The sequence below is a fragment of the uncultured Gemella sp. genome (assembly GCF_963525875.1).
In the GTDB taxonomy this organism is placed as follows: domain Bacteria; phylum Bacillota; class Bacilli; order Staphylococcales; family Gemellaceae; genus Gemella.
The window spans coordinates 1-56,347 of record NZ_CAURMG010000008.1 but is presented as its reverse complement, the minus strand read 5'-3'; the positions used below and the strand labels follow the sequence as shown (position 1 = coordinate 56,347).

At 28.4% G+C, this 56,347-nt stretch carries 47 protein-coding genes; 45 read left to right on the top strand and 2 right to left on the bottom strand.

Annotated features, from left to right (window positions below; all coding sequences use genetic code 11):
• Positions 1 to 425: 425 nt before the first annotated feature.
• The 41 genes from RWQ73_RS02720 (at position 426) to RWQ73_RS02520 (ending at position 50,460) form a co-directional block, all read left to right on the top strand.
• Complete coding sequence (locus RWQ73_RS02720) at positions 426 to 1,019, top strand: sugar transferase (protein ID WP_314406586.1); 594 nt, start codon at positions 426 to 428, stop codon at positions 1,017 to 1,019.
• A gap of 32 nt (positions 1,020 to 1,051) precedes the next feature.
• Positions 1,052 to 1,741 (top strand): hypothetical protein, encoded by a 690-nt coding sequence (locus tag RWQ73_RS02715; protein WP_314084359.1) that lies wholly within the window; start codon positions 1,052 to 1,054, stop codon positions 1,739 to 1,741.
• Between the two features lie 4 nt (positions 1,742 to 1,745).
• A complete protein-coding gene (locus tag RWQ73_RS02710) occupies positions 1,746 to 2,405 on the top strand; it encodes a CpsD/CapB family tyrosine-protein kinase (RefSeq protein WP_314084356.1) in 660 nt (219 codons plus the stop codon).
• Positions 2,406 to 2,442: 37 nt separating this feature from the next.
• Complete coding sequence (locus RWQ73_RS02705; protein WP_314406585.1) at positions 2,443 to 3,549, top strand: EpsG family protein; 1,107 nt, start codon at positions 2,443 to 2,445, stop codon at positions 3,547 to 3,549.
• A gap of 10 nt (positions 3,550 to 3,559) precedes the next feature.
• Entirely contained in the window at positions 3,560 to 4,375 is an 816-nt protein-coding gene (locus tag RWQ73_RS02700) for a glycosyltransferase (RefSeq protein ID WP_314084352.1), read from the top strand.
• An 11-nt stretch (positions 4,376 to 4,386) separates the two neighbouring features.
• A complete protein-coding gene (locus RWQ73_RS02695; RefSeq protein WP_314406584.1) occupies positions 4,387 to 5,469 on the top strand; it encodes a glycosyltransferase in 1,083 nt (360 codons plus the stop codon).
• Between the two features lie 21 nt (positions 5,470 to 5,490).
• Entirely contained in the window at positions 5,491 to 6,471 is a 981-nt protein-coding gene (locus RWQ73_RS02690; RefSeq protein ID WP_314406583.1) for a glycosyltransferase family 2 protein, read from the top strand.
• 25 nt (positions 6,472 to 6,496) lie between these two features.
• Positions 6,497 to 7,465 (top strand): glycosyltransferase, encoded by a 969-nt coding sequence (locus RWQ73_RS02685; RefSeq protein ID WP_314406582.1) that lies wholly within the window; start codon positions 6,497 to 6,499, stop codon positions 7,463 to 7,465.
• A gap of 15 nt (positions 7,466 to 7,480) precedes the next feature.
• Positions 7,481 to 8,467, top strand: a complete 987-nt coding sequence (locus tag RWQ73_RS02680) for a glycosyltransferase family 2 protein (RefSeq protein WP_314406581.1) — start codon at positions 7,481 to 7,483, stop codon at positions 8,465 to 8,467.
• Position 8,468: 1 nt separating this feature from the next.
• On the top strand, positions 8,469 to 9,464 hold the full coding sequence (locus RWQ73_RS02675; protein ID WP_314406580.1) for a glycosyltransferase: 996 nt from the start codon (positions 8,469 to 8,471) through the stop codon (positions 9,462 to 9,464).
• Positions 9,461 to 10,435 (top strand): glycosyltransferase family 2 protein, encoded by a 975-nt coding sequence (locus tag RWQ73_RS02670; RefSeq protein WP_314406579.1) that lies wholly within the window; start codon positions 9,461 to 9,463, stop codon positions 10,433 to 10,435. The genes RWQ73_RS02675 and RWQ73_RS02670 overlap by 4 nt, the downstream gene beginning before the upstream one ends.
• Position 10,436: 1 nt before the next feature.
• On the top strand, positions 10,437 to 11,432 hold the full coding sequence (locus tag RWQ73_RS02665; protein ID WP_314406578.1) for a glycosyltransferase: 996 nt from the start codon (positions 10,437 to 10,439) through the stop codon (positions 11,430 to 11,432).
• Between the two features lie 2 nt (positions 11,433 to 11,434).
• Positions 11,435 to 12,400: a capsular polysaccharide synthesis protein gene (locus tag RWQ73_RS02660; RefSeq protein ID WP_314406577.1), complete on the top strand. Its 966-nt coding sequence runs from the start codon at positions 11,435 to 11,437 to the stop codon at positions 12,398 to 12,400.
• A 9-nt stretch (positions 12,401 to 12,409) separates the two neighbouring features.
• A complete protein-coding gene (locus RWQ73_RS02655) occupies positions 12,410 to 13,963 on the top strand; it encodes a hypothetical protein (protein WP_314406576.1) in 1,554 nt (517 codons plus the stop codon).
• Positions 13,964 to 15,073 carry a glycosyltransferase gene (locus tag RWQ73_RS02650; protein WP_314406575.1) on the top strand — a complete coding sequence of 370 codons (1,110 nt, stop codon included), beginning with the start codon at positions 13,964 to 13,966 and terminating at the stop codon, positions 15,071 to 15,073.
• A 212-nt stretch (positions 15,074 to 15,285) separates the two neighbouring features.
• The gene (locus RWQ73_RS02645; protein WP_314406574.1) at positions 15,286 to 16,737 is read left to right on the top strand and encodes an LCP family protein; all 1,452 of its coding nucleotides are present in this window, start codon (positions 15,286 to 15,288) and stop codon (positions 16,735 to 16,737) included.
• A gap of 18 nt (positions 16,738 to 16,755) precedes the next feature.
• Complete coding sequence (locus tag RWQ73_RS02640) at positions 16,756 to 17,481, top strand: CpsB/CapC family capsule biosynthesis tyrosine phosphatase (RefSeq protein WP_314406573.1); 726 nt, start codon at positions 16,756 to 16,758, stop codon at positions 17,479 to 17,481.
• Between the two features lie 115 nt (positions 17,482 to 17,596).
• The gene (gene glf / locus RWQ73_RS02635; protein ID WP_314084322.1) at positions 17,597 to 18,691 is read left to right on the top strand and encodes a UDP-galactopyranose mutase; all 1,095 of its coding nucleotides are present in this window, start codon (positions 17,597 to 17,599) and stop codon (positions 18,689 to 18,691) included.
• A gap of 156 nt (positions 18,692 to 18,847) precedes the next feature.
• The gene (locus RWQ73_RS02630) at positions 18,848 to 19,846 is read left to right on the top strand and encodes a hypothetical protein (protein WP_314406572.1); all 999 of its coding nucleotides are present in this window, start codon (positions 18,848 to 18,850) and stop codon (positions 19,844 to 19,846) included.
• Between the two features lie 207 nt (positions 19,847 to 20,053).
• On the top strand, positions 20,054 to 21,238 hold the full coding sequence (locus tag RWQ73_RS02625) for an acetate kinase (protein WP_314406571.1): 1,185 nt from the start codon (positions 20,054 to 20,056) through the stop codon (positions 21,236 to 21,238).
• A 60-nt stretch (positions 21,239 to 21,298) separates the two neighbouring features.
• The gene (locus RWQ73_RS02620; RefSeq protein ID WP_314406570.1) at positions 21,299 to 22,459 is read left to right on the top strand and encodes a CCA tRNA nucleotidyltransferase; all 1,161 of its coding nucleotides are present in this window, start codon (positions 21,299 to 21,301) and stop codon (positions 22,457 to 22,459) included.
• A 28-nt stretch (positions 22,460 to 22,487) separates the two neighbouring features.
• Positions 22,488 to 24,338, top strand: coding sequence for an exonuclease domain-containing protein (locus tag RWQ73_RS02615; protein WP_314406569.1), 1,851 nt, complete (start codon positions 22,488 to 22,490; stop codon positions 24,336 to 24,338).
• A 127-nt stretch (positions 24,339 to 24,465) separates the two neighbouring features.
• Complete coding sequence (gene asnS, locus RWQ73_RS02610) at positions 24,466 to 25,752, top strand: asparagine--tRNA ligase (protein WP_314406568.1); 1,287 nt, start codon at positions 24,466 to 24,468, stop codon at positions 25,750 to 25,752.
• Between the two features lie 10 nt (positions 25,753 to 25,762).
• Positions 25,763 to 26,284 (top strand): hypothetical protein, encoded by a 522-nt coding sequence (locus tag RWQ73_RS02605; protein WP_314084310.1) that lies wholly within the window; start codon positions 25,763 to 25,765, stop codon positions 26,282 to 26,284.
• The gene (gene nth / locus RWQ73_RS02600) at positions 26,265 to 26,909 is read left to right on the top strand and encodes an endonuclease III (protein ID WP_314406567.1); all 645 of its coding nucleotides are present in this window, start codon (positions 26,265 to 26,267) and stop codon (positions 26,907 to 26,909) included. The genes RWQ73_RS02605 and nth overlap by 20 nt, the downstream gene beginning before the upstream one ends.
• Positions 26,910 to 26,920: 11 nt before the next feature.
• Positions 26,921 to 27,373, top strand: coding sequence for a signal peptidase II (gene lspA / locus RWQ73_RS02595; RefSeq protein ID WP_314406566.1), 453 nt, complete (start codon positions 26,921 to 26,923; stop codon positions 27,371 to 27,373).
• 173 nt (positions 27,374 to 27,546) lie between these two features.
• Entirely contained in the window at positions 27,547 to 28,050 is a 504-nt protein-coding gene (locus RWQ73_RS02590; RefSeq protein ID WP_314406564.1) for a methylated-DNA--[protein]-cysteine S-methyltransferase, read from the top strand.
• A gap of 88 nt (positions 28,051 to 28,138) precedes the next feature.
• Positions 28,139 to 29,101 carry a methionyl-tRNA formyltransferase gene (gene fmt / locus RWQ73_RS02585; RefSeq protein WP_314406563.1) on the top strand — a complete coding sequence of 321 codons (963 nt, stop codon included), beginning with the start codon at positions 28,139 to 28,141 and terminating at the stop codon, positions 29,099 to 29,101.
• Positions 29,094 to 30,419 (top strand): 16S rRNA (cytosine(967)-C(5))-methyltransferase RsmB, encoded by a 1,326-nt coding sequence (rsmB, locus tag RWQ73_RS02580; RefSeq protein WP_314406562.1) that lies wholly within the window; start codon positions 29,094 to 29,096, stop codon positions 30,417 to 30,419. Before fmt ends, rsmB begins: the two co-directional genes overlap by 8 nt.
• Positions 30,413 to 31,546 carry a 23S rRNA (adenine(2503)-C(2))-methyltransferase RlmN gene (gene rlmN / locus RWQ73_RS02575; protein WP_314406561.1) on the top strand — a complete coding sequence of 378 codons (1,134 nt, stop codon included), beginning with the start codon at positions 30,413 to 30,415 and terminating at the stop codon, positions 31,544 to 31,546. The genes rsmB and rlmN overlap by 7 nt, the downstream gene beginning before the upstream one ends.
• Positions 31,524 to 32,270 carry a protein phosphatase 2C domain-containing protein gene (locus RWQ73_RS02570; protein ID WP_314406560.1) on the top strand — a complete coding sequence of 249 codons (747 nt, stop codon included), beginning with the start codon at positions 31,524 to 31,526 and terminating at the stop codon, positions 32,268 to 32,270. The genes rlmN and RWQ73_RS02570 overlap by 23 nt, the downstream gene beginning before the upstream one ends.
• A complete protein-coding gene (gene pknB / locus RWQ73_RS02565) occupies positions 32,260 to 34,176 on the top strand; it encodes a Stk1 family PASTA domain-containing Ser/Thr kinase (RefSeq protein ID WP_314406559.1) in 1,917 nt (638 codons plus the stop codon). Before RWQ73_RS02570 ends, pknB begins: the two co-directional genes overlap by 11 nt.
• A gap of 84 nt (positions 34,177 to 34,260) precedes the next feature.
• Positions 34,261 to 36,009 (top strand): excinuclease ABC subunit UvrC, encoded by a 1,749-nt coding sequence (uvrC, locus tag RWQ73_RS02560; protein WP_314406558.1) that lies wholly within the window; start codon positions 34,261 to 34,263, stop codon positions 36,007 to 36,009.
• Positions 36,010 to 36,140: 131 nt separating this feature from the next.
• The gene (locus RWQ73_RS02555; RefSeq protein WP_314406557.1) at positions 36,141 to 37,055 is read left to right on the top strand and encodes a fumarylacetoacetate hydrolase family protein; all 915 of its coding nucleotides are present in this window, start codon (positions 36,141 to 36,143) and stop codon (positions 37,053 to 37,055) included.
• Positions 37,056 to 37,071: 16 nt separating this feature from the next.
• Positions 37,072 to 38,211, top strand: a complete 1,140-nt coding sequence (recA, locus tag RWQ73_RS02550; RefSeq protein WP_314406556.1) for a recombinase RecA — start codon at positions 37,072 to 37,074, stop codon at positions 38,209 to 38,211.
• Positions 38,212 to 38,565: 354 nt separating this feature from the next.
• Positions 38,566 to 40,749 carry a UvrD-helicase domain-containing protein gene (locus RWQ73_RS02545; protein ID WP_314406555.1) on the top strand — a complete coding sequence of 728 codons (2,184 nt, stop codon included), beginning with the start codon at positions 38,566 to 38,568 and terminating at the stop codon, positions 40,747 to 40,749.
• Between the two features lie 6 nt (positions 40,750 to 40,755).
• Complete coding sequence (ligA, locus tag RWQ73_RS02540) at positions 40,756 to 42,744, top strand: NAD-dependent DNA ligase LigA (RefSeq protein ID WP_314406554.1); 1,989 nt, start codon at positions 40,756 to 40,758, stop codon at positions 42,742 to 42,744.
• 2 nt (positions 42,745 to 42,746) lie between these two features.
• Positions 42,747 to 43,022, top strand: a complete 276-nt coding sequence (locus tag RWQ73_RS02535) for a lipopolysaccharide assembly protein LapA domain-containing protein (protein ID WP_314406553.1) — start codon at positions 42,747 to 42,749, stop codon at positions 43,020 to 43,022.
• A gap of 34 nt (positions 43,023 to 43,056) precedes the next feature.
• Complete coding sequence (gene recJ, locus RWQ73_RS02530) at positions 43,057 to 45,318, top strand: single-stranded-DNA-specific exonuclease RecJ (protein WP_314406552.1); 2,262 nt, start codon at positions 43,057 to 43,059, stop codon at positions 45,316 to 45,318.
• Between the two features lie 18 nt (positions 45,319 to 45,336).
• A complete protein-coding gene (locus RWQ73_RS02525) occupies positions 45,337 to 45,954 on the top strand; it encodes a thioredoxin (protein WP_314406551.1) in 618 nt (205 codons plus the stop codon).
• 219 nt (positions 45,955 to 46,173) lie between these two features.
• A complete protein-coding gene (locus RWQ73_RS02520; RefSeq protein ID WP_314406550.1) occupies positions 46,174 to 50,460 on the top strand; it encodes a leucine-rich repeat protein in 4,287 nt (1,428 codons plus the stop codon).
• 69 nt (positions 50,461 to 50,529) lie between these two features.
• Here the strand turns inward: RWQ73_RS02520 and RWQ73_RS02515 are convergent, their stop codons facing one another.
• Positions 50,530 to 51,060 (bottom strand): VanZ family protein, encoded by a 531-nt coding sequence (locus RWQ73_RS02515; RefSeq protein ID WP_314406549.1) that lies wholly within the window; start codon positions 51,058 to 51,060, stop codon positions 50,530 to 50,532.
• A 53-nt stretch (positions 51,061 to 51,113) separates the two neighbouring features.
• Entirely contained in the window at positions 51,114 to 51,485 is a 372-nt protein-coding gene (locus tag RWQ73_RS02510) for an iron-sulfur cluster biosynthesis family protein (protein ID WP_314406548.1), read from the bottom strand.
• Between the two features lie 172 nt (positions 51,486 to 51,657).
• On the opposite strand from RWQ73_RS02510, the gene RWQ73_RS02505 reads away from it, so the two are divergent.
• The 4 genes from RWQ73_RS02505 to efp all read left to right on the top strand — a co-directional run.
• On the top strand, positions 51,658 to 52,170 hold the full coding sequence (locus RWQ73_RS02505; RefSeq protein ID WP_314160977.1) for an adenine phosphoribosyltransferase: 513 nt from the start codon (positions 51,658 to 51,660) through the stop codon (positions 52,168 to 52,170).
• Between the two features lie 23 nt (positions 52,171 to 52,193).
• On the top strand, positions 52,194 to 55,061 hold the full coding sequence (locus tag RWQ73_RS02500; RefSeq protein ID WP_314406547.1) for an insulinase family protein: 2,868 nt from the start codon (positions 52,194 to 52,196) through the stop codon (positions 55,059 to 55,061).
• 12 nt (positions 55,062 to 55,073) lie between these two features.
• Positions 55,074 to 55,715 (top strand): tRNA (guanosine(46)-N7)-methyltransferase TrmB, encoded by a 642-nt coding sequence (gene trmB / locus RWQ73_RS02495; protein ID WP_314084271.1) that lies wholly within the window; start codon positions 55,074 to 55,076, stop codon positions 55,713 to 55,715.
• Between the two features lie 156 nt (positions 55,716 to 55,871).
• On the top strand, positions 55,872 to 56,347 hold a 476-nt coding region (gene efp / locus RWQ73_RS02490; protein WP_314406545.1), incomplete at its 3' end, for an elongation factor P.

The window sequence follows — 56,347 nt, the reverse complement described above, 5'->3', positions numbered from 1 at the left end:
TATATATATATGCGTGTGTGAACAATAAAATTTTCATAAAAATTTTACTGTTATTTATAAGAATATTTATTATATTGTTAGAGTTAAAATGAAATTGTATATAGTAAATTAAATAAAGTAGTATATTAAGTATATTTAAAGTTACTTTATTAAGATATGAATATACAAATAAAGATATATAAGAATTGATTATATATTATAAATTCTAGATAATTATAGAACATTATTGTTTATAGAAAGGAGAATAATGAAAGTAAATATAATTTATACTAGTTAAGTTGATAAATTCACATGTTTGTAAAGTTTTAATTTAACTTGTATTAAGTTTGCTATAGATGTATAATAGATTTAGCATAACAAATAGAAAAGTGACTAACTAACTTAATTATAAAATCTATAGTATATCAGTAAACTTACTTTTGTTAATGAAAAGAAAAGTGAAATTTTATAACAATATTAAAAGTTGCATTGAATTTATTTTAAGTTTTTTATTGTTAATACTTGTTATTCCTATCATTATGCTTGCATGTATTGCTATTGTTATAGAGATACGTGCTAATCCATTCTATACTCAAGAAAGAGTAGGACTAAATGGACGAATTTTTAAAATATATAAGCTTCGTTCAATGTATATTGATGCAGAAAAGGATGGCCATAAATGGGCGAGCGAAAATGATGATCGTATTACCAAAGTGGGGGGCATCATTCGAAATACTCGAATAGACGAATTACCTCAACTGGTTAATATTTTAAAAAGAGATATGTCATTTATTGGTCCAAGACCTGAGAGACCAGAATTTGTCAAGGAATTTCTAAAAGATATACCAGATTTTAACGATCGTTTAGTGGTAAAACCAGGAATTACGGGGTGGGCACAGGTTAATGGTGGCTATTCATTAACTCCGAAAGAGAAGTTAGTATTAGATAAGTATTATATAGAAAATGAAGGGGTTAAATTAGATTTATTAATTCTACTAAAAACAATCATTGTTGTTTTTACAGGAGATGGAGCTAGATAATTAAGAACATATAATAAAATAAGGAGGAAAAAATGTTTTTATTAAATAATAATATCTCGAGAATATTAAGTTTTATCAAAAAGAAACTATTGATTTTATTAATATTCATATTTAGTGGAGTGGCGGTAGTGACTGCATATACAGTATTTTGTATTTCACCTGTTTACAGTGTATCATCTACATTGATTATGAAAAGTTCAAATGTTATAAATGATGATTCTCGTGCGTTAACTTCAATTGATTTACTTCAAAGACAAGCAAAAACTTACCTTGAAATTGCAAAATTGCCTAATGTTAGGAATATGACTAATGAATCATTAGATCTAACTACAAAAGAAATTAGTCAAATTAAAGATGTTGAACTTACAAATGATTCTGGATCCCAATTAATGACATTAACAGTAAGAGCAACAGATAGGGATCTAGCGGAACGTTATATAAAGAAATATTCAGATGAATATAAATCTTTTGCTGCTGAAAAAATAGGTAGAGATGATTTATCAGTAGTAACAGATCTTCAAGGGAACCCTAATCCAGTTTATCCTGTCTTGTGGAAAAATATGTTAATTGCATTTATTGCGTTTACGTTTATAGGAGTTAATATATTGTTTATTCGTTATATTATGAATGATTCAATAGATTCTCTTGATGATATAGAGGAATTAGCAGGTAGTTCAGTCTTAGGAATGATTCCAATTATAAAAGATAGGGGAAGAAGGTAAAAGTATGTATATAGAAGTTATTCATAATAGTAAATCTGTTGCTTCAGAATCTTTTAGGACTTTGCGAAGTAACATTCAATTTTCAAACTTTGGAAAAAATATAAAAATAATTGTTGTGACTAGTGCGAATCCTAATGAAGGAAAAAGTGAGATAAGCCTTAATCTTTCAGCAGTACTGGCACAACAAGGTAAAAAAGTTATCTTAATAGATGCTGATATGAGAAAGCCAACGCAGCATAAATTGATAGAAAAAAGAAATAAAACTGGATTGAGTAAATTATTATTAGGTCAAATAAGTGAGGATGCCATTAATCATCTAACTTTTGATGATGTTGAATTAGATGTGTTAACATCAGGACCAGTTCCACCAAATCCGGCAGAAATGTTAACAAGTAGCGTGATGGAAGAAATATTAGGGACTTGTGTAGATAACTATGATTATATCATTATAGACACACCTCCTTTACTTGCAGCAACAGATGCGCAAATTTTATCACGAGTAGCGGATGCTACATTATTAGTAGTAGATATGAAAGTTTGTAAACGTAATCAGCTTATTGAAGCGAGAAAAAGACTCGATAACGTGGGGGCTAACTTTTTAGGTGTTGTAGCTAATAAACTTGATTTAAATGAAAATAACTATTACTACTATAATTACAAATAATAAAATTATATATGAAATATATTAGAAAGGAGTAGGGATGTTAACGTATCTTTTTATTTTTATATACCTTGTGGTTTTATCTTCGATTTATTATTACTTAGAAGATAGAAGAGAACAAATAAAAATACTAGCAATTCCTACTTTTATTTTGTTCTTAGTGGTTGATGGATTTAGAAAATTTTCTGTTGGATCGGATTTAATTATTTATGTACATATATTTCGAACTAGAGCATTAGAGATACCGGAATTTTCAAATATATTTAAATCTCGTTTTGAAATTGGGTATATTCTTTTTGATAATTTTTTAAGTTCTATTTCTGAACATTACACTATATTGCTGTTTTCATTTGCTGCAATAACTTTATTCATTTGGTTTTATATTTTTTGGAATTATTCTGAGAATATCTTTCTAAGTTTAGTAATATATTTTAGTTCGTTGGGTATGATGTTTTACTCATTTTCTAATATTAGACAAGGTTTATCTATAGCTATTGCTCTATTGAGCTTTAGATTTCTTGATAAACGTAAATATATAAGAGGGATCGTGTGTTTAGCACTGGTACCATTGTTTCATACAGCAGGTGTTATTTGCGTTTTATTTTTAATATTAAAAAAAATACGACTAACTTCAGCTTTATATAAATATATATTAATTATATCTATTATATCCTTTCCTTTTCTAAAAATTTTATCTGAAGTATATCTTAAGGTCTTTCCTCAGTATTCTTCATATTTAGAAACGACTTGGTTTTTAGAGAGTTATAAGTTTGGACCGTTAGGTCTTACGATAGTTTGTACTTTTTTATTTGTTATAGGGGAGCTGATATTAAGAAAATCTAAATTAACAGCTACAGAAGAGTATATAAAAAACTTATTTTTCTTTTATTTAATATTTACAATTTTCACATTACAGACTAGTCTGTTAGAAAGATTCGGTTATTATTTTGCACCATTTATGGCTTTATATGTACCTATGTTTATTAGTAAAATAAGGGAAAAAAGAATTCAATGGATATTATTTTATACTATAATAATAATATATGGGTTGTTATTCTCTGTAATAGTTTATTTAAAACCTGAATGGTATAATGTTGTCCCATATCGATCAGTTATTTCGGATTGGCTTATTGGAAAAAAATTTTAGGAGGAGTTTCGTGGAGTTTTCAGTTTTAATAACAGTCTACAAAAGGGAAAAACCTGAAAATTTAAGGAAAAGTTTATTATCCTCGTATAATCAAACTATAAAACCTAAGGAGATTGTTTTAGTTTGTGATGGGGAATTAACTGAGGAATTAGATAAGGAAATTGAGAGTTTAGAAGTGAGTATCCCAATCTTATCGGTATACAGATTACCGTATAATTTGGGTTCTGGACCTACATCACGATTTGGTGTTAAAAAATGCCGAACAGAATTGATAGCTAGAATTGATAGTGATGATTATTGTTTAGATACAAGATTTGAAAAACAATTAAAAGCTTTCGAAAGTAATCCTAATTTGATTATGGTAGGTTCTAATATTTTAGAAAAGAATACAGAATTCACGGTATTAAAGAAAGTACCCGAAACTACTTCTGAAATTCGTAAGTATTCTAAAATGAGAAATCCTTTTAATAACCCTTCTAGTATGATGAAGAAGGATTATATATTAAAAGCGGGAAATTATAGAAAAGTTCGCTATTTAGAAGATTATGATTTAGTAATGAGATTACTACACGACAATCCAACAAAGGATTTTTTTAACATTCAAGAGCCATTGGTAGTTATGCAAACAAATGATTCTACTTACTTACGAAGAGGTGGTCTCTTATATATAAAAACTGATTTTTGTCTTCAATTAGATTTTTATCGTAGAGGTGACATTAATCTCTTCCAATTTATTAGAAATGTTTTTCTTCGAAATGTAATTAGAATCTTACCAAATCAAGTTAGAAAATGGATATATAAGAGAAAAATGAGAGAAAAGGTATAAGAGGTGATAGAATGAAATATCGTGTAATGCATGTTTTAGGTGCGGTTGATGGAAGTGCGACAGGAGTCCAAAGCTTTATCAAAAATCATATTCAAAAAGATGATGAGGAATTTGAATATATAGTAGCCGAATCGAATGGAGATGCACATTTTCCATTTAATCAATATTTGGATGAAAATGGATTTGAAAGAGTAGTATTTCCTGAATTAAAGATGTCAAAAGTTCTAGATTATTTTAGGGAATGTAGAAAGTTTTATAAAACTAAAACTATTGATATTCTACATGTCGATAACCCAATTACAGCTTTTATCCATAATTACTATGCAAAAGTAAATGGTGTTTCAGTTCGTATTTATCATAATCATAATAGTCAATTTTCAGATACTTGGGCAAAAAGCATTCGAAATAGAGTATTAGTTTCTCTAGCCTTAAAAAATGCAACTCATCGAATTTCTTGTGGACAATTGGCAGGAGAAAAAATTTTCGGTAAGAAATCTTTCAAAATTATTCCTAATGCGATTCAGATAGAAAAGTTTAAATTTTCTTCTAATTATAGAGAAGAAATTAGAAAGGAATTTTCAATTCATGAAAATCAAAAAGTAGTTGGAATGGTAGGAATTTTAGATGAAAGAAAAAATCAGAGTTTTCTAATTGAGATTGCTAAAGAGTTACCAAATGTTACTTTTCTTTTAGTTGGAGAAGGTCCGAATCGTTCGAAGTTGGAAGAAAAATGTATAGGTATGAAGAATATCATATTTACAGGGAACAGAAATGATGTATATAAGTTTTATTCAGCCTTTGATGTTTTTGCTTTTCCTTCTTTATTTGAAGGCTTTCCGATGGTCTTAGTTGAAGCACAGTGTGCAGGAGTAAATGTAATTATGAATGACACGATTGATACAACTACTCAAATAGTAGATAAACTTTGTACTGCTCTTCCTTTGGAAAAGGAAAGCTGGAAAGCCTATATAGAAAACTCACCTATATTAACGAGCGAAAGAACGTTTTGGAAAGAATTACTGCGATTTGATATTGATGAGAATATTCAACAGTTAAAAGATTTTTATAAAAAAAGTTTGAATCATATTCGATAATGTTTTGAAAGGAAAAAACTTATGATTAGTGTAATTGTTCCAATTTATAATGTAGAAAGGTATCTAGATGAATGTCTAAATAGTATTCAAAATCAAAGTTACAAAGATATCGAGGTTATATTGGTAAACGATGGATCTACTGATAGTTCTAAAACTATTCTTGAACGATATTGCGAAGAGGATAGTCGTTTTCATTTAATTAATCAAACAAATCAAGGCCAAAGTGTTGCAAGAAACGTTGGTGTAACAGCTTCAAAAGGTGAGTATATTGCATTTGTAGATAGCGATGATATTATTAAAACGAACTATTTAGAAAAGTTAATGCAATATATGACTGAAGAGGTAGATATTGTTGAAAGTAATTTTACCGTATCTAAAAATGATTTCCTTATTGAAAATTCTAAAGAAACAACGATTCTATTTGAAGGTAATTCTCAAGAAGCTGTAAAATTTTTTCCTAATCATGTTTTAAGTGTTAATCCCGTTACAAAGCTCTATAAGAGAGAAATTGTTGAATCGGTTCCATATCCAGAAGGATTAATTTTTGAAGATATTTATTGTGGAATTGGAATGTTAAAATATATTCGAAAAATCATTAAAATCGATTATGTAGGTTATTATTATCGTCAGCATCAAGCTAGTACGATGCATCAAGATTTTAATGAAAAAAAATTAGATGTATTTACAGTTTGTGATAAGCTAGTTGCTTTGTACTCTGATAGGGAAGAACTTCTTCCTTATATTGGGAGTTTTTTAGTTCATAAAGCAACGATGCATTATCAGAGTGACATCAAAAGAGGTAATCCATACGCAAAATTTTATAACCAGAAACTAGCTGAGTATGTAAACTTAACGAAGAAAAATCCTGAATTGGCTAAAAATACACGTTTTATAAAGTTGTATAATATAAGTCCAAAATATTATAATTCGGTAATTTTTCCAATTTATAATTTTCTTTGGAAGTTAAAAAATGGTGTTAAAGAAGTAGAGGTAGAAGAATAATAGTAAATGAGAAGGAAGTTAATTTATGATTAGTGTAATCGTGCCTGTGTATAATGTAGAAGAATATTTAGAAGAATGTCTAGAAAGTATTTGCAAGCAAACTTATACAGATATCGAAGTGATATTAGTAAATGATGGATCTACTGATGGTTCAAAAGAAATATGTGAATTGTATTGTAAAACAGATAGCCATTTTAAGCTGATTAACCAGGTAAATCAGGGATTGAGTGAAGCACGTAATGTGGGAGTTAGAGCATCTACAGGAGAATACATATTCTTTGTGGATAGTGATGATGTGATTAAAGTTGATATTTTAGAAACTTTAATGCCTTTTATGATAGATGATGTAGATATTGTGGGTTGTAATTATTCTTCTAAGAAAGAAGATTTAGGACTTCAAACAAATCCTAATATCGTATTTAAGGGAAATTCTTTTGATGCGATATTTAATTGTTTACATTATGGCTCTGCAGCTGTTAAATTTACTGCATGGTCTAAACTTTATAGAAGAAACATTGTAGAAGCAGTGCAATTCCCAAAAGGTCTTATTTATGAAGACATTTATACTGGAATGGCTAATTTAAAGTATATTCGTAATATTGTTGTTATTAGTACAATTGGGTATTATTATAGAATACGTTCAGGTAGTATTACAGGAAAAAAATATAGTAAAAAAAATCTTGATGTATTTAAAATATGTGATTTATTATTGGAAGAATTTAGTACTCATAAGTTATTGCCATATATTGGTAGATTTAACTTTTTGATAACAATAGAATATCTCGTTAACTTTAAAATTCAACGAGGACATTCTAATTATAAAACGTTTAGGAATCATATTGAAAAATATGCAAATATTGCGAAACAATCACCAGACGTTCTTAAAAGTTGTAGAGTTTTGAGATGGTATTTAAGATTTCCAAAATGTTTTTCAAGATATATTTTTATCCTGTACTTTAAATATGTATCTATTATAAATAATTTGAAAAATTAAATTTAAGGAGAATTTATGATTAGTGTAATCGTACCCGTTTATAACGTAGAGGAATATTTAGAAGAGTGTCTAGAAAGTATTCAGAAACAAACTTATACAGATATCGAAGTGATATTAGTAAATGATGGATCTACTGATGGTTCAAAAGAAATATGTGAGAGATATTGCCAGATGGATAGTAGGTTTAAGTTGATTAATCAAGAAAATCAAGGACAAAGTGCTGCAAGAAATAATGGAGTATCTGTTTCTACCGGAGAATATATAACTTTTGTGGATAGTGATGATGTTATTTCTTCAAAATATGTTGAAATTTTAAATCGTTACATGACTGAAGAAATTGATTTGGTTGAATGTGAATATAGAGCTGTTAGAAGTGTTTTTAATAAACTTAGCCAAAAAGAGAATATTCAAATAGTATTTGAAGGGAATTCGGAAGAGGCAATTATAGAATCTTGTAATTACGGCTTATCATATAGTCCAGTTGTTAAATTATATCGAAGAAATCTATTAGAGAATTTTCCATTTTTAAATGGTGTTATTTTTGAAGATATATATCATGGAGTAGGAATTCTAAAATTTATCCGTAAAATGGTGAAAATTGATTATGTAGGATACCATTATAGAGAACGTTCAAACAGTACGATGCATAGAAAATTTTCCGAGAAAAATTTAGATGTTTTTATTAGTAGTGATAAATTAGTTGAATTGTTCTCCTCGGATAAAAAATTATTACCCTATATCGGGAAATTTTTAGTCCAAATTGTAACGACTCATCATAATTATTTCACTGAAAAGATTAATCCATACCAATCGATGTATGAAGAAAAATTGAAACAGTATGTCGCAATTGTGGAAGAATCTCCTGAAGTAGCAAGGAGTAGTAAAATGATAAGAATGTATAAATTAGCACCTAGTTTATATCTTCGATACACTTTTCCATTTGTATATAAAACATGGGGAAGGCTGAAACATCTAAAAGCATTAGTGATTAAAGGAGAATAAAATGGATGTTCATAAATTGATTAGTGTAATTGTACCTGTTTATAATGTTGAAGAGTATCTGGAAGAATGTTTAGAAAGTATTAAGCATCAAACTTATACTGATATTGAAGTGATATTAGTAAATGATGGTTCGACGGATAATTCAAAAGAAATTTGTGAGAAATATTGTCGTCAAGATAATCGATTCAAGTTAATTAATCAAGAGAATCAAGGATTAAGTGAGGCACGAAATGTTGGAGTAAGAGAATCTATAGGGGAGTATATATACTTTGTAGACAGTGATGATGTGATTAAAGTTGATATATTAGAAACTTTATTATCTTTTATGAAAGATGATGTAGATATTGTGGGATGCAATCATTCAACAAATAAAGAGGATTTAATACTGCAAACAAGCCCTAACATTGTATTTCAAGGAAATTCATCTGAAGCTATAGCGAGTTGTCTAAATTATAGAGGAGTTACGTATTTTGCATGGGATAAATTATATAGACGAAGAATTCTAGAACAGGTACCTTTTTTGAAAGGTTTAATTTATGAAGATTTTTATACAGGAATTGTTACTTTGAAATATATTCGTAAAATGATCGTTCTTGATACGATTGGGTATTATTATAGAATTCGCTCAGGTAGTATTATGAGAAAAAAATATAGTGAGAAAAATCTTGATATCTTTAAAATATGTGATTCACTGTTAGAAGAATTCAAAAATGATATAATAGTTTCGGAACTTAGTAAGTATTTATTTTTAGTAATTTCTCAACATGTTCTTTTTTATAGAATACAACCTGATCACATATATTATAATATATACCAAGACTATATTGCTAAATTTGCTAATATTGCCAAAAAATCACATGAAGTTCTAAGAAGTTGTAGAGTATTAAGATGGTATTTATGTTCTCCTAAGTATTTTACAAGAATTACATTTCCATTATATTTAAGATATAATTCTGTAGCAAAATTCGTAAAAGATAAAGTTAGAGGTAATGTATGATTAGTGTTATTGTACCAGTGTATAATGTTGAGGAATATTTAGAAGAATGTTTGAAAAGTATTCAGAAACAAACATATTCAGATATTGAAGTGATTTTAGTTAATGATGGTTCAACTGATAGATCAAAAGAAATTTGTGAACGATATTGCGAGAAGGATAGTCGTTTTAAGTTGGTTAATCAAGAAAATAAAGGGCTAAGTGGAGCACGTAATCGTGGAATGCTTGAATCTAAGGGAGAATTTATTTCATTTGTTGATAGTGATGATGTACTTAAAGAGGATATGTTGGAACAATTGATGAAACAAATGACTCCTGAAGATATTGATATTGTTGAGTGTTGGTATACTAATGAAAAACAAGAATTAGGGTTAACAACACCCAAAAATGTGAAAATTATTTTTCAAGGGAACTCTAAAGAAGCTTTAGTTTCTTTATGTAGAGATAATATTGTCCGTTTGAATGCGGTCGCTAAACTTTTTCGAAGACAAGTAATAATCAATTTTCCATTTTTAGAAGGTTTATTTTACGAAGATGTTTATGGAGGTATTGGAATTTTAAAAAATATTCGTAAAATGGTGAAAATCAATTATATTGGTTATTATTATCGTGTGAGACAAGGCAGTATTATGAATCGAGAATTTAATATAAAAAATTTAGATTTATTTACGATTTGTGATAAGTTGGAGCAATTATATCAAGGTGATACATATTCTCTTTCGTATATTCGTCGTCGCTTATTCCATTTAGTTTTGATGCATGTTGTTGATTATCACATATTTGAGGGGAATCCTTATAAAGAGAAATATGTAGAATATTTGAATCGGTATGCAAGAGCTTCGAGCCGTTCATTGGTAATGCGAGCATATCACTTTTTCCCTCAAAATATTGTTTTTATTTCTAGAGTTGCAGGTGCGATTCAGTGGAGGGTGGAAAAATATTTTATAAAAGGTTTATGGAAAGGAATGAAGTAGTATGAAATATTACTTAAAGGAAGATTATGCATACGAAAAACATGCAGGATCTAAAGCTAGATTAGATGCTGAAAAAATAATGATAGAAGCAGAGTATCATCCTTTTTTTCAAAATAATGATTCAAATTCTATTACATTGACTGAAAATGATGTACTAGTTTTACAGTTTCCATTATTATGGCATTCATTAAAAGCGTTAATTTTAACGAAATTATTGAGAAAACGTCAATTCAAAGCTTATCTTCTTATTCATGATATTGAATCACTGAGAAACAGATCTATTAAATCTTTCCAAGATGTTAAATATGCGTTTCTTCATTTTTTACAAAATAAGACGGTACTAGAAAGAGTGGATGGAATCATTGCACATAATGATAAGATGAAAGATGTACTTGTTCATTTGGGAATACCAGAGAAAAAGATTATTTCATTAGAAATATTTGATTATCTGATTCCTTGTTACGAAGTGAAAAAAACGTATGAGAAGAGTACCGTGTTATTAGCAGGAAATTTTGATATAAAAAAAGCAAAATATGCAAGACAATTACCTGATAATCCAGAATTTTCGATTTTTGGGATTAACTTTGAAGAAGAGAAACTTCCTCAAAACGTCCATTATAAGGGAGCTTTTTCTCCTGAAGAACTTCCATATTATTTAGAAGGTGGTTTTGGTTTAGTATGGGATGGGGATAGTCCTTATACTTGTAGTGGAATGTTTGGAGAATATTTAAAAATGAATAATCCACATAAAGCTTCTCTCTATTTAGCTTCTGGATTTCCAATTATTGTGTGGAGACAGTCCGCTCTTACTGACTTCGTGACAAAAAATAATTGCGGAATATTAGTGGATTCTTTATTTGAGATTGCAGAACGTTTAGACTCTATTAGTAATGATGAGTACGAAGTATTGATAAGAAATAGTAAAAAAATAGGGGATAATATTCGTAATGGACATTATCTAAAAATAGCATTAGAAAAATGTGAAGGGAAACGTTAAGAATGTTGAAGATACAATCAATACGCGAAAAAGTATTTCGATACCAACAGATTTTTAGATACTATGGTCCTAAATTAACACTTGCGTATTACTATACACAACAATCAGATAGTAAATATTATGATTTTAGTAAAAAGGTTCTTTTGAATTTTGTATTTAACTTAAGAAAAGAAGCACATATATGCGAGATGAACGATGAGATAGAAGAAGTTGCTCCAGAATCCCCAAAAATTATTTGGACAATGTGGCAGCAAGGAGAGGAAAAAATGCCTGAAACGGTAAGAGCCTCAATGAAAACAATAAAAAATTTTGCAAAAAGAAATGGCTGTGAATTTCATATGTTAACAGATGAAAATCTTCATAAATATGTCAATGTTCCAAACGATATTACTGAAAAATATAAGAGAAGAGAATTAAAGGCTGCTCACTATTCTGATATTGTTCGATTTAGTTTACTTTATCAATATGGTGGGATTTGGATGGATGCAACATTATTTGTATCTCCTTATGCAACATTAGAAATGTTTGAAGGAGAATTTTTCAGCTTAAAACATCCTCCATTATGTGATAGCAATATAGAAAGAACAGTTGGTGAATTTAAATGGTCAGGATTCCTATTAGCTGGAAATAAATATAAAACTTATTTTAAACATATTTGCGAATTATATATCTATTTTGTTCGTAAATATCCTGTTTTTATTCATTATTTGATGATGGATTATTTTATTTTATCTGAGTATGAATTAAATGATGAATTCAAAGCCCTAGTAGATGAATTACCAGTTTTAGCACCAGCTGAGAGGGTGTGGTTTTTAAGAGATAATGCAAATGAGATATTTGATAAATATGAATGGGAGGAAGTGTTAAAAATAACACCGATTATGAAAACTACATATAAAATTTGTCCAGAGGAATTAATTCCACAATCTTATCTATATAAACTATTTTATGGAGAATTAAATGAATAGAGGAAATTTATGAAAAGAAGTAGAACAGAATTTGTCACTTTAAATACTAGTATAGCGCTCGTACTCCAACCTTTTTCAGTACTCATTGGTTTTATTAATCGTACTGTCTTTGTGAATATTCTTGGTGTTACATATTTAGGTTTGAGTAGTTATTTAATGAGTTTAATTTCTATTTTATCATTAGCAGAATTAGGAATAGCTGAAGCAATGAGTTATGCGCTATATGGCCCGTTAGCTCGAGAAGAACATGGGAAAATTAAAGCCTTTATGGTTTTATTTAAAAAGTTATATGTAATTATTGGAATTGCTATTTTTATATTTGGATCAATATTATCATTATTTCTTCCGTATATGATTAAGGATTATACGATTGATAGCGAATTATACTGGATTTATTTTATATTTGTATTTAATTCAGCGTCTGGTTATTTTTTCTCTTACAAACGAACATTGCTATATGTTGATCAGCGAAACTATGTTATAAACTTAATTAACTTTGCCTTAAATACAATTCGAGTATTTTTACAAATAGGAGTAATAGTTCTTACTAAAAACTTTATTTTTTATTTATTAATAGAAACGGTTTTAAATATTATAGGTAATTTCATAATATCATATGTGGTAGATCGTTTATATAGTTATTTGAATAATAAAGAAGCTAGTCCTATTAACAAAGATGAAAGAGATAAGTTTATTAGAAATATTAAAGGAAATACTCTAGGAAGTATTGGTGCAAAAGTTGTATTTCAAACTGATAGTATTTTGATGGCAAAGTTTATCAGTTTATCCGCAATAGGTATCTATGGGAATTACACTTATGTTTTAGGATTTGTATCAATGCTAATTAATACTGTTATGGGTTCGATAACGTCTTCAGTCGGAAATTTAATCCACTCTGATGACACAACAACAGAAGCTAAATCTAATTTTTTAAAAAAATACCAGTTTATTGCTTTTAGTTTGATATATTTTGCGAGTATGGGATATTTATTTTTCGTACACCCATTTATGACAATTTGGTTAGGAGAGGATTTTTCTTTTAGTAGATGGATCGAGATAGTAATTGTTATTAATTTTTTCCTTACTTCTTATAGACAACCGAATTTGACATTAATTTCGGTATATGGATTAAGTTACGAGCAAAATAAAAAAGTTATTGCAGAAATTTTAATTAATATAGTTCTTTCACTTTATTTTTTAGTAGTTTTAAATTTGGGCGTAGCCGGAATTTTACTAGGAACTATAGGTTCAACGTTACTAACTTGTACATGGTATGAACCATATAGTGCATTTAAATATGGAATAAAATCGTCTTCAAAGAATTATTTTATGACGATGTTTAAGCATTTCACAATATTTGCCTCTAGTGTTATATGTGCTGTCCTATTAGATATTTTTGTTTTTTCAAAATTAGTTTTTATTACTAGTGTAATAATGAAAATATTTCTATATCTAGGTATTTTTAGTATTTATATGTATATATATAGGAATCACGAGGTTAGTAAATTATTTTTATATATGATTAGAAGGATAATATTTTTAAATAGATTAAGGAGAAAATAAATGAGAAGAGTCTTGGTATGTGGGTTAATTCCCGATATTGGTGGATTAGAAAAGATTGTTGTAGATTTTTACAATAATATAAACACTGATGAATTTGAATTTGAATTTTTACTTCAAGGTCCAGAAGATGTTGATTTTAGTGATCATTTTAAGAAATTATGTAAAAATCCTATAGTGTTTCATAGAATTCCTAAATTAAGGCCAAATATCAAACAGGCGTTGAAGGAATGGGATAAATTCTTTAGAAAAAATGCTCATCGATATGATATACTATGGTCAAATCAGAATGGATTAACACATCTTGAATTTTTAAAACTTGCTAAAAAATATGGTATCAAAAAAAGAATTGTACACGGACACTGTGCAACCGCTGACAAGTTTTATCGATTTATACATCCGATAAATCGTCTATTTGTTGGAAAATTTGCAACAGATTTTTGGGCATGCGGAGTAGAAGCTGCAAATCATTTTTATCACGGCAAGGAAAGAAAAAAAGCATTAGTTATTAATAATGCGATAGAGGTAGAACAATTTTTATATAACGAAAATGTACGTGAGAAACTGAGAAAAGAATATAATATTCCAGAAGATTGCCTTGTAGTTGGACAAGTTTCTCGTTTGTATGAAAAACAGAAAAACCAAAGTTTTTGTGTTAAAGTATTTTCTGAATTAGTGAAGAAAGAACCTAATTCTCGCTTAGTTTTTATTGGAAAAGGGAATACGACATTCTTGGAAAATTTTGCTAAAGAATATGGTGTTGAAGATAAGGTGATTTTTACTGGTTTAAAAAGCAACGTTGGAGAAATGCTAAATTTATTAGACGTATTTTTCTTTCCATCTAACTTTGAAGGATTACCAATCGTATTAGTAGAAGCACAGGCGAATGGATTACCAGTTGTAACAGCAAGTCACTTACCGGATGCTAAAATCTTAGAAAATTATGATAATAGTTTGTCATTAAAAGATGAATGGAAGCTTTGGGCAGCTAAGATTCTTTCTGTTAGAGAGGGGCGTATATTAGACAGAGAGAATATATATAAGAAAATCAGTGAAAGCGGTTATGAGATTAAGTCTGCTACTAGACAGCTAGAGAAGCTATTTGAACAGTAATAATATTCTAGTGTACAACTGTTTATATGGAATATATTATTTAAGCTATGCTATTCTAATGTGGTATAGCTTTTTTTAAATTATAAAGCTGCTAATGTTATGGTCTTGAAACTAACCCAAATTCGAAATATAAGAATTTAGTTATGTTTAAATATTAAAGGAATTGTTGTATAATTAAATTAAGATACAAATTATTAATAGTGAGGAAAATGATGAAAAAAAGATATAAAAAAAGAAAAAAAACCATAAGTAATTTCGATGTTGTAAACTCTATATTAACTACTCTTTTAGTAGTTTTAGGGGTATTAGTTGGATGGACAATGTTTAAATATGACTTTTTAAATTTCAGAGGAATTAATTTTGGAATTATAATTGTCATTATGATTTCGATTATAGTTTCGGTGTTTCTAATAATTAAGAAAAAAGCCAAAGTGTTTAATACTGTAATGTTAATAATAATGAATATTATTTTGATCTTCTCGTATGTTCAGTTTAAAACAGCTGTTGGATTATTTGAAAATTTAAATAATAATGCAGAATTTAATGAGTATACTTTGAGTATAATTGTATTGAAAGATGATAAAGCAAGTAAATTATCTGATTTACAAGGAGAGTCTGTGGCTGCACCAGTTTCTAGTGATGGTGAAAATATTAATAAACTGATGAAAGAAATTCGAGAAAAGAAAAAGCTAACAGTTGACTTAAAAGAAACTAGAAATTATATTACAGCGTATGAAGCGTTGTTATCTGGTTCTACAAGAGCGATGATTCTTAATAGTTCTTTTGAAGATTATATTATTAAACAACATTCAGATTTTAAAGAAAAAACAAAAAAAATATATGAATTCAAAATTAGGAAATCAATAAATTCAAAAGGAAATAGAAATGCTGATAAAGTTTTTAATATTTACGTGAGTGGAATTGATACATATGGACCTATATCTAGTGTAAGTCGTTCTGATGTTAATATAATATTAACAATAAATAAAGAAACTGGTAAAGTTTTATTGACTACAACTCCACGTGATTCATATGTAAAAATTGCTGATGGTGGTAATAATGAATTTGATAAACTAACTCATGCTGGTCTTTATGGTGTTGACTCATCAATTCATACATTAGAAAATTTATATGATATAAAGTTAGATTATTATGCAAGGCTTAATTTTACATCATTTTTAGAATTGATAGATACAGTGGGGGGAGTTGATGTTTATAATGATCAAGCCTTTTCTGCTGGTAAGTATAATTTTAATTCAGGACTTGTTCATTTGGATGCCGATAAGGCGCTTACCTTTGTTCGTGAAAGATATAGTTTAGCCGATGGAGATAATGATCGTGGTAAGAACCAAGAAAAAGTTATAGCTGCAATCATTAAAAAGCTTACTACTAAAGAAGGCTTGACTAATTATAAGACCATTATAAATAAGATTAGTAAATCTGTTCAAACAAATATGCCTATAGAGACAGCAAATAAATTAGCGAATGAACAGCTTAATTCTGGTAAAGAATTTAGTGTTGCTTCTCAAGCTCTTACAGGTAAGGGAAGTATGGGATTACCTTCATACGCTATGCCGGGAGCAAATCTATACATGACAGAAATTAATGAACAAAGTTTAAATGAAGTTAAGGAAAACATTAGAGATGTAATTGAAGGAAAGTAATTGGAGGAGAAGAAAAAGATGATAGATATTCATTCTCACATAATTTTTGGAGTTGATGATGGAGCTAAAAATGAAAATGATACAAGGGATTTATTAGAAGAAAGTTATAACCAGGGGGTAAAAGGAATTATTGCGACACCACACAGAAGACAGGGGATGTTTGAAACTGATTTAGGAATAATTATTGAAAATTTTAAAAGAGTAGAGGAAATTGCTAAAGAGGTTGCTGATGATTTGAAGATATATTTAGGAAGTGAAATCTTTTATAAAGATGACGAAATTGAAAATATCGAAAATAAAATACATCCTACATTGGCAGGTACCGATTATATTCTTGTTGAATTTCCTTATGAGATGAGATATAAAGAGATTAATAGGGCTCTCAGTAAGATTTTATTTCTTGGTATAACACCTGTAATTGCTCATGTTGAAAGGTATATAAATGTTGATGAAGATGGTATCCAAAAATTAATTAATATGGGAGTGTACATTCAAGTAAATGCTGAGAGTGTATTGAAAACTAAACTAATCGGAGATAAACACAAACATTTTAAAAAAAGAGCTAAAAAGTATTTGGACAAAAATCTAGTTCATTTTATCGCTAGTGACATGCATAGTATGAAAATAAGAAGAACTTATATGAGAGAAGCATTTGAACAAATTAAAAGTAAGTATGGTTTATCAAAGGCTCTTGAATTATTTGAGGAGAATCAAGAAAAATTGTTAATGAATAAAATTATCTAGAAAAAAGTAAAAATTTATATCTTATCTACCAAACTTTTCTATAATATATGTACATTTTTTAAGAATAAAATGGTGAAAAATTCTTGTTAGATATGAAATATAAAAGGAGGAAGCAATGTACGATTATTTAATAGTTGGAGCTGGATTGTCAGGTGCGATCTTTGCACATGAAGCAACCAAACAAGGAAAAAAAGTAAAAGTAATAGATAAACGCGACCATATTGGTGGGAATATCTATTGTGAAAATGTTGAGGGAATCAATGTTCACAAATATGGTGCTCATATTTTCCATACTTCTAACAAAGAAATATGGGATTATGTGAATCAATTCGCTGAGTTTAACAATTATATTAACTCACCAGTAGCAAACTATAGAGGTAAATTATACAATCTACCTTTCAACATGAACACTTTCTACGGATTATGGGGAACTAAGACTCCTGCTGAGGTAAAAGCAAAAATCGCTGAACAAACAGCCCATCTGCAAGATAGTGAGCCTAAAAACTTAGAAGAACAAGCGATTAAGCTTATTGGTACTGACGTATACGAAACATTAATTAAAGGTTATACAGAAAAACAATGGGGACGAAGTGCTACGGAACTACCACCATTTATTATCAAACGTCTTCCTGTACGCTTCACATTTGATAACAATTACTTTAACGATAGATATCAAGGTATTCCAATCGGTGGATACAATGTTATTATCGAAAATATGCTTAAAGGAATCGAAGTAGAATTAAATGTGGACTTTTTCAAAAATCGTAAAGAATTAGAAAAATGTGCAAAAAAAGTAGTATTTACGGGAATGATTGATCAGTATTTTGATTATAAATATGGAGAATTAGAATATAGGAGTCTTCGCTTTGAACATGAAGTACTAAATGAAGAGAATTACCAAGGTAATGCAGTAGTAAACTATACAGAACTTGAAGTACCTTTTACTCGTATTATAGAGCACAAACATTTTGAAAAGGGTACTCAAGAAAAAACGGTTATTACACGTGAATACTCAGTAGATTGGAAACGTGGCGATGAACCATACTATCCAATAAATGACGCTAAAAATAATGGAATTTATCAAAAATATTTAGAAGAAGCAAAAGGTAAAGACGTAATCTTTTGTGGTCGTCTTGCAGACTATAAATATTACGATATGCATGTAGTAATAGAGAGGGCTCTTAATGTAGTAAAAGAAGAATTGAGTTAGCAATCTATTATACATAATTAACGTAGATTAGATATAATTTTTATGATCAAATAGATTATTTTTTATAGTAAATACCTGTTATCTGTGATAATATTATTAATAAGTTTAATACATTAATAATATTTACAATTAATTAAGGAAGTAGTAGGAAATAATATGGGAAAAAATAATAATCAAAGTAATGGATATAATTACGATGATTATCAAAATCAAAATTACAATGAAATGAATTATGGTAATAATAACCAAAATTATAATAACTATCCTAATGGGAATTATGAAAATAATAATTGGAATTATAATGAATATCCTAATCAAAATATGAATAATACATATCAAAATAATAATTATTATGATAATGGTCAATACCAACAAAATGGTCAAGAATATTATAATCAAAATTATAATAATCAAGAATTTGAATATGCAGAGTATAAAGAACCTAGGAAAAAAACAGGATTATTATTTCTTATTAGTTTCTTTATAATAGGGCTATTAGCGATATCTGGTTACTTCGGTTATACAAAGTATTATTTTAATAGCAAAGCGATAGTGGATTTAAGTCAATATGAAATTGAATTTAAACCTTATGGTTCAGATGGTGATGGAACAGCGGCAGCTGATATAAAAAAAATTCCAACAGTAAAATCAGATGATTCATCTGTAACACAATTTCTTCAAGAACCATCGATTACATTTAGTAAAACTAATAATTTAAGAAATGGTGAAAAAGTTGAGGTAACTATTAGTTTGAGTAAAACATCTGCTGAAGCGAAGAAACTTGAATTAAAAGGTGAGTTTAAACGCTCATATACCGTAAGAGGTCTAAATGAAAAATCTAAAGATAGTTTTAGAGATAGTAACTCCTCATCAGGAACAAAAGTTTTTAGAGAAGATAGCTCGATTGATACTAAGGAATTATCAGATGTACAAGTCGGTGATTGGGCGAGAGCGATGTATATTAAAAATTATTCGAGAAATTCATCAACTTATGACTTTTCTTATGATGTTTGGTTAGGTAGCGATCATTTAGCTTATGTTAATCTGAAACGTAACGGTGATGTTGTTGGTAAATATAGAGTTAACGGTCGTGGCCAATTAGAACACAATGAGCGAGGAAGTTGGTATGTTGTAAGCGGCACTTTCACATCGTAAAAAATATACTAACTAAAATATTTTTATATTCATAAAAAAAATATACAAACATATAAAACTGATAACTGAGATATAGATAACGTATTCTTGTTATCAGTTTTTTTATAAATTATTTTATAAAAAATTTTAAATAACACTTGTAATTAATTATAATTAATGAGATAATAGTAAATATAATGCAAATAGAGTAAGAGGAGATTTATACTTATGACAAAGATTTTAGCTATTAACTCAGGAAGTTCATCTTTAAAATTTCAATTATTTGAAATGCCTGAAGAAAAAGTTATTACAAAAGGATTAGTTGAAAGAATCGGTATTGATAACAGTGTATTTACTATCGAGTTCAACGGAGAAAAAAATAAAGAAACATTAGATATTCCTAACCATGATATCGCTATTGAAATGTTACTTGAAAAATTAACTAAATTAGGAATTGTAAAAGATGTAAAAGAAATTGAAGGAGTTGGACACCGTGTAGTTCATGGTGGTGAATTCTACGATGCATCTGTTTTAGTTACTGATGAAGAATTAGCGAAAGTTGATTCTATTGAAGACTTAGCGCCTTTACACAACCCAGCAAACATTAAAGGTGTTCGTTCATTCCAAAAAGAATTACCAGGAGTACCTAACGTATTAACATTTGATACAGCATTCCACCAAAGTATGCCAAAATCAACTTACATGTACGCTGTGCCAAGAGAATTCTACGAAAAACACGGAGTTCGTAAATACGGTGCTCACGGAACAAGCCACAGATATATTGGTGAAAAAGTTGCAGAAATTCTTGGTAAAGATCCAAAAGAATTAAAAACTATTTCATGCCACATTGGTAACGGTGCTTCAATTTGTGCTATTAAAAATGGTAAATCTTTTGATACATCAATGGGATTCACACCATTATCAGGATTAGTAATGGGAACTAGAACTGGAGATATCGATCCAGCTACAATTCCTTATATTGCTCAAAAAACTGGACTAAATCTTGAAGAAATCGTTCGTATTTTCAACTTTGAATCAGGATTAAAAGGTGTATCTGCACTTTCTTCTGACTTACGTGATGTTGAAGACGCTAGAGATACAAACCCACATGCTGCTGAAGCTATTGATGTTTATATCAACAGAATTAAACAATACGTTGGTGCGTATGCTGCAGCTATGAATGGAGTTGATGCTATCGTATTTACTGCTGGTGTAGGTGAAAATGCTACATGGGTACGTGAAGAAGTATTAGAAGGATTAACTTTCTTAGGCGTTCAAATCGATAAAGAGAAAAATAATGTTCGTGGAAAAGTGGCTGAAATTTCAACAGCTGAATCTAAAGTTAAAGCATTTGTAATCCCAACTGACGAAGAGGTTATGATTGCTAGAGATACTTATAACTTATCTAAATAATATCAAAAAACTTTAAAGGGCTGGGTATTGTACCAGTCCTTTTCTATTTGAAAGGACAATATGAATTTAGAAAACTTTAATTATAAATTTAAAGATGCTATAAATATTCTTAAGACTTTTAATAAAAATGGATTTGAAGCTTATTTTGTCGGTGGTTGTGTAAGAGATTTTCTTTTAGACAAAGATTTTTCCGACATTGATATTACAACGAATGCCTTACCTGAACAAGTAAAAAATATATTTCGTAAAAGTATTGATACTGGAATTCAGCATGGAACAGTTACAATATTAGTAAATTGTGAAAGCTACGAAGTCACAACATTTAGAAAAGAAGACGAATATGTTAATCATAGAGCTCCAGATAAGGTTGAATTTGTTAGTAATCTAAAAGAGGACTTAGATAGACGTGATTTCACGATAAATGCTATGGCACTAGATTCAAGGGGGAAACTATTTGATTTTCATAATGGTGAAGTTGATTTAAACAATAAAATTATTAAAACTGTTAATGATCCAAATGAAAGATTCTTTGAGGATGCTTTAAGAATGTTAAGGGCTTTTCGTTTTTCTTCAAAATTAGGATTTGATATTGATAGTAATACTATAATGGCAATAAAAAACAATGCTAAACTAATTGAGTATGTATCTATTGAGAGAATTGTTAATGAATTTAGAAAATTATTAGAGGGTAAAGGCAACATTAATAGTATGCAATTAATGATAGATAGCACGCTTAATAGTTATATACCATTCATAAAAGACATAAAAGTGATTGAAGATTTTTCTAAATACACTTTTTGTCAAAGTTTGTATATTCTATCTACTCTAAACAAAATTTCTACTGACGAACTAAAGAAATTAAAGTTATCTAATAAGGAACTAAAATTAGTTAAAGAATATGAAAAAATTAGAAATGATTTTATAAATAAAAAACCATTAGAAGTTATTTTATATAAGTATGATATTGACAATGTTAGGTTTATTTGTAGTTATTTTAAATTTAGAGATATAGCTGAAATCAATAAAGTTAAATTAGCAATTACTTCGTTAAATGATATTAATATTACGTCTGAAGAAATTATAGCATTTATTAATAGAAAACCTGGACCGTGGATTAGAGAGCTGGTTACTTTGCTCGAATATGAAATCTTAGTTAATGGTTTAGTTAATAATAGGGATAACATACTAGATTTTTTAGAAAAAACGAGAGATAATATATAAATAACTAGAAAGTGAGGTGAGAGAATTTATGAATAGATTATTTTGTATCGTTGATATTGAATTAACTGAAGACAAAGAGATTATTCAATTTTCAGCAACAAAACTTGACGATACTTTTAAAGAACTAGAGTCAATTAATTATTATATACAACCGAAAAAAGAAGTATCTTCATTTGTTACGGAACTTACAGGAATAAGTAATGAAATGCTTATGGATAAACCGTACTTTGAAGATGTAGCTGTCAAATTATATGATTTTATTAAAGATGATATACTAGTTTGTCATGGACTAGCTTCAGATTATATAATTCTAAAAAAGAGATTTCACGATGTTGGAATTATGTACAAAGCAAAGATGTCTTTAGATACTGTCGAGCTAGCTAGATTATTTATGCCATCGCAAGTAAGTTATAAATTATCAGATTTATCAAATTCTCTTAGCCTTTATTCCGGAGAAGGATTTCACAATGCAGCTATTGATGTAAAAGTAACAGTTAAATTATTAGAAGCAATTGCATACAAAATAGCTAATTTGAACAACTATAACTATAAAAAAATAGAAGAACTTCTTGAAAAAATCAATTTTAGTACATATAGATTTGCAAAATTTTGTAAAAATAACTTCAAAGATAATATGTCTATTACTAACAATTATTTAATATTTCAAGATGTTGCCTTTAAAAAAGTATCTTACACTATAAGTATGGAAAATTATCCTAAAAAGTACATAATGTTTTCTTCTATCGATGAGAAAGAGTATATACGAAAATTTAAAGTTGTTAATTATACAATTTTAAAGAAAAAAAGTAATTACGTACCGTTAAACATATTTACTCTGTTTCCAAAAAAGGAAGATCTTAATTTAGATAAATTATTAATTAAATTATATGTATGGGTATTAGAAACACAAGCTGGAGATTTTTGTGAATTAAATCTATTGTATTTAGAAAAACAATACATTGAAAGTATAAAAAATGCCGTTTCAATAAGTTCAAAATCGTATTATTTTGATGAGAAAAATAAAGCCGCATTGCACTCAGAAAATATTGTTACAAATTATGATTCCATAGAGTATCTAATAGAGAACAAAAATTTTAAAAATTATACTTTTATCTTTGAGAATAAGAGAATTTTAGGGCGTGAATTAGATTCTAAAAATACAAAAGACTATTTTTATAAAAATGTCATAGTTGAATTAAATGTTGCTGTTTCGAAAAATTTAAAAGATAAAAACATAAAAATGTTAAGAAATAATATAGACGGATTGGTGAAATTTTTACATGAAATGTATATTTCGGAAAGTCTGTTTTTATACAATGATAGTTTATCTTTCATTATTCAAGATGTTGATGCTATTTTAAATGATATTAAAATTTATCATAAAGAATTACCGGTATCATATAAATTCATAAAAAAACTACGTAGTGTCTTAACTAATTCTAAAAATACTTATAAGTTTGTAGTTTTAGATCAAGAAAATAGTTTAAAATTAACAGTTGTCGATGATAAAAAGGTAAAAGGTTTAATTAATGTGATTCACTCTAAAAATCACAAATATATAAATTTAAATTCTAAGATTAAATTTATATATTGTAATGGTGATGAAGAATTATTAAATACAAAGACTCTTGGTACAGTATTATTTATTTTTGATAGTAATAAATATAAAGACATATACTTTACAAAACGAGAGAAAAAAAGTTATATTAAATATTTTAATTTTTCGATAAAAGATAATTTTAAAGAATTATATAGTGAAGTTATTAAAAATAATAAACTATCATGCAGATGTTACGCAACAAAAGATATACTTGAATATAGGTATTATTTAAGAGATATTTTTGATAGCATTGTTGTATTTCGTGATTTAGAACATTAACTTTAAAAATAAGTATAGTTAATTAAAAAATTACTAAAAATATGATATAATATAAATAGTTTTTATATAACTACGAACATAATAAATATCGAATATAATAATTATAAAAATTAGGAGGGACTTAAAGTTGAACATTAACAATTTAAAAGAACAACTAGGTCAAAAAGTAACTCTTGGTGCATGGATTGCTAACAAGAGAAGTAGTGGTAAAATTGCATTTTTCCAATTAAGATATGGAGCTGGCTTTATCCAAGCAATAGCTTTAAAAGAAGCATTAGGTGAGGATAAGTATCAACAATTACGCCATTTACCACAAGAAACTTCATTAAAAGTAACAGGTTTAATTAAAGAAAATGATAGAGAATTATCAGGAATTGAATTAGAAATTGAAGATTTCGAAGTGATTTCTGAAGCAATCGATTATCCAATAACTCCAAAAGAACATGGAGTAGAATTTTTAGCAGACAATCGTCATATATGGATTCGCTCTAAGAAGCAACATGCTATTTTAACAATTAGAAATCAAATTATTAAATCAACTTATGATTTCTTTGAAAAAGAAGGTTTCTTAAAAACAGATCCACCAATTTTAACATCATCAGCTCCAGAAGGAACTACAGAATTATTTAATACTAAATATTTCGATGAAGAAGCATATCTTTCTCAATCTGGTCAATTATACTTAGAAGCAACTGCGATGGCTTTTGGAAAAGTATTTTCATTTGGTCCTACGTTCAGAGCAGAAAAATCTAAGACTCGCCGTCACTTAATCGAGTTCTGGATGATTGAAGCTGAGATGGCATTCTGTAATCATGATGAAAGTTTAGCTTTACAAGAAGCATTTGTAAATCATTTATTAACTGATGTGCTAGAAAAATGTCAAGAACAACTAAAAGTTCTAGGACGTGATGTAGAAGCTCTAAATAATGCAAGAGGAGAGTTTCCACGTATTAAATATAAAGATGCTATTAAATTATTAAAAGAAAATGGTTTTGATGATATTGAATATGGTGATGATTTCGGTTCACCTCATGAAACTTTCATCGCTAACAGCTATAATAAACCTGTATTTATTACACATTGGCCATTGGATATTAAACCATTTTACATGATTGAAGATCCAAATGAACCTGATGTTGTATTATGCGCTGATTTAATAGCTCCAGAAGGATACGGAGAAATTATTGGCGGTTCTCAACGTATTGATGATTACGATACATTGTTAGAAAACATTAAAAAACATGATTTAAATCTTGATGCCTATGGTTGGTATTTAGATTTACGTAAATATGGTTCTGTTGAACATGCAGGATTTGGTCTTGGTCTAGAAAGAACTGTGGCTTGGATTACTGGCAATGGTCATGTTCGTGAAACTGCACCATTCCCTCGTCTTTTAAACAGGCTTACACCTTAGGAGTTTCAAAATGATCAATATCAATATAAAAGGTATTTTAATTGATGCTGATTTCTTATTGAATTATACTAATCATAACTTATCTGGAGAGGAAGCCATGTTTCTTCTTCAGATAAGTTATTTGACAAATCAAGGGGAAATACCTTTTTCAATAGAATTAGTAAAAGAACATCTTAGAATGTCTGAAAAAGAGATTTTTACAATGTTAGATGTTTTGATTAATAAAAGATGTATAGCTCTGTCATCTAATAGTAAAGTAAAATTTTATGTGTTTAGTGATAAAGAGAACTATTATACTTTAAGAGAATTATTAAAGCTTGTTGAGCGTATTACTGGAAAAATACTAACTTCAAAAGAGTTAGATATCGTCTCATCATGGTTCGAAAAACAATATACAAAAAAAGAAATTGATGAAGCATTAACCTTATCTAAAAATATTAGTTATGTAAATGGAATTTTAAATAATAAGGTTAATAAGGAAGTAGAGTCAGAAAGTGGTAGTAGTTTAGGATATGACTGGTTTAACAAATAGACAAAAGAAAATTAAAGCAAAGAAAATAATGGATTATCTTGATAAAGTATTTCCTGATGTTGAATGTGAATTAGATTTTTCAAATAATTTAGAGTTGGTTATCGCGGTTTTATTATCTGCCCAATGTAAAGATGAGTATGTAAATAGGGCTACAGTAGGACTATTCGAAAATTATAAAACAATTGATGACTACGCAGATGCGAAGGTTGAAGACATTGAAAAATATATTAAGACACTAGGATTATACAAAGCTAAATCCAAAAATATTATCGGAATGGCTAACATGTTACGTGATGTTTATGATTATGAAATTCCAAAAACTAGGGAAGAATTAGAAAAATTACCTGGCGTTGGTAGAAAAACTGCTAATGTTGTACTTGCTGTAGGTTTTAATATTCCAGCTATCGCGGTTGATACACATGTTGAACGTGTGGCTAAGATGTTTGGTCTTGCAGAAAAAAATGATAGCCCGCTTCAAGTTGAAAAATCACTGATGTCAATCTTTCCCATGGAAAGTTGGGGGAAAATTCACCATCAATTAATACATCTTGGGCGTTACAAACTTCCTGCGAGAGGTGAGAGAACGATTGATCCTGAGTTAGAAAAATTATTATTAAAAAATTAAAGGAGAGCAGTATGTTATTAATATTTATAGCTACAGGTTTTTTGATATTATTAGATCAGTTAAGTAAAAATTTCATAGTTAGGCACTTCACTTTAGGAGAGAGTAAGGAAATTATCACAAACTTCTTTAGTATCTCTTCACATAGAAATAGAGGTGCTGCTTGGGGAATTTTACAAGATAGTAGAATCTTTTTCTTAATTATTACAGTTCTTTTTATTGCAGTGTTATCTTATTATTTATTTAAACAAAAAGAAACTTTAAATAGTTTTGATAAATTAACATTTGCATTAATATACGGTGGATCTATTGGCAATTTTATTGATAGATTGACACGACATGAAGTTGTAGATTTCTTAGATTTTAGAATATTCGGCTATGATTTTCCTATATTTAATTTAGCTGATTGCTTTATTTGTGTAGGGGTAGTGTTTTTATTATTCAAAATTTATAGAGAAGAAGATTAGGACTTGTTTAGGGACAAACCAACAATTCCATCTATTAAAGAACTAATAGTCGTAATGGTTTATTGATATCTAATAAACTTTACGGGGATGGCTCAACAAAATCAGTATTTTTTGAGTCATCCTTATTTTTTGTTATAATATGAATGTTTAGATTATTATTAAAGGAGTTTTAAATGTATTATTGCACATATAAGAGTAAAATCGGTTTGTTATATATTATTTCTGATGGTATCAATCTATGTGGATGTTATTTAGAAGGACAAAAATATTTTCCTAAAGATTTATCGAATTATATCTTCAATGATTCACTTGAAATTTTAAATAAGTGTAAGGCTTGGTTAGATAAGTACTTTAATGGTGAAGAAACTAATTTAGAAGATATTCCTATAAAGTTTCAAGGAACTCAATTTCGAAAAGATGTTTGGAGTATAATCATGGAAATACCACATGGAGAATTAGTAACATATAAATTTATTTCTGAAAAGATTGCTAAAGATAGATGTCTTAAAACTATGTCCTCTCAAGCGGTTGGAGGGACGGTCGGACATAATCCTATATTAATATTTATTCCTTGCCATAGAGTAATAGGAGCAAATGGAAGTTTAACAGGATATGCAGCAGGTATTGAAGTGAAAAAATTCCTATTAAATTTAGAAAATAATAATAATAGTTATTAATTAGATCGTTATACACCAACGAATAATAGAACAATATCAGAAAATATGTTATAATTATTATGATTAAATTCTTTATTAGGAGAAATAAATGAACAATAAAAAAATAGTATTTATGGGAACGCCAAAATTTGCTGTTCCAGTATTAGAAATGTTAATAGAAAACTATGGAGTTGATTTAGTAATAACTCAACCAGATAAAAAAGTAGGAAGAAAAAAAGTCTTAACACCTCCACCTGTCAAAGTAGTAGCTTTAGAAAATAATATAAAAGTGCTACAGCCTGAAAAAATATCAACTGATGAGGAGACTTATACTACGTTAATAGATTTAAATCCGGATATTATTATTACGGCTGCTTATGGACAATTAGTTCCTGAAAGAATCTTAGAAATTCCTCAACATAAATGTATAAACGTTCACGGTTCTTTACTACCTAAATTACGTGGAGGAGCCCCTATTCAATATTCTATTCTTGAAGATCATAAAAAAACAGGTATTACTATCATGTATATGGTTAAAAAACTTGATGCTGGTGATATGATTTCTAAAGTAGAGGTTGATATTCTTGACAGTGATAATTATGAATCTTTACATGATAAGCTGTCAATTGCAGGACGTGACCTATTAAATGAAACACTACCAAGAATTTTCAGCGGAGACATTAACCCGCAGAAACAAAATGAGGAAGAAGCTACATTTGCTAGCAATATTTTAAGAGAAGATGAGAAGATTGATTGGAATACTCCAGCTCGAGATGTATTTAATAAAGTTCGTGCATTAGATCCTACGCCAGGGGCATTTACATTTTTAGATGGAAATGTACTTAAGATTTGGTCTAGTGAAGTTGTTAAATTAGATATTGAATCAAATTTTGATAAAGTAGGAACTATTATTAGCCAAGATAAGAAAAGTATTTATATTTTATGTGGAAATAAAACTGTATTAAAGGTTAATGAACTTCAAGTGTCTGGGAAAAAACGTATGCCTGTAGTTAATTTCCTATCAAACAAGAAAGACTATGTGGGAACAATTTTAGGTGAAAAAAATGAGTAGCATTAATGCTAGAAGTCTTGCATACGAAGTATTATTTACGATTATTCAAGAAGATGGATATAGCAATATTACTTTAAATAAATATTTTAATCAATACAAAGTTGAGGAACAAGATAAAAGATTTATAAGCGAAGTAGTATATGGTACTATTAAGAATAAATTGTATTTAGAGCATATACTTAAATCTTATTCTAAAGGAAGAGTTAAACCAAAGGTTAAAATTATTTTATTAATGAGTATTTATCAACTTCTTTATATGGATAAGACTCCAAATTTTGCTATTATCGATGAAGCTGTAAAATTAAGTAAAAAAATTGCTGGTAATATTACGGGTAAATTTGTTAATGGTATATTAAGAAATATTGAAAGAAATGCTAAAAACTTAGAATTAAAATATAAAAATGAGACTGAACAATTTTGTGTGGAAAATAGTTGTCCTAAAGAATTATTTGATATTCTAAACAAACAATATGGCAAAGACAAAGCACAAAGCATTGTAGTTTCATTTAATCAAAAAAGTAAGAATAGCATTAGATATAATCCACTTAAAACAACGAAATCAGACTTAATAGACAAAATGGGTAGTGCTGTTAGTGAAAGTGAAATTTGTGAGGATAGCCTTATTTTAAATAAATTAAATATTGATAATTCTTTATTTGCTAATGGTTACTACATTATTCAAGATGAGGCTAGTGCTTTAGTTGCATCGTCAATAGGATTACCTGTTGATAAAGAGTATAAAATATTAGACACATGTGCAGCACCTGGTGGGAAAAGTTTACATATTGCAAGCAAGTATTTTAATTCTAGTTTAGTTTCATGTGATAAATATATACATAAGTTAAAATTGATTGAAGATAATACTGCAAAACTTGGTATTTCGAATATTGAAATAAAAGAACAAGATGCAACTATAAATAATTCTTCATTTAATGATAAATTTGATATAGTAATTTGCGATGTTCCTTGTTCAGGTATAGGGGTTATAAAAAATAAACCAGAAATTAAATATAAAATCACAAATTCTTATGTAGAAGAAATTTCAAAACTACAATATCAAATATTAGATAATAGCAAAAAATATGTGAAGAATAATGGGATACTGATGTATTCTACTTGCACTATTGATAAGAGAGAAAATATAGAAAACATTAATAAGTTTTTAAATGAAAATAAAGACTTTAAATTAGAGAATATTTCTCTAAAAAATAGTATTATTAAAACTAGTGAAAATGGTGTATTAGAAATACTACCTGATGAATATAGTTGCGATGGTTTTTTTATCGCAAAACTTAGAAAAATGGAGGCAAAATGTTAATTTCAGATTTTAAAGGTTATAAAAAGTCTAGATGGTTAAAAGATTTTGATAAAATGTCTATATATTCTTTGAGGTTAGATCAACTAGAAGAATATATTGTTAGTATAGGTGAAAAGAAGTTCAGAGCTAAGCAAATTTTCGATTGGTTATATAAGAAAAGAGTTACCACTTTTTTAGATATGAAAAATGTTCCTAAGTCTTTACAAGAAAAATTAGCTGAGGAATTTGAAATCACTACTTTAAATACAATTATTAAACAAGAGTCAGCTGATGGTACTATGAAGTTTCTATTTGAACTTCAGGATAAATATACAATTGAAAGTGTACTTATGAAAAATAAATATGGTAATTCGCTTTGTGTAACTACACAAGTTGGTTGTCGTATTGGTTGTACATTCTGTGCGTCTACACTTGGTGGTTTAAAACGTAATTTAGAAGCAGGTGAAATTGTTTCTCAAGTTTTAAAAGTTCAACAAGAATTAGATAAAAAAGGTGAACGTATTTCTAGTATCGTAATAATGGGAATTGGTGAACCATTTGAAAACTATGATGAAATGATGGATTTTATTAGAATTGTAAATAGTGATGAAAGTTTCAATATTGGTGCGCGTCATATCACAGTTTCTACTTCGGGAATAGTACCAAAAATTTATGATTTTGCTAATGAAAAAGTTCAAATAAATTTTGCTGTATCTTTACATGCTCCAACTAATGAATTACGTAGTAAGATAATGCCTGTTAACAGAGCATACAATATTGATAAACTAATGGAAGCTCTTAAATATTATCAAAAAACTACGAATCGCCGTATTACTTTTGAATATGGTTTAATGGGGCAGGTGAATGATCAAAGAGAACATGCAGAGAAGTTATCTGAGATAATTAAAGATATTAACTGTCACGTTAACTTGATTCCAATTAACTATGTACCTGAACGTAATTATGTTAGAACAAGTAAGAGTGATATTTTCGCATTCGAAAAAGTTCTTAAGAAAAATAAGGTAAATGTAACGATAAGAAGAACACAAGGTGACGATATAGATGCAGCTTGTGGTCAACTTCGTGCTAAAGAACGTAAGGATGAGGTAAAAGGAGGAATTCCAGATGCCACTAGTATATTCGTATAATAGTAACAAGGGTAGAAAAGAAAGAAATGAAGATGCAGTAAGTGTTAGTAAAAACAAACAAGGAGAAGTACTTGCCGTTGTTTGTGATGGTGTAGGAAGCCATAGTAAATCAGCGTATTCTAGCAATTATATTGTTTCTACATTAGAGAAGGAATGGCAAGATTTAATGTTTGCTAATTTTAATAATATGAAAAATTGGCTATGTGATAAGATTGAAAAATTAAATCTTGAGTTATTTGAAAAATCTCAAAATAAGAATAAAAAAATGGGAACTACTATTGTGACTGTAGCAACTTTTGATAATCAGGTAGTTGTATACAATATTGGTGATAGTAGTGCTTATGGCTTAACTAAGGATAATGAAATTGATGTCGTAACAGTTGAAGATTCTTTTGTTGGTGCTTTGATTAGTGCTGGGGCTATTACAGTTGAGGAAGCAAAATCTCATCCTGAAAGACATGTATTAACTCAGGCGTTGGCAACAAAACCAAATATAGAACTACATACATTTATTGATGATTTAAACAAGTATGACTATTTTTTAATTTGTTCAGATGGCTTAACTAATATGATAGAAAATGAAGAAATTCAAAATATCGTACGCAATAATGAATTATCTACAGCGGTTGATATTTTAATTGATATTTGTGTAGAACGCGGTGGAGTAGACAATATTTCAGTAGCTATAATAAATAATCTAGGGGGTGTAAACCATGATAAATAATATTATTTGTAATAGATATAAAATCTTGGATCATCTAGGAACTGGTGGTATGGCTACGGTTTGGTTAGGATATGATACAATTTTAGATAGAAAAGTTGCTATAAAAACTTTCAAAATTGATGCGAATGATGAGGGGGCTGTAAAAAGATTTAATAGAGAAGCAAAAGCGGTGACTAGCCTTTCACATCCTAATATTGTTTCTATATATGATGTTGAGAATGAAGGAGATTTTTATTATTTAATACTTGAATATGTAGAAGGTATGACTTTAAAGGACTATATGATTAAAAATCCACGTATTTCAATTGAAACTATTGTTCATATTGCTAAACAAATAGCTGCAGGTTTGAGTCATGCACATCAAAATGGTATTATCCATAGAGATATAAAACCTCAGAATATATTAATGAATGAAAATTTAACTTGCAAAATTACGGATTTTGGTATTGCAAGAGCATATGGGGATACAACTCTAACTCAAACTAATCAAATGCTGGGTACTGTATATTATTTGTCTCCAGAACAAGCTCGTGGAAATGTCGCTACAGCTCAAAGTGATATTTATTCACTAGGGATTTTAATTTTTGAGATGATAACTGGTCAAATTCCTTTTAAAGGTGAATCGGCGGTAGCTATTGCATTGAAACATCTACAAGAGGAGTTACCTGAAATTGATAAATATAGAGAAAATGTTCCTCAAAGTGTAAAAAATATTGTTCTTCAAGCAACTATGAAAAATCCAAATGAGAGATATATTAGTTCAAAAGAATTATTTGATGATTTAAGCACTGTTTTAAATCCGGAGCGTTTATATGAAAATAGATATACTGGATTTAAATTAAATACCGAACCTGTTAACAATTATAATCAAACACAATATATTGATACACCTGTTAACGATAATCATTATGATTATAATAATTATAATGAAGAAGTTGATTATTATAAATATGAGGAAGATAATAGTCAAAACAATAGAAAAAATAATAGACGTTATCAGTCTAAAAACTTACCTAACAATAGTTATAATAATGTAAATAAAAAGCATGAAAAAGAAGAAACATCTAAAGCTAAGCATATATTTTTAGCTATTTTAGCAATTATTGCAATAGCTGTAGGAACATTCTTTACTTATAATTATGTAGTTGGAGCTAATAGCGTTTCAGCGCCTGATGTTCGTAATAAAACTCTTGATGAAGCTAAGGTAGCAATTGTTAAAGCTGGTTTAGAGGTTGGAGATATTACTGAGGTAGCTAGTGATGATGTTAAAGAAAAAACTGTAATTGATAGTGATCCTAAGGCTGGTAAAAAGGTTAAAAAAGGTTCTACAGTAGATTTACGTGTTTCTTCTGGTAAGAAAACAGTAGATATGCCAAACTTTATAGGTATGGATGAAGAGACTGTTAAGAGAAATGCATCTAAATTAGGATTTAAAAATGTAACTGTTGAGAAAGTAGAGAGTGATAGATATGATACAGGTAAAGTAGTATCACAAAATATCACAGCTGGAACTGAGATAGTTCCTAAAGAGAAGGAATTAGTAATTCAAGTTTCTAATGGTAAAAAGAAAATTACAATGCCTAATCTAGTCGGCGAAGATAGTTCTAATATTGAAAGTATTCTTTCGTCATATGGATTTAAGAACGTTTCTTATCGAGAAGAATATTCTGATAAAGATAGTGGTACAATAATCTCACAAAATATTAGAACTGGCTCTAGTATAATTCCAAGTGAAGAAAGCTTAGAGATTACTATTTCTAAAGGTAGAGAAAGAAGTTCATCAAGAGATAGCTCAGATAGTGATTCAAGAACTAGTGATAGCAGTTATTCTTATAGTAGTAATAGTAGTAGAAGTAACTCTTCTCGATCTAATTCTAGTAGTAACAGAACTAGAGGTAATAGCTAGTAGTTGAGTACAAAAGCGCAGTAGAGATTTTATATTTCAGCTGTGCTTTTTATTAAATTAATAAGTGAATTAATGGAGATTTATATGAATTTAACATTACAAAAAAAATTAGATTTAATACCAGAAAATCCTGGTTGTTATTTATATAAAGATAATATTGGTGAAATAATATATGTTGGAAAGGCTAAAAACCTAAAAAATAGAGTAAAAAGTTATTTTACAGGAACACATAATAAAAAAACACAAACTCTTGTTTCAAAAATAGAAGACTTAGAGTATATAATTGTTAATTCCGAAAAAGAAGCATTATTACTAGAGAACAACTTAATAAAAAAATATCGTCCATATTTTAACATACGCTTAAAAGATGATAAAAGCTATCCTTATTTAATGATTACTAAGGAAGAACATCCTAGATTAATCATGACTAGAAAGTATAAAAAGAATAATAAAAATATATATTTTGGACCTTATGTTGATATTAAATCTGCTGCAGAAGTTAAGAAAATATTAGATAAAATATACCCTTTAAGAAAATGTAATCCAGTAGAAAAAAGACCTTGTATGTATTATCAAATCGGTGAATGTATAGGACCTTGTGCGAAAAAAATTACTTCAGAAGATTACAAAGTACAAATTTCAAAAATTAAATCATTTTTAACTGGCAATACTAAGGAAATACTGACTGATTTAAAAAATAAAATGCAAAATCATATTAAAAACTTAGAGTTTGAAGCGGCTGGTCAGATTCATAGCTTTATAAGATCTATAGAGGTTTCTGTTCAAAATCAAGTAGTTTCAGATAGCAATAATATAGATAGAGATTATATAGGTTTTACATTTAATAATGATTATATTTGCATTCAAATATTTTTATCAAGACTAGGTAACATAATAGAACGCAAAGTAGAATATTTTAATTTATATGATAGTCCAGAGCAGATTTTATACTCTTATTTAATGCAGTATTATTCAATTAATAAACTTCCAAAAGAAATATATATTGATCAAGTTGATGAAGATTTACTTTCTGATGTCGTCGCTTGTAAAGTTATAATTCCTAAAAGAGGTAATCATAGGAAAATTTTAGATACAGTAAAAGAAAATGCTTCACATTATTTAAATAACAATTTGGCTATTGAAGAGCTTAAAGAAAGAAAGTTACAGGTAACACTTAATAATATTGCAGAGAAGTTAGGTGTTAGCTCAATTAATAGTATCGATGCTTTCGACAATTCAAATATTATGGGAATTGATGCTGTTTCTGTTAAAGTTAATTTTACAAATGGTAAGAAGAATACATATAATTATAGAAAATTTAAAATTGACGAATCTATAGGTATTAATGATGTTCAAACTATGAAAAAAGTTCTATATAGAAACTATAAAGATAAAAAGACGAATACAGAATTGCTTATTGTGGATGGAGGCAAAAATCATCTTAATGTAGCAATAGATGTAGTGCACAATACTCTAGGATTAACTCAAATCAAAATAATTGGCTTAGCTAAAAATGATAAACATATAACTGAGTATATTATTACTGATGATTATGAAATTATCGAATTTCCTAAAACATCTTCAGAATATTTGTTTTTAAAACAGATTCAAGATGAAGTACATAGATTCGCTATTACTTACCATAGAGCGACAAAAACTAAAAATATGTTTACTTCTAGTTTAGATAATATACCTGGTATAGGAAAAGTTAGAAAACAACTATTATTAAAATCATTCAATTCTTTAGAAGAGATAAAAAATGCATCTGAAGATAAGCTTTTACAACTTGGAATTCCTAAAGATGCAATAAAAAATTTAAAAAATAAACTTTAAAAACTTAAGTTATCCTTATTTTGCAATCAAAATTATACGGATAACTTAATTTTTTTGAATTATTCTATAGAAATATTACCAAAAGTATGGTATAATAACTTAAAGAAATTATAAAAGTCGAGGAGGCAACTATGAAATTTTTATCATTCAGTTATAACGATAAAGAATTATATGGAGTAAAAGTAAAACGTGAAGAAAGTGCATGGGACTTAATTAAAGTACTAGAAGATTTCGATAATAGTGAAAGTATTCCACAAACTTTAAGAGAAGCAATTGAAGTATATGGTGTTTCTTTTATTGAAAAAGTAAGAAAAGTATTAAAATTAGTTGCGGAAAGCAGCAACGCTGACAATTACAAAGTACCATTCGATAAAATAATTTGGCGTTCTCCAATCACAAGAACACCTAAAAATATTCTTTGTGTTGGGCATAACTATGAAGCACACGTTAGAGAACTTGGCGATGAGTTAGCAAAGACTCCTAAAGATGTTCTTATCTTTACTAAAGCAACAACAGCTTTAGCTGGTAATAACGAAGTAGTTCCATCTCATAAAAATATTACAGATAGCTTAGACTTTGGAGGAGAGCTTGCAGTAGTAATAGCAAAACCAGGTAAAAACATTCTTAAACCTTTAGTATTAGATTATATTTTCGGATATACAATTATGAACGATATTACAGCTACTGATCTTCAGTATAAACATGGACAATTTTTCTTAGGGAAATCATTAGAAAAATCAGCAGTAGTTGGGCCATATCTTGTTACTAAAGATGAAGTTAGTTCACCAGAATCAATGAATATTGTTACAAAAGTAAATGGTGAGATTAAACAAAATGCTATGACTTCTGAAATGTTATTTAGAGTTGATGATATATTAGCTGAAATTAGTAAAATAGTACCACTAGAAGCTGGAGATATTATTGCGACTGGAACACCTGCAGGAGTGGGATCAGCACAAAATCCACCAAAATATTTACAAACAGGTGATGAAATCAAAATTACTGTTGAGGGAATCGGTACATTAACTACTGTAATCGGAGACTAAGTAGAAAGGAAAAACAATGGCAAAAAAATCTAAAGACAAACAAGTTACACATATTGAAAAAGACGACTTAAAAGCACGTCAAGCCGCTATTAACGAAGCCATAAAAATAATCGAAAAAGAATATGGTAAAGGGGCTATTATGGATATTTCTTCTGAAAATCCAATTAAAGTAGAAGCAGTATCATCTGGCTCACTTGCAATTGACTCAGCATTAGGTATTGGTGGATATCCTAAAGGACGTATTGTTGAAGTTTATGGGCCTGAATCTTCAGGTAAAACAACAATAGCACTTCACGCTATTGCAGAAGTTCAAAAAACAGGAGGAATAGCTGCATTTATAGATGCTGAAAATGCTCTTGATATTGAGTACGCTAAAGCCTTAGGTGTTGATTTTACACCTGGTAAATTTTTCCTATCACAACCAGATAGTGGAGAGCAGGCACTTGATATTGCTGAAAAGTTAATTTTATCTGGAGCAATAGATATTATTGTTATCGACTCAGTTGCTGCATTAGTTCCAAAAGCGGAAATCGATGGAGTAATGGGTGCAAACCATATCGGACTGCAAGCTAGACTTATGTCTCAAGCTTTACGTAAATTAACTGGTCAAATAAATAAAGCCAATACTATCGCATTATTTATTAACCAACTTCGTGAAAAGGTTGGAGTAATGTTCGGAAGCCCTGAAGTAACGACTGGTGGACGTGCATTAAAATTCTATTCTACTATTCGTATTGATGTACGTAAAGGTGAAGCTATAAAAGGAACAGATAGTGAAATTCTTGGTAATAGAACTAAGATTAAAATTGTTAAAAATAAAGTTGCGCCACCATTTAAAATTGCTGAAGTTGATATTATGTTCGGTGAAGGAATTTCTAAAATCGGAGAAACTCTTGACTTTGCGGTTGATTTAGACATTATTAATAAATCAGGTTCATGGTTTTCGTATAATGGTGAACGCCTAGGGCAAGGTCGTGAAAATGTTAAGAAGATTTTTGAAGAAAATGAAGAACTTTACAATGAAATTTATGGACTTGTAAGGGAAGAAATTATGAACAAAACTGGGAAAAAGAATAGCTCAGTAGATGAAGATGAGTCAAATGATGATATTGACGAATTTGATTTAGGGATAGAGACTTTAGGTGAGGTAGAATAGTAATATATGAACAAAAAAATATTTAAAATTGTATTATGGTTAATGATATTTATCATATTAGCTAGTGGGTTTATTTCTGCAATAGCTATGTTCTTGTAATCTACATACAAACTAAATAAAAATATAGGGCAGATACAAAAGTCCTAAATTTTAAATAAGTTTATATGAGAACTCATAGACGCAGTGGTTTAATGATATCTTAATGCGGTTTATAAAAACTTTTTAGATATCTAATAAACTTTGCGGGAGTGACTCGACAAAATCGATTTCTCCGAAATTACGATTTTTGAGTCACTCCCTTTTATTTTGAAAATATGATAAAATATTAGTAGATAAAGAATAGGAGAAATAATAGTGAATTTTGTACAAAACATGAATGATAATCAGTTAAAGGCTATACTAAAAACTGAAGGTGCAGTAATGGTAATAGCGGGGGCTGGTAGCGGAAAAACGCGTGTATTAACAAACAGAATAGCTTATTTAATTGCAGAAAAAAACATATTAGAAAGTAATATCCTTGCCATTACATTTACAAATAAGGCTGCTAAAGAAATGAAAGAAAGAATCTACGCTTTAGTCGGAGAAACTTCGAAATACATTTGGATTAACACTTTTCACTCTATGTGTGTAAGAATTTTACGACAACACATTGAATTATTAGGATATAATAAAAATTTTACAATTCTAGATACAAGTGAGCAAAAATCAATAATAAAAAATATAGTAAAAAATTTAAATTTATCTGAAGATTCTTATCAGCCTGCAAATGTTTTAAAAATAATATCTAATTCAAAAAATAATATGATTACGGTAAAACAACTTAGAGAACAGTCTCGTTTTGGTTTTATGAAAAATGTTGCTGAAATATATGCACATTATCAAAGCTATTTAAAGAAAAATAGTGTTCTTGACTTTGATGATCTAATGCTTAAGACAATAACGTTATTTACAAAATACCCAGAAGTTCTTGCGATTTATCAAAATAAATTTGAATATATCCATGTTGATGAATATCAAGATACTAATATTATTCAATATAAACTTATAAAAATGTTATCAGAAATACATAAAAATGTCTGTGTAGTTGGTGATGATGATCAAAGCATCTATAGTTGGCGTGGAGCATGTAGTGATAATATTATAAATTTTGAAAAAGACTACGATAATATTGAATTAATCTTCTTGGATCAGAACTATCGTTCAAATTCGACGATATTAGATGCTGCTAATGCTGTTATTAAAAATAATACAGATAGAAAAGAAAAAGCTTTATGGTCAGAAAATAAAGGTGGCGGCAAAATTTCTGTCTATGCTGCATCAAATGATAAAGACGAGACAGATGACATCGCTAGAAAAATTTCTGAACTGAAAACAGAAGGTATTTCATATAAGGACATTGCAATATTATACCGTGCTAACTATCTTTCTCGTCAGATGGAAAATTCATGTTTAGCATTTGGAATTCCATACAAACTTATAGGTTCCCTTAAGTTCTTACAACGTCAAGAAGTTAGAGATTTACTAGCTTATTTAAATGTAATAGTTAATAGAGCTGATGAATTCAGTCTAAGAAGAATTATTAATGTTCCAAAACGTGGAATTGGTGCTAGTTCAATGGATAAAATTGATAACTACGCTTCTCAATATGGTATTACTCTATTTGAGGCACTAAAAAATATTGAAGATATAGGCGTTTCAAAAAAAATAGTAACTAATATTCATTTATTAACTAATCTTATTGAAAAATACTCAGAGATTGACAAATACTCAATTGATGAGCTTATAATTGGTATTTATAAAGATTCTGGTTATGAAAATATGCTAAAAGAATCAAATGATGCTTATGCTGAAAGTAGAATAGAAAATATATCTGAGTTGGTATCTTCAGCTAAACAGTTTTCTAGTATGAATGATAGCCTTATTGATTTTATTTCTGAGATGTCGCTTACTTCTGATGCTGATGATGAAAATGAAGATGATTCTGTTGTATTATCTACTATACATGCTTCTAAAGGTTTAGAATACAAGGTAGTATTTATTATGGGATTAGAAGAAAATCTTTTCCCTTCTATTAGAGATGCCGAGAGTAGCGCTGATGAGAAAAACAAAATGGAAGAAGAACGTCGTCTTGCGTATGTAGCTATTACACGTGCTAAAGAAAAATTATTCATGTCTTATGCTAATCGACGAATGCAGTTCGGATCTATTAAGATGAACAAGCGTTCTAGATTCTTAGATGAAGTACCGAATAAACTTATGCACTTCGAATCTGCTTTTGGCGGAACTTTTGAGTCGACAGATTCTAACATAGAACAAGCTAATAAATTTATAAGTAACTTGAGTCCGAAAATTAAAATAGCAGATAAACCAAAGACATCTGTAAGTACAAATTACGATGTTAATGACACTGTTGTTCATAAAAAATTCGGTGAAGGTACTGTCCTTGATATTACTGATGATAATGTTAAAGTAGAATTTAGTGAAGTTGGTATTAAAACTTTATTAATAGAATATGCTAACCTTACTAGAAAGGAATAATTATTTATGATACAAATTGAAGAAGAAATTTCTAAACTAGTTTCTTTATTAAATAAGTACTCGTATGATTATTACGTTGAAGATAATCCTCAAATTTCTGATACCGAGTATGATACATTATATAAACAATTAGAAAAGCTTGAAGAAAAATATCCTGAATTCATATTAGAAAATTCTCCTACACAAAGAGTAGGGGATAAGGTTCTAGATGAGTTTGAAAAAATCACGCATAAAGTACCTATGTTAAGTTTATCAAATACATTCTCTACTGAAGAATTAAGAGAGTTTGATTCTAGAGTAAAAAAATTAGTTCCAGATGACAAGGTTGAGTATATTTGTGAATTAAAAATTGATGGACTAGCAATTTCTATTAATTATGAAAATGGTAAACTTGTTAGTGCAGCTACTCGTGGAGATGGTACAGTTGGAGAAGATGTTACTGAAAATATAAAAACTATATTTTCTATTCCGAAGGTACTAAAAGATAATCGATCATTTGAAGTAAGAGGTGAAGTATATTTACCTAAAAAATCATTTGAATTACTAAATAAAGAGAGAGAAAATAATAACGAAGTATTATTCGCTAATCCACGAAATGCTGCAGCAGGATCCTTAAGGCAATTAGACTCTAAAATTACCGCAAAAAGAAGGTTATCAGCATTTATTTATTCAATAGTAGGTGATGATACTATTATATCTCAAGAACATGCCTTAAATATTGCTGAAGACTATGCTCTTCCTGTTAATCCAAATTATAAATTATGTAAAGATATTAACGAAGTAATTAGCTATATAAATTATTGGACGGAAAATAAAAAGGATTTATCTTATGATATCGATGGTATAGTTATTAAAGTAAATTCATATTCTACACAAGAAGAAGTTGGTTATACGCAAAAAAGTCCAAGATGGGCTACTGCATATAAGTTCCCAGAAGAAGAACTTGCAACAAAATTATTAGATGTAGAGCTTAGTGTTGGTAGAACAGGGATTATTACTCCTGTAGCTATTCTAGATCCTATAGTTATATCTGGTTCTACAGTCTCAAAAGCATCTTTACATAATAAAGATATTATTGATGAACTTGATATTCATATTGGCGATATGGTAGTAGTAAAAAAAGCTGGTGAAATAATTCCTAAAGTGGTTAGAGTAGTAAAAGAATTGAGAACTGAGGGAACTAATAAATATGTAATGCCAACATTTTGCCCATCTTGTAAAGAACAAACATATACTAAAGAGAATGATCCTTTTACAAGATGCAAAAATCCAGATTGCCCTGATCAAAATATTAGAAAAATTATTCATTTTTCTTCTAGAGAAGCACTTAATATCGAAGGACTTGGTGATAAAGTGGTTGCAACATTATACGAGCAAGGTATAATTTCTCACACTATAGATTTATTCTCATTAGATAGAACTAGACTAGTATCACTAGATCGTATGGGAGAAAAATCAGTTGATAATTTATTAAATGCAATTGAAAATGCCAAACAGAGTTCATTGGATAAAGTAATATTTGCTCTTGGAATTCTTAATGTTGGAAAAAAAGCTAGTAAAATATTAGCAGAAAAGTATTTAAATCTTACAAATTTTATGAATGCAACGTTAGATGAACTTATAAACTTAGATGATGTGGGTCAAATTACTGCTGATTCTATATTGGATTATATGTCTGATGAAAATAATATTAAATTTATTAACGATTTAATCAGTATTGGAATGAATCCTCAATATATAATTAAGGAAGTTAATACAAATAATATTTTTTCAGGTAAAACTGTCGTTTTAACAGGAAAACTAGTTGAATTAACTAGAAATGAAGCTAAAGAATATTTAGAAAAAAACGGCGCAAAAGTTACTGGTAGTGTTACTTCAAAAACTGATTTAGTAATCGCAGGTGAGAAAGCAGGATCTAAACTGACAAAAGCGGAGCAGTTAGGAATTGAAGTAATAAATGAAGAACAATTTGTAAACATGGTTAGAGAGGTGTAATAATGGATAATAAGTTACCATATAAAGTTTTTGGTATAGTTATTGTATTCGTATCAATAATTACATTTTTTATTATGAATTATAATTCAGTACCTGTATCATTTATATTTTTCAAGGTTAAATTACCATTAACAATATTATTTTTTGTTTGTTTCTTTATGGGAATAATAGCTGCAAGTTTTTATTGGTATCAAAAATATAAAACTTTGGCAAAAAAATATGAAAGAACTGAGAAATTATTATTTACAAAAGAAAAATTAGAAAATACAAATAAATAATATAATAAATATAGTATAGAAATGAGGTGAAAAAATGGGAATAAAGTATAATTGGATTTATCCAAATTACGATGAAACTTTCATAAAAGAACTTGAGTCTTATAATATTTCTAAAAATATAGCAAAAGTTCTCAATGCAAGAAATATAACAGATTTGTCTTCAGTAAAAAAATATTTTTCTGATGAATATGAAGAAGGTTACGATCCATTTCTAATGTACGATATGCAGAAAGCTGTTGATAGAATTAATGAAGCTATCGAAAATGAAGAAAAAATTCTTGTTTATGGAGATTATGATGCAGATGGTATCACATCAACAGTTCTATTGGTTGAAACATTATTGTCTTTAGGAGCAAATGTTTCTTCGTATATTCCAAATCGATTTGATGAAGGATATGGTCCTAATAAAGATGCATTTACTAAAATTATTGATTCTGGAATAAGTTTAATTATTACTGTTGATAATGGTATTGCGGGAGTTGAAGAAGTTGATTTAGCGAACGACCTTGGCTGTGATGTTATTATAACAGATCACCATAAAATTCAAGATACAATACCAAATGCATACGCTATTATTCATCCTGAGCATCCTAAAGGGGATTATCCTTTTAAAAAATTAGCGGGTGTGGGTGTTGCTTTTAAACTTGCTCATGCATTATTAGAGATTTTTCCGGATTTCCTACTAGATTTAGTTGCTATTGGAACGATAGCTGATATGGTGTCAATTACTGATGAGAATAGAATATTTGTAAAACAAGGATTAGAATTATTAAATGAAGATCCACGTATCGGTCTTAAAATGCTTCTTGAATTATCTAGTACAGATACTAAAATCGATGAACAAACAATTGGTTTTTATATAGCACCTAAATTAAATTCAATAGGTAGAATGGATAGTGCAAAATTAGGGCTAGCTTTCTTAATGGCAGAGGATGCAACTAATGCTCGTAATCTTGCTGAACAAATTGAAAAATTTAATATAGAACGCAAGCAAGTAACAGAAGATATAGTTAAGGATGTAATAACTACTATTGAAAATTCTGATAAAAAAGATAAGAATGTTATTATGATATCTGGAAACTATCACGAAGGTGTCTTAGGAATTGTCGCTTCTAATATAGTTGAGAGATATCAAAAACCTGTTTTGATAATGAATTATAAAGACGGTATATTAAAGGGTTCAGCACGTAGTATTTTTGATTTTAACATATACACGGCTATGAATAAGATATCTGATTTATTTCTTGCATTTGGAGGGCATACATTAGCTGCAGGTTTTTCTTTTGAAGAGAAAAACTTTGATAAAATCCAAGAGTTTCTCCATAATGAATATGAAGAATACAAACAAAATAATGAATTGAAATCAACTAAAAATATAGATATCGTCACTTCTTTAGAAGAAATGAGTTATCAGTTTCTTAGTTCTTTAGAAGTATTAAAACCTTACGGTATGGATTTTGAAAAGCCTACTATTTTACTAGAAAATGCAATGGTTCTAAATAAAACTTATTTTGGTTCTGAGAAACAATACTTAAGAATAACAATTGCAGATGAAGTAGGAAACTTAGAATGTATTAGTTTTAAAGATATCAAGGCTTTTGATAAAGTAGAAAAAAATGATATAATCGATTTATTATGTACTCTGGACAAAAATAATTTCAATGGACGTACAAAATTACAAGCACATATTGTTGATATTCAAATAAAAGAGTTCTTATTTGAGGATTTGAGATTTATAAACTATGATATTAGCAAAATAGATAGTAATTGTTTAAAACTTTCAAAAACAATTGATGATAATGCTCGTAACTTCTATTTATACAAAGATATTGATAATATAGGTGAAGATTTTGATTATATTTATTTATTAGATATACCTAATAGTAAGGACTATATAAAAAAAATAGTTGAATGCAAACCTAAAAAGATTTATTTAGTCTGTGAGGAAAAATATATTCTTTCGGAAAAATATCAAATTGATAAAGATAGACTAATTAAGTTGTTTAATATTGTTTTATCGACTTCCAATAAACAAATTAATATTGCTCAACAACTAGATAAGTTATTAGTAGCATTAAACACAAATGTTGATAGTCTAAAAATAATGATTCAAATTTTTCAAGAATTAAACTTAGTTAACTTTGAAAATAATACTATAATTTTAAATAAAAATTATAAAACTGTTGATTTAAAACATTCGGCAAGCTTTGTTAAAATGGAGAGTATATTTGAAGCAGAAAAAATACTCTTAAAAGAGAGCATAGCTAACATTAATAAATTATTTGATAACAAATAAAATTTTAAGGAGAAATACATGAAAATATTATATTTTTGGGATGCATATTGCGGATGGTGTTATGGATTCAATAAATTATTTACAGAATTTTATAAAAACCATACTGACATAGAGATTGAGATTGTATCTGGCGGATTATATATATTAGAAAACAGTAATAAAATTTCTAAATATACATTTAAAAACGAAGAAATAGTAGAGATGTATAAGGTTGAATTTGGAGAAGCCTATAACAAGGTAGTAGAAGAAGGAGAACTAGTTCTAAATTCTGTACAGCCTGCTATAGCACTAAATACGGTTAAAGAATTAATTCCAAATTCAAAACTACTTGATTTTGCTTATGATATACAAAAGAAATTTTTTATTGAAGGAAAGAGTCTAAGCGAAGTTGGTACTTATCTAGAGTTATGTGAAAAATACGACCTAGACTATTCTGATCTTGCCCTTAAACTTACAATAGCATTTAAAGACACAAATCCAATACAACAAGACTTTTTAAAAACTCTAAATCTTGGTATAGAATCTTATCCGACTGCAGTTATTGAAAAAAATGGTGAATACTTTGATTTAGTAGGATATGCAACAGAAGCAGAAGATATAGAAATTCATTATAATTTAATTGCTAAAAAACTATAAATACTTTTATTAATTATTTTTCATTGTGGCAAATTTATGAACAAAATATTTTAGAGAGAAATCCCATGAATTCAATATTTTTATAACTTAATCCATGAATTTTCTCTCTAATTTTTTTTTATTTTAATGATTTTACTTGTATCTTCTATTCTGTTGTAGTATAATATGCTTATAATTAACGATACTGATTATCAGTATAGAATTTATTGGAGGCATTCTATGACAAAAAAATACAATAGCAAATTCATAGCTGGATTAGCAGTTCCTATTTGTTTAACAATAACTACTACGGGCGTATCTAATCCTATATTAAATACAAAGTTAAATATCGCTTATGCTCAAGGTGAGCAAAGTGAAGGTTTTAAAATCTACGAAGCTGAAATAGGAGGAAGTGGTTCGTTAGAATTTACTGTAGAAGGTAAAGATTCATCTAATGATATATTTAATAAATACTGGAAAAATGTTGATAAACTATTAATCGATGGAAAAGATTTCGGTTTTAATAGTGAGTCATCTGCTTCTAAAAATTATACATTATATGGTAATACTGTATTTATTGGTAATAAAGATATAGAAGCTCATTATAATAAACAAAATAAACACAAAATTGAATTTATTTTTAAAGATGGTTCAAAAGCTGTATATGAAGACAAAGGATACGTAGATCCAACTGCTAAGCCAAAACTGATTAATGAAGGTTTGAAAATAACAGAACCTCAATTAGATAATGATTCTCTAATCTTCTTCTTAGAAGGTTCAGATATTTATAAAAATTACTGGTCAAAAGTTTCTAAACTTACAGTAGATGGAAAAGATTTTGGTTTCGATAAACAAAACACAAATAGTAAATTTTATAATCTTTATAATGATCAAGTAACTGCAATAGATAAGGCTATAACAGATCATTACAAAAAACAAGATAAGCACAAAATTGAATTTACATTTGAAGATGGATCTAAAACAACTTATGAAGATACTGGTTATGTTGAATCAAGTACTGAGTCAAAAGAAAATGAAACTGATTCTAATAAACCAGCTACAAATGCTAAATATACTATTTCTAAATTAGATAAAGGTGCAAATTGGAAAAACGAAAAACACTTAACATTAGAATTATCTGATACTTCAGTTTATGATAATTTTGTAGATGAAATAGTTAGTGTAAATCTAAACGGAACAACTGTAAATAAAGATGTTTTTAAGGATAAGGTAGAAACATCAAAATATCTTGGAATCAGAATCTTTAATGAAGATTTAGTGAATGCTTTAAAAGATGCAGATAATAAATTAGAGGTTAAACTTTCTGATGGAACTATAATTTCTTATCCGGCTTCAACTGATAAAAAAGAAGATTCAAAACCTACAGAACCAAAACAAGATACTCCAGCAACTAGCGCATCATATGCTCAAAAAGATTTAGTTACTAAAGTAGAAAAGAATAGCTATGGGGATGAATTAAACATTACTCTTGCAGATGGATTTAAAGCAGAAGATGTTCTTAAAAACACTAAAGAAGTTGTTATCAATGGAAAAACATTCAACAAATCACTATTTAGTAAAAACTGGAAAGGTCAAATCGTTACTTTCGATGACGGTGGAGAAAGCCTTAAAGCATTTAAAGCATGGAACTTTGATGGAGATAATACAATTGTATTTAAAGCAAATGATGGAACTGAAAGTAAAACTTTTACTACTGGAAACAAGGTAGCTGAAGAAAAACCAACACCAGAAAAAACTCCTGAAAAACAAGATGAGAAAACTTATTCACTTACTGATAAATTAGAAGATGGTGAATACACTTTAGGATTTAACGCTTTATACGCTGATGGAAGACAAGGAACTTCTATGTTAGAAGGATTCTTTGACAAAAATGTGAAATTAGTAGTTAAAGATGGAAAAATGAGTATTACAATGTTAAATACATTATTTGCTCATGGTCTATATGATTTTGCCATCCAAAACAAAGGTAAATGGGAATCAGGTGTGAAAGAAAACTTTGGTGAGAAGAACTCAGCAGGTCAATATGACAGAGCGTTATTTACTCTACCGGTAGAAGATTTAGATCAAATTCATTTAGGTGGTGTTATAGTTTCTTATATGGGTTCTTTAGAAAGTGATAAAGGAAACTTCGATAAATATACTAACGTTAAACTAAAATTCAAACCTGAAATTAAAAAAGGATGGAAAGGATTTGATCTTGTAGAAAAAAATAACGAAGAACGTAAAAAAAGTGATGACTTACTTCAGAAAAAATTAATAGCTAATGGTGTAGATACTAATAAAGATGGCGTTGTTTCTGAAGAAGAACTGAAAAACTTCACTGGGGATATCAACCTTGGATCATTTGAAATTGATGGAAAGGTAGATAAAGGTGCAATTTATAATTTAGATTTATTAAAACATATGGGACCTGGTGTTAAATCATTCTCATCTGACAGTAATAACTTTGGAGAAATTCCAGAAGACTTATTTAAAAATGCGGTTAATATCGAACGTATAAATTTAGGTGGAAATGGAATTACTAAACTTCCTGAAAAATTATTCGCTAATAATACTAAATTAAAAACTTTAAACTTATCGGCTAATAATTTAGGAAACGTACCTGAGAAAATTTTTGAGAACAATCCTAATCTAGAATCTGTAGAATTTAGTCAATCTTGGCTATCTACTTTACCAGCAAATGTATTTGCTAATAATACTAAATTAAAAACAGTTAGTTTATCTAACAATAAAATCGTTTCATTACCAGATGATTTATTTAAAAATAACCCTGGATTAACTTTCTTAGCTGTAACAGATAACGAACTTACAAAATTACCTTCAAGTATTGCAAGTTTAACAAATCTAACTCAGCTTTATGCTGCTAATAATAGACTTACAACATTACCAGAAAATGGTATTAATCTAACTAAATTAAACACATTAGTTTTAAATAATAACAATATCTCAACTTTATCTGATGAATTATGGAAAACTCTAGCTAAAAATAAAGCAACTGTCAGATTGGTAAATAACCAAATTAGTAATATTCCATTAGAATTAATAAAAGCTAACGGTAGTCTTCAAATTCTAGATATAGCAAATAATAATCTACCTGCTACTTTACCATTCAGTGAAGCAGATACAAAATTATTAGGTATCTCTCCAGATGTAACTCAAGGATACTATCCACAAAAACAAGCTATTGAATTAAATGTTGTCGCAAAAGATAATAAGATTACAATTGAACCAAAAGATGAAAAATTAACTATTCTGAACCTATTACACTGGTATAGAGGGCGTTCAGAGTACTACGGTGGAGAAGGTATCTTACAAGGATTGGAAAAATATAAAGAATTCTTAGCAAAACAAAATAAAACTATGGCTGAACTTCTTAAGAGTGATGATTATGGACGAAATTGGTATATAGTAACAAAAGTTGAGCGTATACGTGGAAACGAAGTTAAAGAACTAAGCTCTACAAGTGTTACAAATGAAGATGACAAGAAATTAGAAATCTCAGATAATGACATGAAAGCAGGAGATAAATATCGTATTACTAAAGTTCTTTACGAAAAAAATGCAACTAATATAGATGATAAGATTATAGAAATTCATACTGTAGTAGATGCTCAAATTAAAACAGAAGAACCTAAAATTGAAGATAAAAAAGAAACTCCTAAACAAGTAGAAACTACTGAGCCTAAAACACCAGAAAATAACCCAAAAGACGATAATAAAGTGGAAGTAGAGCCAGAAATTAAACTTCCTGAAAATAACGATAAAGGCAAAGTTAGAGATACAGAGTTTGAGTTATTAAGAAAAGAGACTCTAACAAATATCGATAATGATAATAAACTAAGTGTATTAGAAAAAGAACAATTGGTATCTATCGTTAAGAATGCTATTTCAACTGATACTCTTGTTGATACATTATCAGATGGAATCGAGGTAAAAGTTCAATTTGATAATTCTACTGTTAAAGCTGAAAAATTCGTAGCTAAACAATCAGATAATGTTACTTCATTAAAAGCTGAGCAATTAGTAAAACAATTAGATGGTAATCGTAGCGTTGTTAAAACTATAGATCTACACTTCACTGATACTGATGGTAACATAATTGATAAACAAGGTGGTACAAGAGCAGTTACTCTAACTGTTGTCGCAAACGAAAATGAAGAATTAGAAGTATACTATGTAAATGGAGATAAATTAGAAAAAGTACCAAGTATCTATAAAGATGGAAAACTTACATTCTATACAAGTCACTTTAGTACATATACTATTGTGAAAAAATCAAATAACCAAACAGGAAATAATTCTAATGGAAAACTTACTATTAATGACCTAAGAGGAGATAATAGTGGAAATACAAATACCTCAAACGGAGGATCAGGAGTGGCTCCAAAACAAGGATTAACTGGATTACTACCAAAAACAGGATTAACAACAAGTAGTATATCAACAATTGCATTATTAATACTAGGTGGAGTAGTAGCAAGATTTAGATTTAGAAGAAATAAATAGTATAAAATAAAAAAGATAGCGTTGATCAACAATATGATCCGCTATCTTTTTTAACTACAACTATCATATTTACAATAAATAATAAATATCATAGATAATATATCCAGTAATAATAATCAAAAGAAAATTCATATATATTCGTAGTTTTTCTCTGAAAATCAATGAAACGCTATTTATAATAATTACACCTATAATTGCTCCAAGTGTATTATCAATTACATCCGTTATATCTGGAAATCCTATAGTTAAAATATATTGAGTAGTTTCATAAAATAAACTTAGCATAAATGCTAAAATAATAGCTCTTAAACCTGAAGAATTTGGAAATATCATTTTCACATAAAAACTAAAAGGAATAAAGAATAGCACGTTTAATATAACCTCTGTTATATCAAAATTCCCATTCTTATATGGAATTATATTGATAGTTCTCCAAGTAATTCCAGGATGTAATAAAACACGTGGATTAGCTATCCAGCTGAAATCACTTTTATATAATAATGAAACATCCATCTTAGCTATAATTATCCATGATAAAATGGATAAATATATCATAAATAGTATCATTGTTAATTTCCTGCTGTTTAATACTGTTCTCAAGACATCCTCCTTTTTATATGTTAATAAATATTATGATAACAAAACAGCTTTAATTACAGTTTAATAATTAACTTAACTTGTTCAGAAATAATTCCCGCTTCACTTTTTAAAAATAGGTTAAAATTATTAAAATCGAAGACATTATTTTCATTAAACATCATTTCATAAAATTCAGGATAGAATGCTTTTCCTAAATTTGTATCTAAAGTTTTATTGTATTTATCATACTTAATATTCGAATCATTTTTATCAACTATTAAAACTCGGTACTTATTATAAACCTCGCAATGACAAGCAGAACTTCCATCACTATACGGACTGTTTCCATCAACATAATCAATTATAATGTTATATGAGTCTTGATTTACTCCATTTAATTTATTTAAGATATAATTAGTTGCTTCATTTGAAAATGTAAATTTCATTTCTTTTACTCCTTTTTTATTTATATAAAATATTCTATCACATTTTCAACTGACTTAACAATATTTAATATTATTTAAAAATAAGTGAATATTACTGTTAAAAATTGCTAATTTTGGTATTTTATAGTATAATAATTGAGTTAAGAAAACATTTAGGAGATAAGTAAAATAAATGAATTTAGAAAAATACATTTCAATCGTACCAAATTGGCCAAAAGAAGGAATCAGTTTTAAAGATATTACGACTTTAATGGCGGATGGAGAAGCATATAAATACGCTACAGATCAAATTGTAAATTATGCAAAAGAGAAAAAAGTTGATGTAGTTGTAGGACCAGAAGCTCGTGGTTTCATTATCGGATGTCCCGTATCTTATTCACTAGGAATTGGTTTTGTACCAGTTAGAAAACCTAATAAATTACCTCGTGAAGTTATTTCTTATCAATATGATTTAGAATACGGTAGTAACACTCTAACAATGCACAAAGATGCGATTAAACCAGGTCAACGAGTTTTAATTACTGATGATTTATTAGCTACTGGTGGAACAATTGAAGCAACTATTAAATTAGTAGAAGAATTAGGAGGAATCGTAGTAGGTATTGCGTTCTTAATCGAGTTAGATGGTCTAAACGGAATGGACAAACTACAAGGTTATGATGTTCTAACATTACTTAAAATGTAATCTACTATGAGTAATTAAATAATATGACATTTGAACTTATAGAAAAGAAATATCTAAAAAATATAAATACGACTGCTTATCTTTATGAGCATTCTAAAACTCGTGCTAAATTAGTATTCTTTCAAAACGATGATATAAACAAAAGTTTTAGCATAAGTTTTAAAACTATCCCTTATAATGATAATGGTATTTTTCATATTTTAGAACATTCTGTTTTATGTGGTTCAGCGAAATATCCAGTAAAAGAACCTTTTGTAGAACTACTTAAAGGTTCTTTTAATACATTTTTAAATGCTATGACATTTCCTGATAAAACTATGTATCCAGTATCGTCTAAAAATGTGAAAGATCTAGAAATTTTGATGGATATATACTTAGATGCAGTATTTAATCCAAACTTAAAAATTAACTCGAATATATTAGCTCAAGAAGGATGGCACTATCACCTTGAAAACATTGGTGATGAACTTATCTATAAAGGTGTAGTATACAATGAAATGAAAGGAGCTTATTCATCTGTTGATGAGGTCCTAGATCAACGTGTTAGTGAACATTTATTTAGTGATACACCTTATAAATATTCTTCAGGAGGTAAGCCAGAAGCTATTCCTTCAATTACTCAAGAAGAATTTTTGGAAACTTATAATTATAATTACCACCCAAGCAACAGCTATATCTTTTTATATGGTGATTTAAACATCGAAGAGTATTTAAATCACATAGATAGTTATCTAAACAACTATGAATATAAAGATTACAGCGACTACCAATTAGTTCGACAAGAAAAATTTTCTTCAGAAATCATCAAACATACTTACTTCAATGAAGATACTAAGAATAGAGCATATGTTGCTTATAATTATATTCTTGGTGATAGCAATGAATTTAGTAAAATTGAGAATATAGATATTATTGATGATATCCTTCTTGGAAGTAGTAATACTGAATTTAGAAAATACTTCATTGATAATAATATTTGTGAAGATGTATATAGCTATGTCCAAAAAGATAGAAAAGAAGCAGTATATTCTATTATCTTTAAGTATGTAAGTGATGATAAATTAGAAAGTCTTGATACCGAATATAAAACAATATTACAAGATATTATTACTAAAGGATTTGATTATGAGCAAGTTCAAGCCTCAATTAATAAAAAGAATTTTTCTATTAAAGAGGAAATCAACAAAACTTCTTCACCAAAAGGTGTATCATATGCTATTAGACTATTAAGAACATGGTTATATAGTAAAGATAATATATTGGATGCCTTTGATTTAGATAATGTAATCTCACACTTACAAGAAAACTGCGTTAATAAACAATATGAAGATCTTGCTAGACAGTTTCTTGTTGAAAATAGCAAACAGGCTATATTACACTTAATTCCGACATTAGAAAAAGAAAATAAAGAGAAGGATTTAGTTAAATATAAGTCTACTTTATCTGATAGTGAATTAGAAAATGTAGTAAAAAGTACTAAGTCTCTACAAGAATGGCAAAGTAGTGCGGATAAGAAAGAGGATCTAGAAAAAATACAATGTGTTGATGCTAATGAGGTTGAATTAAAAAATCCATTTGAAGAAACTTTCTTTGAAAACTACAAAGAAATTAAGTTTTCTCATTTTAACGCTGTAACTAATGGTATTTCATATTCTAAATTACTATTTAATATAAGTGATTTTGAAATTGAACAGATGCAATATGCTTCAGTTTTGTCTTATCTATTATTTAACTTTAATACTAAGAACAAATCAGAAGCAGAAATCATTAAAGAGATTGGAGCTAATCTTGGTGGATTAAGTTCTTATGTAGATGTCTATAGAAAGCATAAAAGTGAAGAATGTGAAGTGAAATTTATAATCAGTGCCAAGTACTTAGTTGAAAAAGTAAGAGAATTAGCTTCTATTCTTGAAGAATCTACAATCAACGCTGATTTTGAGGATAAAGAAGCGCTATATAATGTACTTCTAGAAATTAAACTTATGCTTGAAAATAAATTTAAAAATTCTGGACACGCGTTTGTATCACGCCGTATTAGCGGATATTACAATCCTCAAAGCAAGTTAGCTTCATATCACGGTGAATATGATTTTTATGTGTTTATAAGTGAATTAGTAAATAATTATGAACAAAATAGTGATAAAATTAAAAAACAACTATATACTGTTACAAATTTAATTTTTAACCAAGCTAGATTATTAGTTAACTTTGTAGGTAATACAGAAGAATACACTAATTTCAAAGAAAATATATCTTCATGTTTAATTAAATATCCTAGTGAATTGGAAAAACAAAAAGGATTTGAAATTAAATTAGAAGATCAAGGTTATTCTGAAGGTTTTTACTTTGATTCCCTAGTTCAATACGTTGGTGTAGGTTATAATATTAGCAGTTACAGTGGTACACACTTAGTTCTAAGACATATATTAAGTTTAGATTATTTATGGAATAATGTACGTGTGAAAAACGGTGCCTATGGTTCTGGGGTAATTTTTAATACTTTTGGAGATTTTAATTTATGGTCTTACCGTGATCCAAACTTGATTGAAACATTAGATATATACTATGCTATTGATAAATATGTGGAGAATATAGAAGCTGATGATAATGATCTTAACAAGTACAGAATTGGTACTTTAAATGCATTAGATATGTTAATGTCACCTAGTGCGCAAGCCGCATATTCACTAAATAAATATATTACAAATTCACCATTTGAAATATACGATAAACTTGTTGATGAAATTAAAACTACTTCAATTGACGATATTAGAAAGTTGTCTAAAGAGTTCGAAGATATGAAATCTAAAGCATATACTTGTATTCTTGGTTCAAAAGATAAAGTATTAGAAAATAGACAATTATTCAATAAAACAATAGAATTAAAATAGAAAGGTACATGAATGAGAGTTCGAAATAGAGCAGATGCTAGAGAGCGTCTAGAGAATAGTCCAGTTGTATTTTTACAACCTAAAAATAATAAGGGGAAATGGAAAGAAGTTTTTGGAAATGAAAATCCAATTCATCTAGAAATTGGGAGTGGGAAAGGTAAGTTTATTCATACACTTGCTGAAAGACACCCAGACATTAATTATATAGCTATGGAGGCCCAACCAACTGTACTAACATTCTTATTAGATAAAGTTGAAGAAACACATAGAGATAATTTAAAGTTAATCTCAGGGAATGCAGAAGATCTATTAGAATATTTTGCAGATGGGGAAGTAGATCAGTTATATTTAAACTTTTCAGATCCATGGCCTAAAACAAGACATGAAAAAAGACGCTTAACTTTCCATACATTTCTTGCACGTTATGAAGCAATATTAAATGGTAATAAAACAATCGTTCAGAAAACTGATAACCAAGGTTTATTTGAATACAGTTTAATGAGTTATGCAAAATATGGATATACTTTTAATAGACTTTCACTAGATTTAACTAATAGTGTGTATGAAGAAGATAATGTTCATACTGAGTATGAAGATAAGTTTATTAAAAAAGGTAATCGAATATATATGGTAGAGGCTATAAAGAAAAAATAATAAATTAAAGTTTACATAAATAATATTATGTAAACTTTGTTAAGTGTTGATATTTCTATTACTATAATTTACACTAAAATTATTAGTTTATACCTTGATTTTAAAAAAAAATTTATTTATAATATTATTAATACAATTTAAAGGAGAAATTTAATAATGATATCAGTTAATGATTTTAAAACTGGAGTTACTATCGAAGTTGATGGAAACATTTGGAAAGTAATGGAATTCCAACACGTTAAACCTGGTAAAGGAGCTGCGTTTGTTCGTTCTAAATTAAGAAATATGCGTACTGGTGCAGTAAACGATAAAACTTTCAGAGCTGGTGAAAAAGTAGCAAAAGCACAAATCAATAACCAAAAAATGTCATATCTTTACTCAACTGGTGAAGCTTATGTATTTATGGATAACGCTACTTACGAGCAAATCGAAGTGCCTGAAGCACAATTAAAATATGAATTAAACTTCTTAAAAGAAAATATGGAAGTTTCAATCTTAATGTTTGGTGATGAAATCTTAGGTATCGACTTACCAACAACAGTAGAACTTACTGTAACTGAAACAGAACCTGGTGTTAAAGGTGATACTGCACAAGGAGCTACTAAAGCTGCTACAGTAGAAACTGGATACAC

Bases quoted from the DNA above. Each gene is read 5' to 3' on its own strand.
- rlmN (WP_314406561.1), top strand. From the start codon at position 30,413: ATGTTAATTTCAGATTTTAAAGGTTATAAAAAGTCTAGATGGTTAAAA.
- RWQ73_RS02715 (WP_314084359.1), top strand. From the start codon at position 1,052: ATGTTTTTATTAAATAATAATATCTCGAGAATATTAAGTTTTATCAAA.
- RWQ73_RS02720 (WP_314406586.1), top strand. From the start codon at position 426: ATGAAAAGAAAAGTGAAATTTTATAACAATATTAAAAGTTGCATTGAA.
- RWQ73_RS02510 (WP_314406548.1), bottom strand. From the start codon at position 51,485: ATGAAATTTACATTTTCAAATGAAGCAACTAATTATATCTTAAATAAA.
- RWQ73_RS02680 (WP_314406581.1), top strand. From the start codon at position 7,481: ATGATTAGTGTAATCGTACCCGTTTATAACGTAGAGGAATATTTAGAA.
- glf (WP_314084322.1), top strand. From the start codon at position 17,597: ATGTACGATTATTTAATAGTTGGAGCTGGATTGTCAGGTGCGATCTTT.
- RWQ73_RS02520 (WP_314406550.1), top strand. From the start codon at position 46,174: ATGACAAAAAAATACAATAGCAAATTCATAGCTGGATTAGCAGTTCCT.
- recA (WP_314406556.1), top strand. From the start codon at position 37,072: ATGGCAAAAAAATCTAAAGACAAACAAGTTACACATATTGAAAAAGAC.
- RWQ73_RS02655 (WP_314406576.1), top strand. From the start codon at position 12,410: ATGAAAAGAAGTAGAACAGAATTTGTCACTTTAAATACTAGTATAGCG.
- nth (WP_314406567.1), top strand. From the start codon at position 26,265: ATGACTGGTTTAACAAATAGACAAAAGAAAATTAAAGCAAAGAAAATA.
- RWQ73_RS02525 (WP_314406551.1), top strand. From the start codon at position 45,337: ATGAAAATATTATATTTTTGGGATGCATATTGCGGATGGTGTTATGGA.
- RWQ73_RS02660 (WP_314406577.1), top strand. From the start codon at position 11,435: ATGTTGAAGATACAATCAATACGCGAAAAAGTATTTCGATACCAACAG.
- ligA (WP_314406554.1), top strand. From the start codon at position 40,756: ATGATACAAATTGAAGAAGAAATTTCTAAACTAGTTTCTTTATTAAAT.
- RWQ73_RS02615 (WP_314406569.1), top strand. From the start codon at position 22,488: ATGAATAGATTATTTTGTATCGTTGATATTGAATTAACTGAAGACAAA.
- RWQ73_RS02625 (WP_314406571.1), top strand. From the start codon at position 20,054: ATGACAAAGATTTTAGCTATTAACTCAGGAAGTTCATCTTTAAAATTT.
- rsmB (WP_314406562.1), top strand. From the start codon at position 29,094: ATGAGTAGCATTAATGCTAGAAGTCTTGCATACGAAGTATTATTTACG.
- RWQ73_RS02675 (WP_314406580.1), top strand. From the start codon at position 8,469: ATGGATGTTCATAAATTGATTAGTGTAATTGTACCTGTTTATAATGTT.
- pknB (WP_314406559.1), top strand. From the start codon at position 32,260: ATGATAAATAATATTATTTGTAATAGATATAAAATCTTGGATCATCTA.
- RWQ73_RS02505 (WP_314160977.1), top strand. From the start codon at position 51,658: ATGAATTTAGAAAAATACATTTCAATCGTACCAAATTGGCCAAAAGAA.
- RWQ73_RS02695 (WP_314406584.1), top strand. From the start codon at position 4,387: ATGAAATATCGTGTAATGCATGTTTTAGGTGCGGTTGATGGAAGTGCG.
- RWQ73_RS02605 (WP_314084310.1), top strand. From the start codon at position 25,763: ATGATCAATATCAATATAAAAGGTATTTTAATTGATGCTGATTTCTTA.
- lspA (WP_314406566.1), top strand. From the start codon at position 26,921: ATGTTATTAATATTTATAGCTACAGGTTTTTTGATATTATTAGATCAG.
- fmt (WP_314406563.1), top strand. From the start codon at position 28,139: ATGAACAATAAAAAAATAGTATTTATGGGAACGCCAAAATTTGCTGTT.
- RWQ73_RS02665 (WP_314406578.1), top strand. From the start codon at position 10,437: ATGAAATATTACTTAAAGGAAGATTATGCATACGAAAAACATGCAGGA.
- RWQ73_RS02650 (WP_314406575.1), top strand. From the start codon at position 13,964: ATGAGAAGAGTCTTGGTATGTGGGTTAATTCCCGATATTGGTGGATTA.
- RWQ73_RS02555 (WP_314406557.1), top strand. From the start codon at position 36,141: ATGAAATTTTTATCATTCAGTTATAACGATAAAGAATTATATGGAGTA.
- RWQ73_RS02670 (WP_314406579.1), top strand. From the start codon at position 9,461: ATGATTAGTGTTATTGTACCAGTGTATAATGTTGAGGAATATTTAGAA.
- RWQ73_RS02500 (WP_314406547.1), top strand. From the start codon at position 52,194: ATGACATTTGAACTTATAGAAAAGAAATATCTAAAAAATATAAATACG.
- RWQ73_RS02710 (WP_314084356.1), top strand. From the start codon at position 1,746: ATGTATATAGAAGTTATTCATAATAGTAAATCTGTTGCTTCAGAATCT.
- RWQ73_RS02705 (WP_314406585.1), top strand. From the start codon at position 2,443: ATGTTAACGTATCTTTTTATTTTTATATACCTTGTGGTTTTATCTTCG.
- RWQ73_RS02640 (WP_314406573.1), top strand. From the start codon at position 16,756: ATGATAGATATTCATTCTCACATAATTTTTGGAGTTGATGATGGAGCT.
- RWQ73_RS02535 (WP_314406553.1), top strand. From the start codon at position 42,747: ATGGATAATAAGTTACCATATAAAGTTTTTGGTATAGTTATTGTATTC.
- RWQ73_RS02590 (WP_314406564.1), top strand. From the start codon at position 27,547: ATGTATTATTGCACATATAAGAGTAAAATCGGTTTGTTATATATTATT.
- RWQ73_RS02620 (WP_314406570.1), top strand. From the start codon at position 21,299: ATGAATTTAGAAAACTTTAATTATAAATTTAAAGATGCTATAAATATT.
- RWQ73_RS02630 (WP_314406572.1), top strand. From the start codon at position 18,848: ATGGGAAAAAATAATAATCAAAGTAATGGATATAATTACGATGATTAT.
- recJ (WP_314406552.1), top strand. From the start codon at position 43,057: ATGGGAATAAAGTATAATTGGATTTATCCAAATTACGATGAAACTTTC.
- RWQ73_RS02690 (WP_314406583.1), top strand. From the start codon at position 5,491: ATGATTAGTGTAATTGTTCCAATTTATAATGTAGAAAGGTATCTAGAT.
- uvrC (WP_314406558.1), top strand. From the start codon at position 34,261: ATGAATTTAACATTACAAAAAAAATTAGATTTAATACCAGAAAATCCT.
- RWQ73_RS02685 (WP_314406582.1), top strand. From the start codon at position 6,497: ATGATTAGTGTAATCGTGCCTGTGTATAATGTAGAAGAATATTTAGAA.
- trmB (WP_314084271.1), top strand. From the start codon at position 55,074: ATGAGAGTTCGAAATAGAGCAGATGCTAGAGAGCGTCTAGAGAATAGT.
- RWQ73_RS02570 (WP_314406560.1), top strand. From the start codon at position 31,524: ATGCCACTAGTATATTCGTATAATAGTAACAAGGGTAGAAAAGAAAGA.
- RWQ73_RS02645 (WP_314406574.1), top strand. From the start codon at position 15,286: ATGAAAAAAAGATATAAAAAAAGAAAAAAAACCATAAGTAATTTCGAT.